49 protein-coding genes (1 of these 49 running past the window's edge) are annotated in these 57,671 nt (G+C 70.6%); 31 read left to right on the forward strand and 18 right to left on the reverse strand.

The window, feature by feature from the left end; all coding sequences use genetic code 11:
* Nucleotides 1-179: 179 nt before the first annotated feature.
* Genes ADK57_RS12695 through ADK57_RS12705 form a run of 3 tightly spaced genes read right to left on the reverse strand, consistent with a single transcriptional unit; the run spans nucleotide 180 to nucleotide 3,704 of the window.
* Entirely contained in the window at nucleotides 180-809 is a 630-nt protein-coding gene (locus ADK57_RS12695) for a TetR/AcrR family transcriptional regulator (RefSeq protein WP_053749522.1), read from the reverse strand.
* Nucleotides 810-868: 59 nt separating this feature from the next.
* A complete protein-coding gene (locus ADK57_RS12700) occupies nucleotides 869-2,953 on the reverse strand; it encodes a YhgE/Pip family protein (protein ID WP_053749523.1) in 2,085 nt (694 codons plus the stop codon).
* Entirely contained in the window at nucleotides 2,925-3,704 is a 780-nt protein-coding gene (locus ADK57_RS12705) for an ATP-binding cassette domain-containing protein (RefSeq protein WP_053749524.1), read from the reverse strand. Before ADK57_RS12705 ends, ADK57_RS12700 begins: the two co-directional genes overlap by 29 nt.
* A gap of 166 nt (nucleotides 3,705-3,870) precedes the next feature.
* On the opposite strand from ADK57_RS12705, the gene ADK57_RS12710 reads away from it, so the two are divergent.
* The 3 genes from ADK57_RS12710 (at nucleotide 3,871) to ADK57_RS12720 (ending at nucleotide 6,068) form a co-directional block, all read left to right on the forward strand.
* Entirely contained in the window at nucleotides 3,871-4,437 is a 567-nt protein-coding gene (locus ADK57_RS12710; RefSeq protein ID WP_053749525.1) for an SAV_6107 family HEPN domain-containing protein, read from the forward strand.
* Between the two features lie 193 nt (nucleotides 4,438-4,630).
* Nucleotides 4,631-5,401, forward strand: coding sequence for a methyltransferase (locus tag ADK57_RS12715; RefSeq protein WP_053749526.1), 771 nt, complete (start codon nucleotides 4,631-4,633; stop codon nucleotides 5,399-5,401).
* 274 nt (nucleotides 5,402-5,675) lie between these two features.
* Nucleotides 5,676-6,068, forward strand: a complete 393-nt coding sequence (locus tag ADK57_RS12720; protein ID WP_053749527.1) for a DUF3040 domain-containing protein — start codon at nucleotides 5,676-5,678, stop codon at nucleotides 6,066-6,068.
* Nucleotides 6,069-6,318: 250 nt separating this feature from the next.
* On the opposite strand, the gene ADK57_RS12725 is transcribed toward ADK57_RS12720, so the two are convergent.
* The 4 genes from ADK57_RS12725 to ADK57_RS12740 form a co-directional block, all read right to left on the reverse strand.
* A complete protein-coding gene (locus tag ADK57_RS12725; protein ID WP_053749528.1) occupies nucleotides 6,319-8,712 on the reverse strand; it encodes a transglutaminase TgpA family protein in 2,394 nt (797 codons plus the stop codon).
* On the reverse strand, nucleotides 8,709-10,073 hold the full coding sequence (locus ADK57_RS12730; protein WP_053749529.1) for a DUF58 domain-containing protein: 1,365 nt from the start codon (nucleotides 10,071-10,073) through the stop codon (nucleotides 8,709-8,711). The genes ADK57_RS12725 and ADK57_RS12730 overlap by 4 nt, the downstream gene beginning before the upstream one ends.
* Nucleotides 10,073-11,107 carry an AAA family ATPase gene (locus ADK57_RS12735; protein ID WP_053749530.1) on the reverse strand — a complete coding sequence of 345 codons (1,035 nt, stop codon included), beginning with the start codon at nucleotides 11,105-11,107 and terminating at the stop codon, nucleotides 10,073-10,075. The genes ADK57_RS12730 and ADK57_RS12735 overlap by 1 nt, the downstream gene beginning before the upstream one ends.
* A 248-nt stretch (nucleotides 11,108-11,355) precedes the next feature.
* Nucleotides 11,356-11,904, reverse strand: coding sequence for a beta-class carbonic anhydrase (locus ADK57_RS12740; RefSeq protein ID WP_053749614.1), 549 nt, complete (start codon nucleotides 11,902-11,904; stop codon nucleotides 11,356-11,358).
* A 422-nt stretch (nucleotides 11,905-12,326) separates the two neighbouring features.
* Between ADK57_RS12740 and rsmH the strand changes: the two genes are divergently transcribed.
* The 16 genes from rsmH to ADK57_RS12820 all read left to right on the forward strand — a co-directional run bounded on the left by rsmH (nucleotide 12,327) and on the right by ADK57_RS12820 (nucleotide 30,139).
* Nucleotides 12,327-13,286, forward strand: coding sequence for a 16S rRNA (cytosine(1402)-N(4))-methyltransferase RsmH (gene rsmH, locus ADK57_RS12745; RefSeq protein WP_078973095.1), 960 nt, complete (start codon nucleotides 12,327-12,329; stop codon nucleotides 13,284-13,286).
* A gap of 54 nt (nucleotides 13,287-13,340) precedes the next feature.
* Entirely contained in the window at nucleotides 13,341-13,907 is a 567-nt protein-coding gene (locus tag ADK57_RS12750; protein ID WP_053749532.1) for a hypothetical protein, read from the forward strand.
* Between the two features lie 5 nt (nucleotides 13,908-13,912).
* On the forward strand, nucleotides 13,913-15,880 hold the full coding sequence (locus ADK57_RS12755) for a peptidoglycan D,D-transpeptidase FtsI family protein (protein WP_420711854.1): 1,968 nt from the start codon (nucleotides 13,913-13,915) through the stop codon (nucleotides 15,878-15,880).
* 173 nt (nucleotides 15,881-16,053) lie between these two features.
* Nucleotides 16,054-17,574: a UDP-N-acetylmuramoyl-L-alanyl-D-glutamate--2,6-diaminopimelate ligase gene (locus ADK57_RS12760; protein WP_053749534.1), complete on the forward strand. Its 1,521-nt coding sequence runs from the start codon at nucleotides 16,054-16,056 to the stop codon at nucleotides 17,572-17,574.
* A 4-nt stretch (nucleotides 17,575-17,578) separates the two neighbouring features.
* Nucleotides 17,579-18,985: a UDP-N-acetylmuramoyl-tripeptide--D-alanyl-D-alanine ligase gene (locus tag ADK57_RS12765; RefSeq protein ID WP_053749535.1), complete on the forward strand. Its 1,407-nt coding sequence runs from the start codon at nucleotides 17,579-17,581 to the stop codon at nucleotides 18,983-18,985.
* Nucleotides 18,985-20,055, forward strand: coding sequence for a phospho-N-acetylmuramoyl-pentapeptide-transferase (gene mraY, locus ADK57_RS12770; protein WP_053749615.1), 1,071 nt, complete (start codon nucleotides 18,985-18,987; stop codon nucleotides 20,053-20,055). Before ADK57_RS12765 ends, mraY begins: the two co-directional genes overlap by 1 nt.
* The gene (murD, locus tag ADK57_RS12775) at nucleotides 20,037-21,455 is read left to right on the forward strand and encodes a UDP-N-acetylmuramoyl-L-alanine--D-glutamate ligase (protein ID WP_053749536.1); all 1,419 of its coding nucleotides are present in this window, start codon (nucleotides 20,037-20,039) and stop codon (nucleotides 21,453-21,455) included. The genes mraY and murD overlap by 19 nt, the downstream gene beginning before the upstream one ends.
* Nucleotides 21,456-21,540: 85 nt before the next feature.
* Complete coding sequence (ftsW, locus tag ADK57_RS12780; protein ID WP_053749537.1) at nucleotides 21,541-22,896, forward strand: putative lipid II flippase FtsW; 1,356 nt, start codon at nucleotides 21,541-21,543, stop codon at nucleotides 22,894-22,896.
* A 6-nt stretch (nucleotides 22,897-22,902) separates the two neighbouring features.
* Nucleotides 22,903-24,000, forward strand: coding sequence for an undecaprenyldiphospho-muramoylpentapeptide beta-N-acetylglucosaminyltransferase (gene murG, locus ADK57_RS12785; RefSeq protein ID WP_053749538.1), 1,098 nt, complete (start codon nucleotides 22,903-22,905; stop codon nucleotides 23,998-24,000).
* Nucleotides 24,001-24,035: 35 nt separating this feature from the next.
* The gene (gene ftsQ / locus ADK57_RS12790) at nucleotides 24,036-24,830 is read left to right on the forward strand and encodes a cell division protein FtsQ (protein WP_053749539.1); all 795 of its coding nucleotides are present in this window, start codon (nucleotides 24,036-24,038) and stop codon (nucleotides 24,828-24,830) included.
* 279 nt (nucleotides 24,831-25,109) lie between these two features.
* Nucleotides 25,110-26,312: a cell division protein FtsZ gene (gene ftsZ / locus ADK57_RS12795; protein ID WP_053749540.1), complete on the forward strand. Its 1,203-nt coding sequence runs from the start codon at nucleotides 25,110-25,112 to the stop codon at nucleotides 26,310-26,312.
* Nucleotides 26,309-27,040, forward strand: a complete 732-nt coding sequence (gene pgeF / locus ADK57_RS12800; RefSeq protein ID WP_053749541.1) for a peptidoglycan editing factor PgeF — start codon at nucleotides 26,309-26,311, stop codon at nucleotides 27,038-27,040. Before ftsZ ends, pgeF begins: the two co-directional genes overlap by 4 nt.
* 6 nt (nucleotides 27,041-27,046) lie before the next feature.
* A complete protein-coding gene (locus tag ADK57_RS12805) occupies nucleotides 27,047-27,766 on the forward strand; it encodes a YggS family pyridoxal phosphate-dependent enzyme (protein WP_053749542.1) in 720 nt (239 codons plus the stop codon).
* A 129-nt stretch (nucleotides 27,767-27,895) separates the two neighbouring features.
* Nucleotides 27,896-28,555, forward strand: a complete 660-nt coding sequence (gene sepF / locus ADK57_RS12810) for a cell division protein SepF (RefSeq protein ID WP_053749543.1) — start codon at nucleotides 27,896-27,898, stop codon at nucleotides 28,553-28,555.
* A 71-nt stretch (nucleotides 28,556-28,626) separates the two neighbouring features.
* On the forward strand, nucleotides 28,627-28,911 hold the full coding sequence (locus ADK57_RS12815; RefSeq protein ID WP_033318070.1) for a YggT family protein: 285 nt from the start codon (nucleotides 28,627-28,629) through the stop codon (nucleotides 28,909-28,911).
* Nucleotides 28,912-28,957: 46 nt separating this feature from the next.
* Nucleotides 28,958-30,139, forward strand: a complete 1,182-nt coding sequence (locus tag ADK57_RS12820) for a DivIVA domain-containing protein (protein ID WP_053749544.1) — start codon at nucleotides 28,958-28,960, stop codon at nucleotides 30,137-30,139.
* Nucleotides 30,140-30,340: 201 nt separating this feature from the next.
* Here ADK57_RS12820 and ileS read toward each other — a convergent pair whose 3' ends face one another.
* Nucleotides 30,341-33,478, reverse strand: a complete 3,138-nt coding sequence (ileS, locus tag ADK57_RS12825; RefSeq protein ID WP_053749616.1) for an isoleucine--tRNA ligase — start codon at nucleotides 33,476-33,478, stop codon at nucleotides 30,341-30,343.
* A 604-nt stretch (nucleotides 33,479-34,082) separates the two neighbouring features.
* On the opposite strand from ileS, the gene ADK57_RS12830 reads away from it, so the two are divergent.
* The 6 genes from ADK57_RS12830 (at nucleotide 34,083) to ADK57_RS12855 (ending at nucleotide 39,888) form a co-directional block, all read left to right on the forward strand.
* Complete coding sequence (locus ADK57_RS12830; protein WP_053749545.1) at nucleotides 34,083-35,105, forward strand: TraR/DksA family transcriptional regulator; 1,023 nt, start codon at nucleotides 34,083-34,085, stop codon at nucleotides 35,103-35,105.
* A 67-nt stretch (nucleotides 35,106-35,172) separates the two neighbouring features.
* Nucleotides 35,173-35,820, forward strand: a complete 648-nt coding sequence (lspA, locus tag ADK57_RS12835; protein ID WP_053749546.1) for a signal peptidase II — start codon at nucleotides 35,173-35,175, stop codon at nucleotides 35,818-35,820.
* A gap of 52 nt (nucleotides 35,821-35,872) precedes the next feature.
* Nucleotides 35,873-36,817 (forward strand): RluA family pseudouridine synthase, encoded by a 945-nt coding sequence (locus tag ADK57_RS12840; protein WP_053749547.1) that lies wholly within the window; start codon nucleotides 35,873-35,875, stop codon nucleotides 36,815-36,817.
* Nucleotides 36,814-37,284: a GNAT family N-acetyltransferase gene (locus ADK57_RS12845; protein WP_053749548.1), complete on the forward strand. Its 471-nt coding sequence runs from the start codon at nucleotides 36,814-36,816 to the stop codon at nucleotides 37,282-37,284. Before ADK57_RS12840 ends, ADK57_RS12845 begins: the two co-directional genes overlap by 4 nt.
* A gap of 122 nt (nucleotides 37,285-37,406) precedes the next feature.
* Nucleotides 37,407-38,993, forward strand: a complete 1,587-nt coding sequence (locus ADK57_RS12850; RefSeq protein ID WP_053749549.1) for a Na+/H+ antiporter — start codon at nucleotides 37,407-37,409, stop codon at nucleotides 38,991-38,993.
* Between the two features lie 154 nt (nucleotides 38,994-39,147).
* The gene (locus ADK57_RS12855) at nucleotides 39,148-39,888 is read left to right on the forward strand and encodes an SDR family NAD(P)-dependent oxidoreductase (protein WP_053749617.1); all 741 of its coding nucleotides are present in this window, start codon (nucleotides 39,148-39,150) and stop codon (nucleotides 39,886-39,888) included.
* Nucleotides 39,889-39,954: 66 nt separating this feature from the next.
* On the opposite strand, the gene ADK57_RS12860 is transcribed toward ADK57_RS12855, so the two are convergent.
* Nucleotides 39,955-41,082 carry a mechanosensitive ion channel family protein gene (locus tag ADK57_RS12860; protein WP_053749550.1) on the reverse strand — a complete coding sequence of 376 codons (1,128 nt, stop codon included), beginning with the start codon at nucleotides 41,080-41,082 and terminating at the stop codon, nucleotides 39,955-39,957.
* Nucleotides 41,083-41,213: 131 nt separating this feature from the next.
* Here ADK57_RS12860 and ADK57_RS12865 point away from each other — a divergent pair, with 131 nt between their 5' ends.
* A complete protein-coding gene (locus ADK57_RS12865) occupies nucleotides 41,214-41,783 on the forward strand; it encodes a dienelactone hydrolase family protein (RefSeq protein ID WP_053749551.1) in 570 nt (189 codons plus the stop codon).
* 16 nt (nucleotides 41,784-41,799) lie between these two features.
* Here ADK57_RS12865 and ADK57_RS12870 read toward each other — a convergent pair whose 3' ends face one another.
* The 4 genes from ADK57_RS12870 to ADK57_RS12885 form a co-directional block, all read right to left on the reverse strand.
* Nucleotides 41,800-43,461 carry an alkaline phosphatase D family protein gene (locus ADK57_RS12870; RefSeq protein WP_053749552.1) on the reverse strand — a complete coding sequence of 554 codons (1,662 nt, stop codon included), beginning with the start codon at nucleotides 43,459-43,461 and terminating at the stop codon, nucleotides 41,800-41,802.
* Nucleotides 43,462-43,542: 81 nt separating this feature from the next.
* Nucleotides 43,543-44,355, reverse strand: coding sequence for a thioredoxin domain-containing protein (locus ADK57_RS12875; protein ID WP_053749553.1), 813 nt, complete (start codon nucleotides 44,353-44,355; stop codon nucleotides 43,543-43,545).
* Nucleotides 44,356-44,478: 123 nt separating this feature from the next.
* Nucleotides 44,479-45,171: a hypothetical protein gene (locus tag ADK57_RS12880; protein WP_053749554.1), complete on the reverse strand. Its 693-nt coding sequence runs from the start codon at nucleotides 45,169-45,171 to the stop codon at nucleotides 44,479-44,481.
* Nucleotides 45,172-45,239: 68 nt separating this feature from the next.
* The gene (locus tag ADK57_RS12885; RefSeq protein ID WP_053749555.1) at nucleotides 45,240-46,580 is read right to left on the reverse strand and encodes a DUF2252 domain-containing protein; all 1,341 of its coding nucleotides are present in this window, start codon (nucleotides 46,578-46,580) and stop codon (nucleotides 45,240-45,242) included.
* Between the two features lie 203 nt (nucleotides 46,581-46,783).
* Here ADK57_RS12885 and dnaE point away from each other — a divergent pair, with 203 nt between their 5' ends.
* Nucleotides 46,784-50,323 carry a DNA polymerase III subunit alpha gene (gene dnaE / locus ADK57_RS12890; RefSeq protein WP_053749556.1) on the forward strand — a complete coding sequence of 1,180 codons (3,540 nt, stop codon included), beginning with the start codon at nucleotides 46,784-46,786 and terminating at the stop codon, nucleotides 50,321-50,323.
* Between the two features lie 117 nt (nucleotides 50,324-50,440).
* On the opposite strand, the gene ADK57_RS50430 is transcribed toward dnaE, so the two are convergent.
* Nucleotides 50,441-50,605, reverse strand: coding sequence for a hypothetical protein (locus tag ADK57_RS50430; protein ID WP_199830566.1), 165 nt, complete (start codon nucleotides 50,603-50,605; stop codon nucleotides 50,441-50,443).
* Nucleotides 50,606-50,829: 224 nt separating this feature from the next.
* On the opposite strand from ADK57_RS50430, the gene ADK57_RS12895 reads away from it, so the two are divergent.
* The 4 genes from ADK57_RS12895 (at nucleotide 50,830) to ADK57_RS12910 (ending at nucleotide 54,800) form a co-directional block, all read left to right on the forward strand.
* Complete coding sequence (locus ADK57_RS12895) at nucleotides 50,830-52,047, forward strand: NYN domain-containing protein (protein ID WP_053749618.1); 1,218 nt, start codon at nucleotides 50,830-50,832, stop codon at nucleotides 52,045-52,047.
* Nucleotides 52,048-52,170: 123 nt separating this feature from the next.
* Nucleotides 52,171-53,145 carry an ABC transporter ATP-binding protein gene (locus ADK57_RS12900; RefSeq protein ID WP_053749557.1) on the forward strand — a complete coding sequence of 325 codons (975 nt, stop codon included), beginning with the start codon at nucleotides 52,171-52,173 and terminating at the stop codon, nucleotides 53,143-53,145.
* 94 nt (nucleotides 53,146-53,239) lie between these two features.
* Nucleotides 53,240-54,061: an ABC transporter permease gene (locus ADK57_RS12905; protein ID WP_053749619.1), complete on the forward strand. Its 822-nt coding sequence runs from the start codon at nucleotides 53,240-53,242 to the stop codon at nucleotides 54,059-54,061.
* 34 nt (nucleotides 54,062-54,095) lie between these two features.
* Nucleotides 54,096-54,800, forward strand: a complete 705-nt coding sequence (locus ADK57_RS12910) for an AAA family ATPase (RefSeq protein WP_078973097.1) — start codon at nucleotides 54,096-54,098, stop codon at nucleotides 54,798-54,800.
* A gap of 123 nt (nucleotides 54,801-54,923) precedes the next feature.
* On the opposite strand, the gene ybaK is transcribed toward ADK57_RS12910, so the two are convergent.
* From ybaK to ADK57_RS12930, 4 genes are all read right to left on the reverse strand, one after another.
* Nucleotides 54,924-55,427: a Cys-tRNA(Pro) deacylase gene (gene ybaK, locus ADK57_RS12915; protein ID WP_053749559.1), complete on the reverse strand. Its 504-nt coding sequence runs from the start codon at nucleotides 55,425-55,427 to the stop codon at nucleotides 54,924-54,926.
* A gap of 37 nt (nucleotides 55,428-55,464) precedes the next feature.
* Nucleotides 55,465-56,205 carry an LON peptidase substrate-binding domain-containing protein gene (locus ADK57_RS12920; RefSeq protein WP_053749560.1) on the reverse strand — a complete coding sequence of 247 codons (741 nt, stop codon included), beginning with the start codon at nucleotides 56,203-56,205 and terminating at the stop codon, nucleotides 55,465-55,467.
* An 11-nt stretch (nucleotides 56,206-56,216) separates the two neighbouring features.
* Nucleotides 56,217-57,251, reverse strand: coding sequence for a hypothetical protein (locus ADK57_RS12925; RefSeq protein WP_199830568.1), 1,035 nt, complete (start codon nucleotides 57,249-57,251; stop codon nucleotides 56,217-56,219).
* 130 nt (nucleotides 57,252-57,381) lie between these two features.
* Nucleotides 57,382-57,671, reverse strand: partial view of a hypothetical protein gene (locus ADK57_RS12930; protein WP_053749561.1) — the end only. It continues 1,288 nt past the right edge of the window; only the last 290 of its 1,578 coding nucleotides appear in the window; its start codon lies beyond the right edge, outside the window — the gene reads right to left on this strand; the stop codon is at nucleotides 57,382-57,384.

Below are 57,671 nucleotides of genomic sequence, written 5' to 3' on the forward strand. Positions count from 1 at the left end.
AAACGGGGGAACGGGGGAGCAAGAGGAGACGCCGGTTCGAGGTGGCCCGCGGGGGACGCGGCCACCTCGGACCGGCGCTTTCGTGCGTCTGCGACAGCGGTGCTGCGACAGCGGTGCTGCGGAGCGGAAGCAGTGTTGCGGAAGCAGTGTTTGCGGTGGCAGTGGTGGGGCAGCCGCGTTCAGCCGCGCCCGCTGACCCGCCCCTGAAGCAGCCGGGACAGCGCCGAGTGCACGTCGTCCAGGGAGCGCTCCGGCTGGAAGGCCTGCCAGTCCAGGGCGGCCACCAGGACCATGCCGACCAGCGCGGCCGCGGTCAGCTGGATGTCGATCTCGTCGCTGAACTCGCCGTTCTCCACGCCCTCGCGCAGCACGCCCTCGACGACCGCGACGGCCTCCTGCCGGACCACCATCAGCGTGGACTGCCAGGCCCGGTTGGTGCGCCACAGCTCCGCCACGTACAGCTGGGTGAAGGACGGATAGGTCTGGATGAAGACAAGCCCCGCGCGGATCATCGCGTCCAGGGCGTCCACCCTGCTGCCGCCCTGGAGCGCCGTCCGCTCGGCCGCCTCCCGGAGGGAGGCGGTGAGGAGTCGTACCCCGTGCCGCAGCAGTTCCTCGAAGAGGACGGACTTGCTCGCGAAGTTGTAGTAGACCGTGCCCTTCGCGACCCCGGCCCGCTCGGCGATCTCGTCCACGGTGGTGGCCGAGAAGCCCTGCTCGGCGATGAGCGTGACGGCCGCCTCGTAGAGCTTCTGCCGAGTGGCCTCGCGGCGTGTGCTGACACCCGGCGTGGCGCTGCTGCTTTCCATGGTCCTGATTGTCACAGGAGTGCTCCCCCTCGGAGTCACGGAAGGAGTCACCGCAGGGCTCACAGGGTCAGCTCCGGGTGCAGTCGGTCGAGCGTCCACACCTGCCGGCGGCGGGCCGACGCGGCGGTCAGGGCCAGGGCGCCCGCGGTGAAGGCCGCCAGCACGGCGCACGCCTCCCACACGGGGCCCAGGCCACCCCCGGTGATGAGCCTCCGGAGGGCATCGACGACGTAACTCATCGGCAGGAAGGGGTGCAGCGCGTTGAAGAACCCGGGGCTGGTCTGCACGGGGTATGTGCCGCCCGCGGAGGTCAGCTGGAGCATCAGCAGGGCGAGGACGAGGATCCGGCCCGCCGCTCCGAAGCGCGCGTTCAGCCACTGCACGATCGCCGCGAAGCACGCCGTCACCAGGAACAGGAAGCCCACCGTCCCGGCCGCCCGCACCATCTCCAGGCCGACCGCCCAGTGCAGCACCGACATCAGGGCGACCGTCTGCAGTACCCCGATCGCCACCACCGGCAGCCAGCCTGCCAGCGCGATCCGCCACGCCGAGGCGCCCGCGGCCAGGGCACGCCGGTTCATCGGAGTGATCAGCATGTAGGCCACCATCGCGCCCACCCACAGGGACAGCGGAATGAAGTACGGGGCGAACCCGGTGCCGTAGTTGGGCGCCTTGTGCATGTCTTTGGAGACGAGTCGGACCGGGTCCGCCATCACCTCGGTGCGCCGGTCGCGGGACTGCTTGTCGTAGTCGGGGATCTGCTCGGCGCCGTCGTGCAGCCCGTCGGAGAGCTCGCCGGAGCCGTCGACGAGCTTGTACATGCCGCCGTTCAGGTCCTCGGCGCCCGTCTTGAGGTCGCCGACGCCCTGGTCCAGATCGGTGGCGCCGGTCTCGGCCGTGCCGACTCCCGTGTGCAGCTGCTTGGCGCCCGCGGCGACCTTCCCGGCGCCCGTGTTCAGCTCATTGATCCTCGACACGGCGTCGTCGAGGTCCTCGGAGAGGTGCGGGGCGCGGTCGGCGAGCGCCCGGGCCTGCTGCTGGAGCGTGCCGAGGTGGTCGTCGAGCTTCTTCAGGTCGCCGTCCTGGTCCGCGACCAGGGTGTTGACGTCGTCGGCGACCTTCGCCACGTCGGCGGCGGCCTGCCTCGCCTTCTTCAGGTCGGCGCAGGCCGCGTCCGGCAGTACGGGGTCCTTGCAGCGCGCCTTGTAGACGGCGTCCAGTGTGTCGGAGGCCGTGTGGGCACCCTTGGCGGCGGTCGGGGCCGTCTTCACCAGCGTGTCCAGGTTGTGCCGGATCGCCACCGCCGAGTCGGCGACGAGCCGGGCCGTGTCGCCGATGGTCTTCTCGTTGTCCTCGAGGAAGGGCCCCACCTTGTCCGCGACCCCGTTGACCTTGTCGGCGAGGGCCTGCGTGCCCTGCGCGACCCGCTTCGAGCCGTCCTCCAGGTCGTCCGCTCCGCTGTCGAGCGTCGTGAGCCCCTTGGACAGCTTGCCGCTGCCCTTCTTGGCGTCCTTCAGGCCGTCGGCGAGGTCCTGGGAACCCTTCTCCGCCTTGCCGATGCCGCCTTCCAGGTCGTCGGCCCCGTCGGCGGCCTTCACCGTCTCGCCGTGGATGTCCGAGAACGAGACGAAGATCCGGTCCAGGAAGGACCGCGACGCCTTGGTGGACGCGGCCGTGCGCACCTCGCTGAACACCGTCCGCGATATCTGCCCGACGATGTAGTTGTTCGCGTCGTTCGTGCGAACCTGGAGCGCGCCCGTCTCGGGGGAGTCGCCCGAGCTGGAGGCGATCCGCCGGCTGAAGTCGGCCGGCATGGTCAGCGACAGGTAGTACGTGCCGTCCTCCACGCCCGCGCGTGCCTCATCGGCGCTCACCTCGTGCCAGTCGAAGACCTCGCTCTCGCGCAGCTCCTTGGTGAGGTCGTCGCCCGCCGCGAGCTTCTTCCCGTCCGCACTCGCCCCCTTGTCGTCGTTCACGAGAGCCACGGGGATGCGGTCCAGGCGGCCGTACGGGTCCCAGAACGACCACAGGTACAGGGCGCCGTACAGCAGCGGCAGCACCAGCAGCGCCACCAGGGCGGCGCGCGGCAGCTTCCCCCTCCCGAAGCGACGCAGCTCAAGCGCGGCCAGTTTCGGCGAGCGCATCGGCCTTCTCCTCCCCTTGGATTTCCTGCGACTGTCGGGCCTGCTGCGGCTGTTGCCTCTCCTGCGCCGGCCGAGTGGAGATCTTCACGGTGTCCTCGGGTGCTTCGCTGCACACCGCCACGACCGTCGTCCCGGCCTCGGCGAGGGACCTGAGAAGCGCCCAGACCTCCGTCCGTTCGGCCTCGGACAGCTTCAGATCGGTGTCGTCGACACCCAGCAGGCCCGGACGCCCGATCAGGGCCAGCGCGACGGACAGCCGCAGCGCCTCCAGACGTTCCAGATCGCGCACGGCGGTCCGCGAGCCCTTCGGCAGGGCCTCCCGGTCGAGACCGGCGGCCGTCAGCGCGGTGTCGATCCGCAGCCTCGCCTCGGTCGCGCGCTCGGACCGCGGCCGCAGCAGGGCGCTCAGCGAGTCCCCGAACCGCCGCTGCAGCAGCGCCCGTTCCCGCAGGTGCTCCCCGACGGTCAGGGCGGGGTCGAGGTCGGTGACCCCGGCGACATTGGCCAGGGCACTGACGTGACGTACCGCCGCCGGATGCTTCGGCAGCGGCGCCCCGCCCACGGCAGCCGTCCCCGCCGTCGCCTTCATCCGCCCGGTGAGGGCGAGCAGCAGGCAGGTACGGCCGGACCCGGACGGCCCCTCGACGGCGATCAGCGAGCCGGGCTCCGCGTCGACGGAGACCCCGCGGAAGGCCCAGCCGCGTGGGCCCGCGAGTCCGAAGCCCTCGGCTGTGACACCAACTGCGCCCACAGTTCCCCCTGTTTTTGAACTGACTGGTCAGTGCAAAAACTAGCCCGAACTCTCGATCGAAGCAAAAGCCCAGGTCAGAACGGATTGTCAGTGGCATACCGCACGATGGGCACATACGGCATCCCGTATCAGGGCGTGCCGTCACACAGACGACAGGAGGTTCGTCATGGCCAGTCACCACGCAGCCGCCGCCCACCGGCGCCGCGCCACCGGCCCTGCCCCCTCACTGACCGGCCCGGCGAGCGACGTGCACCCCGTCCTCCGCCGGACAACCGCCCCACCGGCCGCCCTCGATCTGCTCGCCCAGGCCCGCGCCGGTCTCGACGAGGCCGCGACTCTGGAAACGTCGAACGAGCGCTATGCGACGGCCCACCTGGCCGCCCTGCGCACCGCCGCCGCCGTACTCGCCGCGCGGGGGCGCCCGGAGCCAACATCCCGACGCCGGGCCCGCATCCGGAGCGCCTGGGAAGTGCTCCCCGAGATAGCGCCCGAGCTCGCCGAGTGGAGCGCGCTCTTCGCCTCCGGAGCCCGGCGCCGTGCCCGGGCGGAGGCGGGTATCCAGGGCGCGGCCAGCCGCCGGGACGCCGACGACCTCATACGCGACGTGGCGATGTTCCTGCGCCTCGTCGAGCGCATGCTGGTGCTCCAGCCCGTACTGCCCCAGCCACGCCAGGACGCGGACCGGCCGGAGGACCAGGACACCGCCGACCGCGACTTCCCGGACGCGGGCTGACGGCACCGCCGAGGGGCCCGGTCCGCCGTGTGAGACGGGTCCGGGGGCGCGACACCGCAGTGACCGGCCGGAGCATCCGAGGCAATAGGGTGGGGAGCGCCTGAAGCCTTCCCCCTCCCGCAGCCCGGGGCGGGGAGGCGCCCCGTTCGTGCCGCCGTGCCAGAGGCGGTGCCGCGCCGAGGAGTCAACTGCCGTGCCGGACCCGATGCGCCCCCGCGCCTCTCTCCGTACCGCCGTGGTCTGGGAGGTCCTCCAGGACGCCCTCGACCGCAGGGTCAAGGCCACGGGGCGCCAGGTGCTGGACGTCCTCGACACCGGAGGCGGCAGCGGCAAGTTCGCGGTGCCGGTGGCCCGCCTCGGCCACCGGGTCACCGTCGTCGACCCCAGCCCGAACGCGCTGTTCGCGCTGGAGCGCCGCGCCGCCGAAGCCGGCGTCGCCGACCGAGTGCAGGGCGTCCAGGGCGACGCCCACGGCCTCTTCGACGTGGTCGAGCGCGGTGGCTACGACGTGGTGCTGTGCCACGGCGTCCTGGAGTACGTGGACGACCCCGCCGAGGGTGTCCGCAACGCGGTGGCCGCCCTGCGGTCCGAGGGCGTCCTCAGCCTGCTCGCCGCCGGCCTCGGCGGCGCCGTGCTCGCGCGGGCCCTCGCCGGCCACTTCAAGGAGGCCAAGCAGGCCCTCGACGACCCGAACGGCCGATGGGGCGAGGGCGACCCCGTACCGCGCCGCTTCACCGCCGACCAGCTCGCCGAGCTGGTCGAGGGCGCGGGCCTCACGGTCGGCGCCGTGCACGGCGTGCGGGTCTTCGCCGACCTCGTCCCCGGCGTGCTGGTCGACACCGAACCCGGCGCGGTGGAGGCGCTGCTGAAGCTGGAGGAGGCGGCGGCCGAGCTCCCCGCCTTCCACTCCGTGGCCACACAGCTTCATGTGCTCGGCGAGACGCCGGGGACGATTGAGGGCTGAGTCGCTCGCGTGCTGTGCTGCTGATCAGGGACTTGGGTGCACATGGAGTACGCCACAGGCCCCCCGATCGGGCGCGCTGCGCCGTATGATCGAGGGAGACCGCCCGGCATGACGGGTCGGCTCCTGGGGAATGGAAGCCTCAGCGGGCCGGGACGCTCATGGCGGATTCGGTTGGCTAATTGGCGTAGAGGGGCGGGTTTCACGGGGGCGATTCCCTGCCTATCCTGAAGGGACCCCCGGGTCGCCCCGGCGACTGCACGATGAGGAGGACTCCGTGCCGCTCTCGGAGCACGAGCAGCGAATGCTCGAGCAGATGGAGCGAGCGCTGTACGCCGAAGATCCCAAGTTCGCGACAGCGCTTGAGGGAAGCGGGCTGCGTACGTACACCCGGCGACGGGTCTACCAGGCGGTCGCTGGCTTCCTCGTGGGTATCGCGCTCCTCATGGCCGGTATGGTCGCCAAGCAGGTCTGGCTCAGCGTGGTGGGCTTCCTGGTCATGCTGGGTTGTGCGGTGCTCGCGGTGACCGGCTGGCGCAAGGCCCCCAAGCCGGGCGAGCAGCCTGCCGGCGGCCCGCAGCCCCGCGGTCAGGGACGGCAGCGGCGCTCCATGATGGACCGGATCGAGCAGCGCTGGCAGAAGCGCCGCGACGAACAACAGGGCCATTAGCTAGACGAACAGCTCTCGCCTGTGCGTGAGGGGGTGACCACCACTCGGGTGGTCACCCCCTCACGCACGCCGTCGTCCGGTCGACGTGCAGCCGGCTGCCGCATGACCGACAATCAACTTCCGGCAATCAACGACCGGCAATCAACGACCGGCACGACGGACACCCGGCTGCGGGGACAGAGCGCTGCGGGCCCCGGGTCGTGTCACGACCCGGGGCCCGCAGCGCTCTGTCCCCGCAGCCGGACCGGCCTCAGCCCTGCTGACCCGACGGCCTGCGCAAGTTCGGACGGGCCGCCGCCGCGCGGGACTTGACGCCCATCCACCAGTCCGACACGGCCCAGACCACCCGTGCGGTGGAACGCGGGGCGAGTACCGCACGCAGCTTCGTGCCCCGGCCGACCGTGCCCTGCAGTCCGCCGATCACCTGGCGGACGTCCTCCGCGAGCCCCGCCGTCGGGCGTGGCCGCGGCGCGTAGAGAACCTGCTCCACGGCGTCCGCGACCCGGTGCACCGCGGCCGCGGCCGTCGGGTCGAGATGCCCGAGCCGGACGATCCTCGCGGCCGCCTTGCGCGGGGTCTGCGATTCGTCCGGCAGGATCCCGTGGTCCCACGCCGTGTCGGTCAGCTCCTGCCAGACGGCCAAGGTGTGCGGTGCCACGTCAGCCTCGGAGCGGCCGTGTCCGCCCAGCCGCATGGTCCGGGTGCGCAGCCGCCACAGCATCGGCGCCAAGGGGATCGCCAGGCCGGCGAGGCCGCCGAGGGCCCACAACAGCGCCACCCACCACTTCGGGCCGTCGTCGCCACCGCCCGGCGCGGCCGCCGGGGCCTCGCTCTCGCATGCTTCCAGCTTCTTCTGCTCCGCCGTGCAGCTCTCGCTCGCGGAGGCCGACGTGGAGGGCGCGGTGGACGCCTCCCGGGACGGCTGTGTCACGTCGGGGAGGGTGCTTCCGGACGCGTCCGGCACGGTGTACGAGGGCACCGAACCGCGGTTCGGGGTCGGCTCGAAGCGAGTCCAGCCCACACCCTCGAAGTACAGCTCGGGCCAGGCATGGGCGTCCTTCAGCCCCACCGACACCGAACCGTCCGCCTGCGGGGACCCCGGCGCGAAGCCCACCGCGACCCGGGCCGGTATGCCCAGGGAGCGGGCCATCGCCGCCATCGCGAAGGAGAAGTGGACGCAGAAGCCCTGCTTGTCCTTGAGGAAGCGGGCGATCGCCTGCGAGCCGCTGCCGACGTTCACCTGGGTGTCGTACTCGAAGCCGCCGGTCACGGAGAAGTAGTCCTGGAGCGCGACCGCCTGCTCATAGGGGTTCTTGGCGTCCGCGGTGACCTCGCGGGCAGTCCTGCCCACCACCTCCGGGAGGGAGTCCGGCAGCTCGGTGTACTCGCGTTTTAGGGCCGAGGGCGCCGCCGGTGCCGCGGCGAGCTGTTCCGCCGTCGGGCGCACGTCCAGGCTCTTCACCTCGTACGTCGCACCGCGCGTGGTCTGGCCGTGGTCGCCGACCAGCGTCATGCCCTCGGGTTCGTAGCGCCAATTGCCGCTGATCCGCACGCCGCTGGGCGGGTACGGCATCGGCAGCCAGTTCTGCGCGTAGGTGCGGGACGCCGAGACGGTGGTCTCGATCTCCGCGCGCTTGACGTCCGGGCCGAGGCCGATGGGAGTCGGGAAATCGCCGTCCGGAACGGCGTAGATGGACCGCTTGGACGGCTTCCAGGTAGTGCCGTCGAAGTCGTCCAGCGACACGATCCGCAGGTAGAGGTTCGAGACGTCCGTGTCGTCACCGGTCTTCAGGGACAGGACCTGGCGGTCCTCGTCCACGTTCAGACTGTCCCGCAGGGTCACCAGCGGGTTCACCGCCGAGATCGTGCCGCCGCCTCCGCTGCCGGAGCCCACGCCCGTCCCGGCGGCGTCCAGCAGGCCGCCGTTCATCGCGGGCAGGGCGAGCGGGACCACGAGGGCGACGCCCAGCGCGACCATGCCGATGCGGCGTCCGGTGCGGACCGGTGCCACCGGGCCGCCGGACTCGTCGCCCGGGGTGCGCGGTGCCCCGCCGAAGACACGGCCCCACTGCGAGAGCCGCTCGCGCCCCTCGGCCAGCAACAGCAGCAGATAGCCGGCCGCGGCGACCAGGAACCACAGCCAGTCGGCGCCGCCGTCGGACAGCCCCGCGGCTACGGAGTACAGCGCGAGCAGCGGCAGGCCGGCCGGGGCCGCGCTGCGGAAGGTCACCGCGAGCGTGTCCACCGCCAGCCCGATCACCAGCACGCCGCCGATGATCATCAGCCGGATGCCGTCGGACGACAGCGGGGCCGGGATCGCGTACCGCGCGATGTCGTCGGAGCCCTGCTGCAACAGGTCGGCGAAGCGCACGAAGGTGTCCGGCCCGGGGAACAGCCCGAGGAAGGCCTGCTGCCGGGCGAAGGTGAGAGTCAGCAGCACCAGCGTGGCCAGGGCCTGCGCCGCCACGGTCAGCGGCCGGGCCAGCGGCACCCGCCGGGTCACCGCCCCCACGCCCGTCTGCACCCCGAGCAGGAACGCGGCCTGCAGGATCCAGGTGGCCGGCTCGACCAGCGGCAGCAGGGCGCACGCCGCCATGAGCGTGGCCGCCCACGCACACAGCGCCAGTCGTGCCCGCCCGCTCATGCCGCCCCCTCCCCGCCACCGACCGCACCGATGCCCGCTCGGTCCCGGTCCGCCTGACGCCACAGCTCCTTCAGAGAGGCACCGCGCGGCACGCTCAGCGCCGTCCAGCCCGCCTCGCGCAGCATCCGCAGCCGCTCCCCGCTCCGGTCCGACGGGCCGGGCACCTCGCTCGGTTCCCGCACCCATGTGTCGCTGTCCAGCAGGAAGGCGACCGCTCCGCCGCTGCGCTGCCTCATCTTGGCGACCACCGCGGCCTGTTCCTCGTCGAGGTCGCCGAAGAAGGCCACCAGCAGCCCCTCGTTCCCGCCGCGCAGCACGTCGTACGCCCTCGACAGGCCCGTGCCGTCCGAGTGGTCGATCACCGCGAGGGTGTCCATCATCAGCCCGGCGGCGTCCGCCGACTCCTGGCTCGCGCCCGCGAACCCGTCGGCGCCCTCGCCGGGCACCGAGTTGCCGGTGTCCGTCAACAGCCTTACGGAAAAGCCTCGTTCAAGCATGTGCACCAGGGCGGACGCGGTGCCCGCCACGGCCCACTCGAAGGCCGACTCGGGGCCCGCGCCCTGGAAGGCGAGACCCCGGGTGTCCAGGAGCACCGTGCAGCGGGAGCGCTGGGGCTGCTCCTCGCGGCGCACCATCAGCTCGCCGTAGCGCGCCGTGGAGCGCCAGTGGACGCGGCGCAGGTCGTCGCCGTAGCGGTACCCGCGCGGGATGACGTCGTCCTCGCCGGCCAGGGCGAGCGAGCGCTGCCGCCCGTCGCCGTAGCCCTTCGCCTCGCCGGTCAGCCGCACCGGCGGCAGCGGCTCCACGCGCGGGATCACCGTCAGGGTGTCGTACGTCGAGAAGGACCGGGTCAGCTCGCACATGCCGAACGGGTCGGTCAGGCGCAGCTGCAGCGGGCCCAGCGGATAGCGGCCGCGCAGGTCGGAGCGGACGCGGTAGGACACCTCACGGCGGCCGCCCGGTTCCACCCGGTCGAGCACGAAGCGGGGGCGCGGGCCGAGGACGTACGGCACCCGGTCCTGAAGCATCAGCAGGCCCGTGGGCAGCCGCGAGACGTTGTCCATCCGCAGGTGGACGCGGGCCTCGCTGCCGGCGGGCACGCGCGCGGGGGAGAGCCGGCGGCTGCCGGCCACCCGGTAGCGCGTGCGGTAGAGGACGGTGGCGCAGATCATGGGCAGCACGGCCAGCAGCAGTCCGACGCGCAGCAGGTCGCTCTGCCCGAGGACGTACGCGCAGACGGCCGCGGCGATTCCGGCCGCGAAGAAGGAGCGGCCACGGGTCGTCAGACCGGCCAGGGCCGTGCGCACACCGCCCTTGTCGCCCCGGTCGGCCTCCGCGTGCCCGGCCCCCCCGGTGCTCATCACAGCCTCCGCGGCGGCTGCTGGCCGTAAGCCGTCGCGGAGCGGCCCATGCCGACGCCGCCCTGCTGGGGCGCCGCGGGCACCGGGGTGTGCTGCAGGATCTCCTGCACGACCTGCTCCGCCGTACGGCGGTTCAGCTGGGCCTGGGCGGTGGGCAGCAGCCGGTGTGCCAGCACCGCGACGGCGAGTGCCTGCACGTCGTCCGGCAGTGCGTACTCCCGGCCGCTGAGGGCGGCGGACGCCTTCGCCGCGCGCAGCAGGTGCAGCGTCGCGCGCGGGGAGGCGCCGAGTCTGAGGTCGGGGTGCGTGCGAGTGGCGGCGACCAGGTCCACCGCATACCGCCGGACCGTGTCGGCGACGTGGACGCCGCGGACGGCGTCGATCAGCTTCACCATGTCGTGCGCGTGCGCCACCGGCTGGAGGTCGTCCAGGGGGCTCACCCCGCCGTGGATGTCGAGCATCTGCAGCTCGGCCTCCGCGCTCGGGTAGCCGATGGAGACCCGGGCCATGAAACGGTCGCGCTGGGCCTCCGGCAGCGGGTAGGTGCCCTCCATCTCGACCGGGTTCTGGGTCGCCACCACCATGAAGGGACTGGGCAGCTCGTAGGTCTGCCCGTCGATGGTCACCTGCCGCTCCTCCATGGACTCCAGGAGCGCGGACTGGGTCTTCGGCGAGGCGCGGTTGATCTCGTCGCCGATCACGATCTGCGCGAAGATCGCACCCGGCTTGAACTCGAAGTCCCGGCGCTGCTGGTCCCAGATGGACACACCTGTGATGTCCGAGGGCAACAGGTCGGGAGTGAACTGGATGCGCCGCACCGAACAGTCGATGGAGCGCGCCAACGCCTTGGCCAGCATGGTCTTGCCCACGCCGGGGACGTCTTCGATCAGAAGATGCCCCTCGGCGAGCAGTACGGTCAGCGAAAGCCGTACGACCTCGGGCTTGCCCTCGATCACACCCTCCACGGAACTGCGGACACGCTCCACAGTGGCGGTCAGATCAGTGAGGCTCGCTCGATCGTCATAGGTCGTCACCCGGCCCTCCTCGGCCCGTTCTTTCCGGGCCGACGCGCGCGATGCGTGACCGGCCCACCCCGAAACACGGGCACCACGCGTGAAAAGTTCCGCGCGACGCCACAACCGCATTCTTGCTGCCGTTACCGTTTCGTGTCACTCGCCTGTGGACAACTGCCCGCACTATGTCGGGTCTTACGGTGTTTTGGGCAGTCCAGGGCCGGAAATCAACAGCGAAACGACAGCTGTGGCGGACGGTTACGCGGCGTCTAGGCGGGGTCGATCTCGCGCAGCAGGCCGGTCTTCACGTCGAAGACGAAGCCGCGGACGTCGTCGGTGTGCAGCAGGAAGGGCGAGGTGCGCACCCGCTGCATCGACTGCCGTACGTCCTGGTCGACGTCCCGGAAGGCCTCCACCGCCCAGGCGGGACGCTGCCCGACCTCCATCTCCAGATCGGTGCGGAAGTCCTCGGTGATCGACTCCAGACCGCAGCCGGTGTGATGGATGAGGACGATGCTGCGCGTGCCGAGCTTGCGCTGGCTGATGGTGAGCGAGCGGATCACGTCGTCGGTGACGACACCGCCGGCGTTGCGGATGGTGTGACAGTCGCCCAGCTCCAGGCCGAGCGCGTCGTGCAGGTCGAGACGGGCGTCCATGCAGGCCACCACGGCGACGTGCAACACGGGACGGGCGTCCATCCCTGGGTCGGTGAAGGCGGCTGCGTAGCGCTCGTTCGCTTCGACGAGGCGGTCGGTGACGGTGCCGCCGGTGACTATGGCGGCTTCGGGACCTGCGGGAACCGATGCGGAAGTCGTCATACCCATGACGGTACTGGTCACGTCCGATCCGGGCCCGCTGTGAGAGGGGACAAAGAACGTCAATGAGTCTTGTTGTGAGCTAACCCACACGGGTGGCGCGAGTGCCGCCGGGAGGATGATTCTTCCGGATTCGTCGCTTCGTCCGCACCCGGGTCCGCGACGCGCAGGCCGGTTGATTGACCGCGAGACACCGTGGACTAAAGTGACGCGAAGCGGGAGGCGAGGTCTCCCTGCGGACTGATTTTCCCCGGAGACCCCGGCGATTTTCCGGAGATCTCCCCACGTGCGCGGCGCGTACGTACGGCTCGGCCTCCTCCCGCTCCCGGCCGGCTGACGCTTTCGGCGCCGGCAGGCCTCCCCTTCACGAGCGGGCGGGGACCCGGCGGTGCGTACGACGCCCGTGCCGGACCTGAGAGGGCCAGTTGAGCCAGAGTCGACACGTCCCGGTGATGCTCCAGCGGTGCCTGGACCTGTTGGCCCCCGCTCTGGAGGAGCGGCCCGGAGCGGTCGTCGTCGACTGCACCCTCGGTCTCGGCGGCCACAGCGAGGCCCTGCTGGCGCGGTTCCCTCAGGCCCGGCTCGTCGCTCTCGACCGCGACAAGGAGGCGCTGCGCCTGTCCGGCGAGCGGCTCGCCCCGTACGGGGAGCGCGCCACCCTCGTGCACGCCGTGTACGACGAGCTGCCCGAGGTACTGGACCGGCTCGGCATCGCGCGCGTGGAGGGCGTTCTGTTCGACCTCGGCGTCTCCTCCATGCAGCTCGACGAGGCCGACCGCGGCTTCGCCTACGCGCAGGACGCCCCGCTCGACATGCGCATGGACCAGACGACCGGGATGAGCGCCGCCGAGGTCCTCAACACCTACCCGCCCGGCGAACTCGTCCGGATCCTCAGGGCGTACGGCGAGGAGAAGCAGGCCAAGCGGATCGTGAGCGCGATCGTGCGCGAGCGGGAGAAGGAGCCGTTCGCCAACAGCGCGCGGCTCGTGGAACTCATCCGGGACTCGCTTCCGCAGGCCGCCAAGCGCACCGGCGGCAACCCGGCCAAGCGCACCTTCCAGGCCCTGCGCATCGAGGTCAACGGCGAACTCTCCGTCCTGGAGCGGGCGATCCCGGCGGCCGTGAAGGCTCTCGACGTCGGCGGGCGCATCGCCGTCCTGTCGTACCACTCGCTGGAGGACCGGCTGGTCAAGCAGGTGTTCGCGGCCGGTGCCGCCACCACCGCGCCGCCCGGGCTGCCCGTGGTCCCCGAGCGCTACCAGCCCCGGCTCAAGCTGCTCACGCGCGGTGCCGAACTTCCCACCGAGGAAGAGGTCGCCGAGAACCGGCGGGCGGCACCGGCGCGGCTGCGCGGGGCCGAGCGCATCAGGGAGGACGTCGAGTGAGGCAGGCGCAGGGGCGGGCGTACGGGTGGCGAACCCGGACTCGGGGGAGGCGGAGTGAGTAGGAAACCCCAGCTGAAGGGCAGGGCCGCCCGTCTCGCGCGGCTCTTTCCGGGATCGGCGGGCTCCGGACAGGCGGCCCGCACTCCCTTCGTCCTCCTCGTCGTCCTGCTCCTCGGCGGCGGTCTCATCGGGCTGCTGGTGCTGAACTCGGCGCTCAGCGCAGGGTCGTTCAAGCTCGACGACCTCCAGAGGGGGACCAAGAGCCTCACCGACGAGGAGCAGTCGCTCCAGCGGGACATCGACGCCTACTCCGCCCCCGAAGCCCTCCAGCGCCGCGCCCGCGAGCTCGGCATGGTGCCCGGCGGCGACCCGGCCTTCCTCGACCCCGACGGCACCGTCAAGGGCGTACCGAGCCCCGCCTCCGGCGCCGAGCCGGCCTCCCTGGACATCCCCCTCGTCCTCGCCCCCGAGGCGATGGACACCGCGACCGTCCCGACCCCGGTGACCGGCACGACGGCCCCGACGGCTCCCGCGGACGCCCCCGCCGCACCGGAACCCGCCCAGCCGCCCGAAGCGCTCCCCTCCTCCCCGTCCTTTACGACCCCGACCCCCGGCAGGTGACGGAAGTGTCCGACAGGGAACCGCCGCGCCGTCGCGTGCCCGGGCCCGCACGCCCCGAGCGCTCCGCCCGCCCCGCCGGCCGGCGGCGCCCGGGTCCCGGCGCCCGGCCGGCCCGCCGCCCGGCGGCACCCCGCCCCGCCGCCCCCAAGGTGATCCGGCTGGGCAGCCCCCGCCCCAGGCTGCGCATGGTCGGCCTCGCGCTGACCCTCGTACTGATCGCCTTCGTCGTACGACTGCTCCAGGTGCAGGCCGTCGACGCGAGCACCTACGCCGCCCAGGCCGAGCAGAACAGGTACGTGGGCTACACCCTGGCCGCCGAGCGCGGCGGGATCACCGACCGCGACGGCGTGGCCCTGGCGACCAGCGTGGACGCGTACAACATCACCGCGGACCCCACGCTGTTCAACCGCGAGCAGCTGAAGATCGACGACGGGCCCGAGCAGGCGGCCGCGCTGCTCGCCCCGATCCTCGGCCAGGACCAGGACGCGATCGTCAAGAAGCTCAGGCCCGCGAACAAGAACCTCCGCTATGCCGTGCTCGCCAACCGCCAGACCCCGCAGGTCTGGAAGCAGATCAAGGACCTGAAGACCGCCCTGGCCACCAAGGCCGAGACCGACCCGAGCACGGTCAACGTCCTCGCGGGCGTCCTCGCCGTCCCCACCACCAAGCGCGTGTACCCGAACGGCGACCTCGCCGCCGGGATACTGGGCTGGGTCAACGCCGAGGGCAAGGGCGGCGGCGGCGTCGAGCAGCAGCTGAACAGCCTGCTGGCCGGCAAGGACGGCAAGATCCGCTACGCCCAGTCCGGCGGCCGCCAGGTGCCGACCGTGGGTTCCACCGAGACGCCCGCGGTGCCCGGCAGCGACGTCGAGCTCACCATCGACCGCGACATCCAGTGGGCCGCGCAGAACGCGATCAGCGACCAGGTCGAGGAGTCCAAGGCGGACCGCGGCTATGTGATCGTGCAGGACACGCAGACCGGCGAGATCCTCGCCATGGCCAACTCGCCCGGCTTCGACCCGAACGACCTGTCCACGGCCAGCTCGCTCAACATGGGCAACGCGGCACTCCAGGACGCGTACGAGCCCGGCTCCACGGCGAAGGTCATGTCGATGGCCGCCGTACTGCAGGAGAACGCCGCCACGCCCGACACCCACGTGGTCGTGCCCAACCGGCTGCACCGCGGCGACCGGCTCTTCAAGGACGACATCGACCACGCGACCTGGTACCTCACGCTCAACGGCGTGCTCGCCAAGTCCAGCAACATCGGCACCATCCTGGCCACCGGCCAGCTCGGCAAGACGCAGCCCGAGGCCAACCAGGTCCTCTACTCCTACCTGCGCAAGTTCGGCCTCGGCAGCTACACCGGGCTCGGCTTCCCCGGCGAGACGCCGGGCATCCTCGCCGCGCCCGACAAGTGGTCGACCTCGCAGCAGTACACGATTCCTTTCGGCCAGGGCGTGTCCATCAACGCGATGCAGGCGGCGTCCGTCTACTCGACCATCGCCAACGGCGGTGTACGCGTCGAACCCTCGCTCGTGCGCGGCACGAAGGGGCCCGACGGGCGCTTCACCCCGGCCGCGCAGCCAAAGGAGACAAGGGTCGTCAGCGCCAAGACGGCCAAGACCCTCGCCCGGATGCTGGAGTCCGTCGTGGACGACGTGGAGGGCACCGGCACCAAGGCGCGCATCCCCGGCTACCGGGTCGCGGGCAAGACGGGTACGGCCAACCGCGTGGATCCGGCCACCGGCAAGTACAAGGGCTACACCTCGTCGTTCGCCGGATTCGCCCCTGCCGACAAGCCGCGTATCACCGTCTACTGCGCGATCCAGAACGCCACCGAGGGGAGCTACTTCGGCGGCCAGATCTGCGGTCCCGTCTACAAGCAGGTGATGGAGTTCGCCCTGAAGACCCTCCAGGTGCCGCCCACCGGGGCCAAGGCCGCGAAGCTTCCGGTCACCTTCAAACCCTGAGCAGCTCTGTTCAGCACGGACCCCCCAGGAACCAGCTCGTGACAACGATCACCCCCGATTCCGGCAACCAGGGCGGCCCCCGCCCCTCACTTCGCCCCGAGGCGGGTGGGCCCGGTACGCTCACCGCCGTGCCACACGCTGATCAGTCCCAAACCACCCAGAAGGGTGCACCCGTGACATATCCCGGGCCGCCCAGGCCGGTCCAGGTCTCCGCCACACCCCTCGCGGAGCTCGCCGGTCAGCTGGGTGCCGAACAGCCGGAAGGCGCCGCCGAGGTCACGGGCATCACCCACGACTCTCGCGCCGTCCGCCCCGGCGACCTGTACGCCGCACTCCCGGGCGCCCGCCTGCACGGCGCCGACTTCGTCACCCAGGCCGCAGGCCTCGGCGCGGTCGCCGTGCTGACCGATCCGACGGGCGCCGAGCGCGCCGCGGCGACCGGGCTTCCGGTTCTGGTCGTCGACGCCCCGCGCGCGCGGATGGGCGAGCTGGCGGCCACGATCTACGGCCATCCGGGCCGCGACCTGCTCCAGATCGGCATCACCGGCACCTCCGGCAAGACCACCACCGCCTATCTCGTCGAGGGCGGCCTGAAGACGGCCAGGTCCACCGGCCTGATCGGCACGGTGGAGATGCGCATCGGCGAGGAGCGCATCAAGTCCGAGCGCACCACCCCCGAAGCCACCGACCTCCAGGCCCTGTTCGCCGTCATGCGCGAGCGCGGCGTGGAGGCGGTCGCCATGGAGGTCTCCAGCCACGCGCTGGTCCTCGGCCGGGTCGACGGCTGCGTCTTCGACATCGGCGTCTTCACCAACCTCAGCCCGGAACACATGGAGTTCCACTCCGACATGGAGGACTACTTCCGGGCCAAGGCACAGCTCTTCACGCCGCAACGCAGCAGGCTCGGTGTCGTCAACTTCGACGACGAGTACGGGCGCAGGCTGGCCAAGGAGGCCACCGTCCCGGTCGTCACCTTCTCCGCCGAGGGCCATCCGGACGCCGACTGGCGTGCCGAGGGCGTCCAAGTCGGGCCCATGGACTCGACGTTCACGGTGATCGGCCCCAAGGGGGAGCGGATCACGGCCGGGTCGCCGCTCGCCGGGGCCTTCAACGTGGCGAACACCCTCGCCGCGATCGTCGCCCTCGCCGCCGCAGGGCTCGACCCGCAGTCGGCCGCCGACGGCATCGCCGCCGTACCGGGCGTGCCGGGCCGGCTGGAGCGGGTGGACGCGGGACAGCCGTACCTCGCGGTCGTCGACTACGCCCACAAGACGGACGCCGTCGAATCGGTCCTGCGTGCGCTGCGCAAGGTCACCGAGGGCCGGCTGCACGTCGTGCTCGGCTGCGGCGGCGACCGTGACAAGACCAAGCGCGGGCCGATGGGCGCCGCCGCCGCCCGGCTCGCCGACACGGCCGTACTGACCTCCGACAACCCCCGCTCCGAGGACCCGCTCGCGATCCTCGCAACCATGCTCGAGGGCGCGGCGTCCGTACCGGCACACGAGCGCGGCGAGGTCCAGGTCTTCGAGGACCGGGCCGCCGCGATCGCCGCCGCCGTCTCCCGCGCACGGCCCGGCGACACGGTGCTGGTCGCGGGCAAGGGCCACGAGCAGGGCCAGGACATCGCCGGGGTGGTACGTCCCTTCGACGACCGCCAGGTGCTTCGCGAAGCTATCCAGAAGACTCAGGGATGAACTTGTGATCGCCCTCTCTCTCGCCGAGATCGCCTCAGTCGTCGGCGGGCAGACGCACGACATACCGGATCCGTCCGTCCAGGTCACCGGACCGGTCGTCCGGGACTCCCGCGAGGCCGGGCCAGGCACCCTCTTCGTCGCCTTCGTCGGTGAGCGTGTGGACGGCCACGACTTCGCACAGGCGGTCGTGGAAGCGGGCGCCGTCGCCGTACTGGCGTCGCGCCCCGTCGGCGTGCCCGCGATCGTCGTGGCGGACGTCCAGACGGCTCTCGGCGCCCTCGCGCGACATGTCGTACGACGGCTCGGCGCGACCCTCGTCGCCCTCACCGGCTCCGCCGGCAAGACCAGCACCAAGGACCTGATCGCCCAGGTACTCCAGCACAAGGCGCCGACGGTGTTCACGCCCGGCTCGCTGAACAACGAGATCGGGCTGCCGCTGACCGCGCTCAGCGCCACCGAGGAAACCCGGTTCCTGGTCCTGGAGATGGGCGCCCGCGGCATCGGCCACATCCGCTACCTGGCCGATCTGACCCCGCCGAAGATCGGCCTCGTGCTCAACGTCGGGACCGCCCACATCGGCGAGTTCGGCGGCCGGGAGCAGATCGCGCAGGCCAAGGGCGAGCTCGTCGAGAGCCTGCCGGAGGACGGCACCGCGGTCCTCAACGCCGACGATCCCCTCGTACGGGCCATGACATCCCGTACGAAGGCGAAGGTGATCCTTTTCGGAGAGTCCGGCGAAGCGGACGTACGCGCCGAGAACGTGAGACTCACGGACAGCGGACAGCCCGCCTTCCTGCTTCACACACCCTCCGGTGCAAGCGAAGTGACCATGCGCCTGTACGGTGAGCACCACGTGTCGAACGCGCTCGCCGCGGCCGCCGTCGCCCACGAACTGGGCATGTCCGCGGAAGAGATCGCCACCGCGCTCTCCGAGGCGGGCTCCCTCTCCCGCTGGCGTATGGAGGTCACCGAGCGCCCGGACGGCGTGACGGTCGTCAACGACGCCTACAACGCGAACCCCGAGTCCATGCGAGCCGCCCTGCGCGCGCTCGCGGCCATGGGCAAGGGGCGGCGGACCTGGGCGGTGCTCGGCAAGATGGCCGAGCTCGGGGACGAGGCGCTCGCCGAGCACGACGCGGTCGGACGGCTCGCCGTCCGGCTCAATGTCGGCAAGCTCGTCGCGGTCGGGGGCAGGGAAGCGTCCTGGCTGCAACTGGGCGCATATAACGAGGGTTCGTGGGGTGAGGAGTCGGTGCACGTGTCCGACGCACAGGCGGCGATCGACCTGTTGCGCAGCAAGTTGCGCCCGGGAGACGTCGTACTCGTGAAGGCGTCCCGTTCGGTCGGCCTGGAGAGCATCGCCGCGGCGCTGCTCGCAACCGGCGCCGAGGGTGAGGTTGCCGCCCGATGATGAAGCAGATCCTGTTCGCAGGAGTCATTGGCCTCTTCCTGACCCTGGTCGGCACCCCGCTGCTGATCAAGCTGCTCGCCCGCAAGGGCTACGGCCAGTACATCCGCGACGACGGCCCGCGCACGCACGGCAGCAAGCGCGGAACGCCGACCATGGGCGGTATCGCCTTCATCTTCGCGACGGTCGCCGCGTACTTCCTGTCGAAGGTCATCACCGGCTACACCCCGACCTACTCCGGCCTGTTGGTGCTCGGCCTGATGGTCGGCATGGGCCTGGTCGGCTTCCTCGACGACTACATCAAGATCGTCAAGCGGCGTTCGCTGGGCCTCAGGGCCAAGGCGAAGATGGCCGGCCAGCTGATCGTCGGCATCAGCTTCGCGGTGCTCTCGCTGCAGTTCTCCGATGCCCGCGGCAACACCCCGGCCTCCACCAAGCTGTCGTTCATCACGGACTTCGGCTGGACGATCGGCCCGGTGCTGTTCGTCGTCTGGGCGCTGTTCATGATCCTCGCGATGTCGAACGGCGTGAACCTGACGGACGGTCTGGACGGCCTCGCCACCGGTGCCTCCGTCCTCGTCTTCGGCGCCTACACCTTCATCGGTGTCTGGCAGTTCCAGGAGTCCTGCGCCAACGGCGAGAGCCTGACCAACCCGGGCGCCTGCTACGAGGTGCGCGACCCGCTCGACCTCGCGGTCATCGCCTCCGCACTGATGGGCGCCTGCCTCGGCTTCCTGTGGTGGAACACCTCGCCCGCCAAGATCTTCATGGGTGACACCGGTTCGCTCGCGCTCGGCGGTGTGCTCGCCGGTCTCGCGATCTGCTCGCGCACCGAGCTGCTGATCGCGCTCCTCGGCGGCCTGTTCGTCCTCATCACCATGTCGGTCGTCATCCAGGTCGGCTCCTTCCGCCTGACCGGGAAGCGCGTCTTCCGAATGGCGCCACTCCAGCACCACTTCGAGCTCAAGGGGTGGTCGGAAGTCCTTGTGGTGGTCCGCTTCTGGATCATCCAGGGCATCTGCGTGATCGTCGGCCTGGGTCTCTTCTACGCGGGATGGGCGGCGGACAAGTGACCGACTGGCAGGGCAAGCGCGTCACCGTCGCCGGGCTCGGCGTCTCGGGCATCCCGGCGGCCAAGGTGCTGCACGAACGCGGCGCTCTCGTCACGGTCGTCAACGACGGCGACGACGAGCGGGCCCGTGCCCAGGCGGCCGAACTGGAGGCGCTGGGCATCACCGTGCGCCTCGGTGACGGCGCGACCCTGCCGGAGGGCACCGAGCTCATCGTCACGGCCCCCGGCTGGAAGCCGGACAAGCCGCTGTTCGCGGCGGCACGCGTTGCCGGCGTGCCGGTCTGGGGCGACGTCGAGCTCGCCTGGCGGCTGCGCGGACCCGATGCCGCGCCCTGGCTCGCGGTCACCGGCACCAACGGCAAGACCACGACCGTCCAGATGCTCGCCTCCATCCTGAAGGCGGCGGGCCTGCGCACGGCCGCCGTCGGCAACATCGGCGTCTCACTCCTCGACGCGGTCCTCGGCGAGGAGCAGTACGACGTCCTCGCGGTGGAACTGTCGAGCTACCAGCTCCACTGGGCGCCCTCGCTGCGCGCCCACTCCGCCGTCGTGCTGAACCTGGCGCCCGACCACCTCGACTGGCACGGCTCCATGGCGGCGTACGCCGCCGACAAGGGCCGTATCTACGAGGGCAATCGGGTCGCCTGCGTCTACAACGTCGCCGACAAGGCCACCGAGGACCTGGTGCGCGAGGCGGACGTCGAGGAGGGGTGCCGGGCGATCGGCTTCACCCTCGGCGCGCCGGCGCCCTCCCAACTCGGCGTGGTGGACGGCATCCTGGTCGACCGCGCCTTCGTGGAGGACCGGCACAAGAACGCCCAGGAGCTCGCCGAGGTCTCCGACGTCAACCCGCCCGCCCCGCACAACATCGCCAACGCCCTTGCGGCGGCCGCCCTCGCGCGTGCCTTCGGGGTGCCGGCGGCAGCCGTACGGGACGGGCTGAGGGCCTTCACGCCGGACGCCCACCGCATCGCGCACGTGGCCGACATCGACTCGGTCGCCTACATCGACGACTCCAAGGCGACCAACACCCACGCGGCGGAAGCCTCCTTGGCCGCGTACGAGTCGATCGTGTGGATCGCGGGCGGCCTCGCGAAGGGCGCGGCCTTCGACGAGCTGGTGACGGGGGCGGCCAAGCGGCTGCGCGGGGTCGTTCTCATCGGCGCGGACCGTGCGCTGATCCGCGAAGCCCTCACGCGACACGCCCCGGAAGTACCCGTCGTCGACCTCGACCGGACCGACACTGGGGCGATGCTCCAGGCAGTCCAGGAAGCGAAACGGCTCGCTGTCTCAGGCGACACGGTCCTGCTGGCCCCGGCCTGTGCCTCCATGGACATGTTCACCAACTACAACAAGCGCGGTGACGCGTTCGCGGAGGCGGTTCGCGAACTCGGCGCCTGACCCGGCCGCCTGCCGGGCGGACCTTGGGAGGGACGCGTGGGACCGTCAAGGCCGACGTACAGCGCGATGTATTGCGGAGACAGCGATGCCCGGTAGCCGTACCGGCCGGCCGCCCGCGCAACGGCGGGCCGTCAGGCCCGCCGCCCCCCGGGCCCCGCGGGAGAACCCGTTCCTCAGCCTGTACCTGCGCGCCCGCCGCGCCTGGGACCGGCCGCTGACCGCGTACTACCTGATCCTCGGCGGCAGCCTGCTGATCACCGTGCTCGGACTGGTGATGGTCTACTCGGCCTCCCAGATCACCGCCCTGCAGATGTCCCTGCCGGGCTCGTACTTCTTCCGCAAGCAGCTCCTCGCGGCCGTCATCGGCGGGGTACTGCTGCTGGTCGCCTCCCGGATGCCGGTGAAGCTGCACCGGGCGCTCGCCTACCCGATCCTCGCGGGCGCCGTCTTCCTGATGACCCTGGTACAGATCCCGGGGATAGGGATGTCGGTCAACGGCAACCAGAACTGGATCTCCCTCGGCGGCTCCTTCCAGATCCAGCCCAGCGAGTTCGGCAAGCTCGCACTCGTGCTGTGGGGCGCCGACCTGCTCGCCCGCAAGCAGGACAAGAAGCTGCTGACCCAGTGGAAGCACATGCTGGTGCCGCTCGTGCCGGCCGCCTTCATGCTGCTCGGGCTGATCATGCTCGGCGGCGACATGGGTACGGCGATCATCCTGACGGCGATCCTGTTCGGCCTGCTGTGGCTTGCGGGCGCGCCGACCCGGCTGTTCGTCGGGGTGCTGTCGATCGCCGCCACGCTCGGTGTGATCCTCATCAAGACCAGCCCCAACCGCATGGCCCGGCTCCAGTGCATCGGCGCCACCGAGCCGAAGGCCGGAGTGGCCGACTGCTGGCAGGCCGTGCACGGCATCTATGCGCTCGCCTCCGGCGGACTCTTCGGTTCCGGGCTCGGTGCGAGTGTGGAAAAATGGGGCCAACTCCCGGAAGCGCACACGGACTTCATCTTCGCCGTGACCGGTGAGGAACTGGGCCTGGCGGGGACGCTGTCCGTGCTCGCCCTCTTCGCGGCTCTAGGCTATGCGGGTATCCGCGTGGCCGGACGCACGGAGGACCCCTTCGTGAGGTATGCCGCGGGAGGTGTGACCACCTGGATCACCGCACAGGCGGTGATCAACATGGGTGCGGTGCTCGGTCTGCTGCCGATCGCCGGTGTCCCCCTCCCGCTGTTCTCGTACGGGGGATCCGCCCTGCTGCCGACCATGTTCGCCATCGGGTTGCTGATCGCCTTCGCGCGTGACGATCCCGCTGCGCGGATGGCGCTTTCGATGCGGCAACCCCGCTTTGGTAGAAAGCGGGCGGGAGGCCCTGTGCGGGGGCCTCGGAGATGGAACACGATGAGACGGCGTGCCTCGATGGCGCGCTCGTCCGGAGAGCGGTGAATTTCGGTGCATGTCGTACTCGCCGGTGGGGGGACCGCCGGCCACATCGAGCCAGCGCTCGCCCTCGCGGACGCCCTGCGCAGGCAGGACCCGACCGTGGGAATCACGGCCCTGGGCACGGAGCGCGGCCTGGAGACCCGGCTCGTACCGGAGCGGGGCTACGATCTCGCGCTGATCCCCGCGGTACCGCTGCCACGCAAGCCCACCCCCGAGCTGATCACCGTCCCGGGCCGGCTGCGCGGCACGATCAAGGCCGCCGAGCAGATCCTGGAGCGCACCAAGGCGGACTGCGTCGTCGGCTTCGGCGGCTACGTGGCGCTGCCCGGCTACCTCGCCGCGAAGCGCCTGGGCGTGCCCATCGTGATCCACGAGGCCAACGCCCGTCCCGGCCTCGCCAACAAGATCGGCTCGCGGTACGCGGCCAAGGTCGCCGTCTCCACCCCGGACAGCAAGCTGCGTGACGCCCGCTACATCGGCATCCCGCTGCGCCGCTCGATCGCCACCCTCGACCGGGCGGCCATGCGCCCCGAGGCCCGCGCCGCCTTCGGACTCGACCCGAACCTGCCGACGCTGCTGGTGTCCGGCGGTTCGCAGGGTGCGCGCCGGCTCAACGAGGTGGTCCAGCAGGTCGCGCCGTACCTCCAGCAGGCCGGGATCCAGATCCTGCACGCGGTCGGCCCCAAGAACGAACTGCCGCAGGTACAGCAGATGCCGGGGATGCCCCCGTACATCCCGGTACCGTACGTGGACCGGATGGACCTCGCGTACGCCGCGGCCGACATGATGCTCTGCCGCGCGGGCGCGATGACCGTCGCCGAACTCTCCGCCGTCGGACTCCCTGCCGCCTACGTCCCGCTGCCCATCGGCAACGGCGAACAGCGGCTGAACGCCCAGCCGGTGGTCAAGGCCGGCGGCGGACTCCTGGTCGACGACGCGGACCTGACGCCCGAGTGGGTGCAGCAGAACGTCCTGCCCGTGCTCGCCGACCCGCACCGGCTGTACCAGATGTCCCGCTCCGCCAGTGAGTTCGGCCGCCGGGACGCCGACGACCTGCTCGTCGGCATGGTGTACGAGGCGATCGCCGCCAGCCGTGCACACCGATAGGGACCGTATTTCCGTGTAGGCGAAGGGCAGGGAGCGTGGCCGGATCGACGACCGCCGAGCGCGGTGAACGCCAGCAGGAGTCGTCCGGCCCGCCGCCCGTCCGGAGGTTCACACCACCCCGGCTTCGTACGATCATCATCCTCGCCGTCGCGCTGGTGCTCGTCGGCGCCGGTTCCGTCTGGGTGCTGTACGGATCGAACTGGCTGCGCGTGGAGCGCGTATCGGTCTCCGGGACCAGGGTTCTGACGCCCGCGCAGGTGCGCGAGGCCGCCGACGTTCCGGTCGGAGCGCCGCTGATTTCCGTCGACACCGATGTGATCGAGGCACGACTGCGCAGGAAATTGCCCCGAATTGACGTGGTTGACGTAGTGCGTTCCTGGCCCGATGGAATCGGGCTGAAAGTGACTGAGCGTACTCCGGTTCTGCTTGTCCAAAAGGGCGGAAACTTTGTCGAAGTGGACGATGAAGGTGTCCGATTCGCCACGGTTTCCGAAGCCCCGAAAGGCGTGCCCGCACTGGAATTGACGCTGTCCCGGCCGGGCTCGCGCGCCGCGAGCCTGCGCCGTTTCGGCGAGGACCGATTGGTGCGGGAGGCAGTCCGCGTCGCGCGTGCCATTCCGGCCGCCGTCGCGCATCGGACCCAGGCCGTCAAGGTGCGTTCGTACGACGACATCTCGCTGGAGTTGAGCGACGACCGGACCGTCGCCTGGGGAAGCAGCGAGAAGGGCGCCGAGAAGGCCCGTACGCTCACGGCTCTCATGAAAGCCTCTCCCGATGCGCGGCACTTCGACGTCAGCGTGCCCGCCGCGCCTGCGTCATCAGGGAGTTGACGCACATCCGCGCAGGCCAGCACCCTGGTTGGGCACTGCTACGCCTGATCACATAGGGTGAAAAGAAAAACGGGAGGTTCGGCGTGTTCGTTGAACGTGCGCCACTTGTCGACTTAGTGTCCTGTTCAGAAGACTCCAGGGAACAGACACACTGGTAACCCTAAACTTCAACGTTAGGGTTCGGGTCGGCGATACGGACCGTCCCAATCGGCATCAGTCGTCGGACCGCGGCAAGGCCGCGAGGCGACGACACGTAACTCGAGGCGAGAGGCCTTCGACGTGGCAGCACCGCAGAACTACCTCGCAGTCATCAAAGTCATCGGTGTCGGCGGCGGTGGTGTCAATGCCATCAACCGGATGATCGAGGTCGGTCTCAAGGGCGTCGAGTTCATCGCCATCAACACCGACGCGCAGGCGCTGTTGATGAGCGACGCCGACGTCAAACTCGACGTCGGCCGCGAACTCACCCGCGGACTCGGCGCCGGAGCCAACCCGGCTGTGGGCCGCAAGGCCGCCGAGGACCACCGCGAGGAGATCGAGGAGGTCCTCAAGGGGGCCGACATGGTCTTCGTGACGGCCGGTGAAGGCGGCGGCACCGGCACCGGCGGCGCGCCCGTCGTGGCCAACATCGCACGCTCCTTGGGCGCCCTCACCATCGGCGTGGTCACGCGCCCGTTCACCTTCGAGGGACGGCGTCGCGCCAACCAGGCCGAGGACGGCATCGCCGAACTCCGCGAAGAGGTCGACACCCTCATCGTTATCCCGAACGACCGGCTGCTGTCCATCTCGGACCGCCAGGTCTCGGTCCTCGACGCCTTCAAGTCGGCGGACCAGGTCCTGCTCTCCGGTGTTCAGGGCATCACCGACCTCATCACCACGCCCGGCCTGATCAACCTCGACTTCGCCGACGTCAAGTCGGTCATGTCCGAGGCCGGTTCGGCCCTCATGGGCATCGGCTCGGCCCGCGGCGACGACCGCGCGGTGGCCGCGGCCGAGATGGCGATCTCCTCGCCGCTCCTGGAGGCGTCCATCGACGGCGCCCGGGGCGTGCTGCTCTCCATCTCCGGCGGCTCCGACCTCGGTCTCTTCGAGATCAACGAGGCCGCCCAGCTGGTGAGCGAGGCCGCCCACCCCGAGGCCAACATCATCTTCGGCGCGGTCATCGACGACGCCCTCGGCGACGAGGTCCGGGTCACCGTGATCGCGGCCGGCTTCGACGGCGGCCAGCCGCCGGCCCGCCGGGACACCGTCCTCGGTTCGACCTCGTCGTCCTCCTCCGCCCGTCGCGAGGAGCCCACTCCGGTGCGGCAGACCGAGAGCCGCCCGTCCTTCGGCTCGCTCGGCAGCGTCACGCCGAAGGAGGAGTCGGAGTCGGTGCCCGAGCCGGTGGCCGACCTCCCGGTCGCTCCGCCGGTCCCGCCGTCGCGGACCTACTCGGACAGCGCGGCCGAGGAGCTGGATGTGCCGGACTTCCTGAAGTGATAGGACAGCGCGAGACCGTGAGCGGCGCGCACTTCGCCTTCACCGACCGGTGGGGCGGGGTGAGCGCCGCTCCGTATGAGGAGCTCAACCTCGGTGGTGCGGTCGGCGACGACCCCGAGGCCGTACGGACCAATCGTGAACTGGCCGCCAAGTACCTGGGACTCGACCCCGCTCAGGTGGTCTGGATGAACCAGGTGCACGGGGCCGATGCGGCGGTGGTGGACGGACCCTGGGGCTCGGCTTCGGGGGTCCCCTCGGTCGACGCGATCGTCACCGCCCGGCGCGGACTCGCCCTCGCCGTCCTGACCGCCGACTGCACGCCCGTCCTGCTCGCCGACCCGGTCGCGGGGATCGCCGCCGCGGCCCACGCGGGCCGGCCCGGCATGATCGCCGGCGTCGTCCCCGCCGCCGTACGGGCCATGGCGAAGCTGGGCGCCGAGCCCTCCCGGATCGTCGCCCGCACCGGACCCGCCGTCTGCGGCCGGTGCTACGAAGTGCCGGAAGCCATGCGCGCCGAGGTCGCGGCCGTCGAACCTGCGGCGCACGCCGAGACGAGCTGGGACACACCCGCGGTCGACGTGACCGCCGGAGTGCACGCACAGCTCGAGCGACTCGGGGTCCGCGACCGGCAGCAGTCGCCGGTGTGCACGCTCGAGTCGGGCGACCACTTCTCATACCGCCGCGATCGCACCACGGGGCGACTCGCGGGATATGTCTGGTTGGACTGATGGGGCATGACGGACCGTAAGGGTGAACTCGCCGGAAATCTGGCGAAAGTGGAGGAGCGCATCGCCGCCGCATGTGGGGCCGCGGGGCGCAAGCGCGAAGAAGTGACCCTGATCGTGGTCACCAAGACCTATCCCGCGAGTGACGTGCGGATGCTCTCGGAGCTCGGTGTGCGTCACGTCGCCGAGAACCGGGACCAGGACGCGGCACCCAAGGCCGCGGAATGCGCGGATCTGCCCCTTAATTGGCACTTCGTCGGCCAGTTGCAGACCAACAAGGTGCGGTCTGTGGTCGGTTACGCGGATCTCGTGCAGTCTGTCGATCGTTCCAAGCTCGTCACGGCTTTGTCCAAGGAGGCCGTGCGGGTCGGGCGTGAGGTGGGATGTCTCCTGCAGGTCGCACTCGACGCGGACGAGAGCGGAAGGGGCGAGCGGGGTGGTGTAGGACCTGGCGGAATCGAAGAGTTGGCCGACCTCGTCGCCGACGCTCCGGGGCTGCGGCTCGACGGGCTGATGACCGTCGCTCCGCTTACCGGCGAGTACGCGGGGCGCCAACAGGCGGCGTTCGAGCGGTTGATGGATTTGTCGACCGACCTGCGCCGAACGCATCCGGCTGCGAACATGGTCTCGGCAGGGATGAGTGCGGACCTCGAACAGGCCGTGGCGGCCGGAGCGACACATGTACGCGTCGGCACCGCGGTACTCGGAGTACGCCCCAGGCTCGGGTAACGTCGCCAGGAAGTCGGACCACAGCAGAAAATATGGTCATTTCCGCAGCACAGCGGGCATAACGACCTAGTGGATCGCGGGCACTTGGCAGTCGTCAGCCGATCCACCACAGAGCGGAGGACTCAGAGAATGGCCGGCGCGATGCGCAAGATGGCGGTCTACCTCGGCCTCGTGGAGGACGATGGGTACGACGGCCGCGGTTTCGACCCCGACGACGACTTCGAACCCGAACTGGACCCGGAGCCCGAGCGGGACCGTCGACGGCACGAGCTGTCACACCAGTCGCACGGTTCACACCAGTCTCATCAGGCACATCAGTCTGAAAGGGGCGAATCGGTACGAGTGGTGCAGCCCCCGGTGCCGCGCGACCCGCTGCCCCGTTCCGCTTCGCTAGGCGCGGAATCCGGGCGTCCGGCGCGTATCGCGCCCGTGGCATCCATCACACAAGAACGCGCAAGCCTGGAGAAGAATGCACCGGTGATCATGCCCAAGGTCGTGTCGGAACGAGAGCCTTACCGGATCACCACACTTCACCCCCGGACCTACAACGAGGCCCGTACCATCGGGGAACACTTCCGTGAGGGCACCCCGGTGATCATGAATCTGACTGAGATGGATGACACAGACGCGAAGCGACTTGTCGACTTTGCGGCCGGTTTGGTGTTTGGTCTTCACGGCAGCATCGAGCGGGTGACGCAGAAGGTGTTCCTGTTGTCGCCTGCTAACGTCGATGTCACGGCGGAGGACAAGGCCCGCATCGCAGAGGGCGGGTTCTTCAACCAGAGCTGAGACGCACGACCGGAAACAGCAGTACAAGTAGTAGTCAGCAGCACGGAACAGGGGAGAGGGAAGCACAGGCAATGAGCGTGGTTCTGGATGTCGTCTACATCGCGCTGATGTGCTTCCTCATCGTGCTGATCTTCCGGTTGGTCATGGACTACGTCTTCCAGTTCGCCCGCTCATGGCAACCCGGCAAGGCGATGGTGGTCGTTCTGGAGGCCACCTACACTGTCACTGATCCACCGCTCAAGCTTCTGCGGCGGTTCATTCCGCCGCTGCGTCTCGGGGGCGTGGCGCTCGACCTGTCCTTCTTCGTACTGATGATCATCGTCTACATCCTGATCTCCGTCGTGAGCCGGCTGTGAACGATACGGTCTTGCCGAATGCCGACGACTACGTTGAGGTGAAGAGATGCCGTTGACCCCCGAGGACGTGCGGAACAAGCAGTTCACGACCGTCCGCCTCCGAGAAGGCTATGACGAGGACGAGGTCGATGCCTTCCTCGACGAGGTCGAAGCCGAACTGACGCGCCTGCTCCGCGAGAACGAGGACCTGCGTGCCAAGCTGGCCGCGGCCACGCGCGCTGCTGCCCAGAATCAGCAGAACATGCGCAAGCCCCCGGAGCAGCAACAGGACCAGCAGCAGGGAATGCCCCAGCAGGGCGGTATGCCGCAGCAGGGTGGCATGCCCCAGCAGGGAATGCCTCAGCAGGGCATGCGCGGACCCGGCGGCCCGGTGCCTGCCGGCATATCTGGCCCGCCGCAGCAGCAGATGGGCGGCCCCATGGGTGGCCCGCCCCAGCTGCCGAGCGGTGCACCGCAGCTGCCTGCCGGTCCCAGCGGTGGCCAGGGTGGCCCGCAGGGTCCCGGTCCGATGGGCCAGGGTCCGATGGGTCAGGGCCCGATGGGTGGCCAGCCCCCCATGCAGCAGCAGATGGGCGGCCCGATGGGTGGCCCCATGGGCGGTCCGATGGGCGGCCCCGGTCAGGGCCCCGGTGGCGACAGCGCCGCGCGTGTCCTCTCGCTGGCCCAGCAGACCGCCGACCAGGCGATCGCCGAGGCTCGTTCCGAGGCCAACAAGATCGTCGGCGAGGCGCGTTCGCGTGCCGAGGGTCTTGAGCGTGACGCCCGTGCCAAGGCCGACGCCCTGGAGCGGGACGCGCAGGAGAAGCACCGCGTGGCGATGGGCTCCCTGGAGTCCGCCCGCGCCACGCTGGAGCGCAAGGTCGAGGACCTGCGAGGCTTCGAGCGCGAGTACCGCACGCGCCTGAAGTCCTACCTGGAGTCGCAGCTGCGTCAGTTGGAGACCCAGGCGGACGACTCGCTGGCCCCGCCGCGCACCCCGGCGACCGCGTCGCTGCCGCCGTCCCCGGCGCCTTCCATGGCTCCGGCCGGCGCGAGCGCCCCGTCGTACGGTGGCAACCAGGGCATGGGCGGTGGCCCGGCTCCGGCCGCCCCGTCCTACGGCGGCCAGCAGCAGATGTCCCCGGCGATGACCCAGCCCATGGCGCCGGTACGGCCGCAGGGCCCGTCGCCGATGGGGCAGGCTCCCTCGCCGATGCGCGGCTTCCTCATCGACGAGGACGACAACTGACGGTTATGAGTACGCCGTAGGCGTCGGCAGCGTTCAGGGCGGGGCCCCGGATTTTCATCCGGGGCCCCGCCCTTTTGCTGCGCGCGTTCGGGGTTCCTGCCGTGAGTGTTCGGGTGCCGGTGCAGTTGTCCTGCGTACGCAACGCCGAAGGCCCGGGTGCACCAAGATTTTCTCGGTGTACCCGGGCCTTCGTGTCGTTCGTTACGCCTTGCGCAGGCGGAACGTCAGGGACAGGCCCTCGTCCGTGAACGGGGAACCGTATGCCTCGTCCGCCTGGCCCTGGGCGAAGTCCGTGGCGAGGACCTCCTCGGCGATCAGGGTGGCGTGCTCGTCGAGTGCGGCGATCACCGCCGGGTCCGTCGCCGTCCAGCGCAGCGCGATGCGGTCGGCCACGTCGAGGCCGCTGTTCTTGCGGGCCTCCTGGATCAGACGGATCGCGTCACGGGCCAGGCCCGCCTGGCGCAGCTTCTCCGTGATCTCCAGGTCGAGGGCGACCGTGGCTCCCGAGTCGGACGCCACCGACCAGCCCTCGCGCGGGGTCTCCGTGATGATGACCTCGTCCGGGGCGAGCGTGACCGTCTCGCCCTCGACCTCCACCGACGCCGTGCCCTCGCGCAGCGCCAGGGACAGGGCGGCGGCGTCCGCGTTCGCGATGGTCTTCGCCACATCCTGGACCCGCTTGCCGAACCGCTTGCCGAGCGCTCGGAAGTTGGCCTTGGCCGTCGTGTCGACCAGCGAGCCGCCCACCTCGGACAGCGACGCCAGGGACTCGACGTTCAGCTCCTCCGTGATCTGCGCGTGCAGGTCGGGGTTGAGCGAGTCGAAGCCCGTCGCCGCGACCAGCGCGCGCCGCAGCGGCTGGCGCGTCTTCACGCCCGACTCCGCGCGCGTGGCACGGCCCAGCTCCACCAGACGCCGCACCAGAACCATCTGCTTCGACAGCTCCGGGTCGATGGCGGACAGGTCCGCCTGAGGCCAGGACGCCAGGTGCACCGACTCCGGGGCGCCGGGCGTGACGGGCACGACCAGGTCCTGCCAGACGCGTTCGGTGATGAACGGGGTCAGCGGGGCCAGCAGTTTGGTGACCGTCTCGACGACCTCGTGCAGGGTGCGCAGCGCCGCCTTGTCGCCCTGCCAGAAGCGGCGACGGGAGCGGCGTACGTACCAGTTGGACAGGTCGTCGACGAACGCCGAGAGCAGCTTTCCGGCGCGCTGGGTGTCGTACGCCTCCAGAGCCTGCGTCACCTGGTCGGTGAGCGCGTGGAGTTCGGACAGGAGCCAGCGGTCGAGGACGGGCCGGTCCGCCGGGGCCGGGTCGGCCTCGCTGGGCGCCCAGTCGGACGTACGGGCGTACAGGGCCTGGAAGGCGACCGTGTTCCAGTACGTGAGGAGCGTCTTGCGGACGACCTCCTGGATGGTGCCGTGTCCGACGCGGCGGGCCGCCCACGGTGAGCCGCCGGCCGCCATGAACCAGCGGACCGCGTCGGCGCCGTGCTGGTCCATCAGCGGGATCGGCTCCAGGGTGTTGCCCAGGTGCTTGGACATCTTGCGGCCGTCCTCGGCGAGGATGTGGCCCAGGCACACGACGTTCTCGTACGACGACTTGTCGAAGACCAGGGTGCCGACCGCCATCAGCGTGTAGAACCAGCCGCGGGTCTGGTCGATGGCCTCGCTGATGAACTGCGCCGGGTAGCGGGACTCGAACAGTTCCTTGTTCTTGTGCGGGTAGCCCCACTGCGCGAACGGCATCGAACCCGAGTCGTACCAGGCGTCGATGACCTCCGGCACGCGGGTGGCCGTCTTCTGGCACTGGGGGCAGGCGAAGGTGACGTCGTCGATGAACGGGCGGTGCGGGTCCAGGCCCGACTGGTCGGTGCCGGTCAGCTCGGTGAGCTCCGTGCGGGAGCCGACGACGGTGAGGTGGTCGTCCTCGCAGCGCCAGATCGGCAGCGGGGTGCCCCAGTAGCGGTTGCGGGACAGCGCCCAGTCGATGTTGTTGTTCAGCCAGTCGCCGTACCGGCCGTGCTTGACCGAGTCCGGGAACCAGTTGGTGTTCTCGTTCTCCTGGAGGAGGCGGTCCTTGACGGCCGTGGTGCGGATGTACCAGGACGGCTGCGCGTAGTAGAGGAGCGCGGTGTGGCAGCGCCAGCAGTGCGGGTAGCTGTGCTCGTACGGGATGTGCTTGAAGAGGAGGCCGCGCTGCTGGAGGTCCGCGGTGAGCTTTTCGTCCGCCTTCTTGAAGAAGACGCCGCCGACCAGGGGGACGTCCTCTTCGAAGGTGCCGTCCGGGCGGACCGGGTTCACCACCGGCAGGCCGTAGGCGCGGCAGACCTTGAGGTCGTCCTCACCGAAGGCGGGGGACTGGTGGACCAGACCCGTACCGTCCTCGGTCGTGACGTACTCCGCGTTCACCACGTAGTGGGCGGGCGCCGGGAACTCCACGAGCTCCAACGGACGTTGGTACGTCCAGCGCTCCATCTCGGCGCCGGTGAAGGACTGGCCGGTGGTCTCCCAGCCCTCGCCGAGCGACTTCTCCACGAGCGGTTCGGCGACGACGAGCTTCTCCTCGCCGTTCGTCGCGACCACGTAGGTGACCTCGGGGTGCGCGGCGACGGCCGTGTTGGAGACCAGGGTCCAGGGGGTCGTCGTCCAGACGAGGAGCGCGGCCTCGCCGGCGAGCGGGCCGGAGGTGAGCGGGAAGCGGACGTACACGGACGGGTCCACGACCGTCTCGTAGCCCTGTGCCAGTTCGTGGTCGGACAGGCCGGTGCCGCAGCGCGGGCACCAGGGGGCGACGCGGTGGTCCTGGACCAGCAGACCCTTGTTGAAGATCTCCTTGAGCGACCACCAGACCGACTCGATGTACTCCGGGTCCATCGTGCGGTACGCGTCGTCGAGGTCGACCCAGTAGCCCATGCGGGTCGTCAGGTCGGTGAAGGCGTCGGTGTGGCGGGTCACGGACTCGCGGCACTTGGCGTTGAACTCGGCGATGCCGTACGCCTCGATGTCCTTCTTGCCGCTGAAGCCGAGTTCCTTCTCGACCGCCAGCTCCACCGGCAGGCCGTGGCAGTCCCAGCCGGCCTTGCGGGCCACGTGGTAGCCGCGCATGGTGCGGAAGCGGGGAAAGACGTCCTTGAAGACGCGTGCCTCGATGTGGTGGGCGCCCGGCATGCCGTTGGCGGTGGGCGGGCCCTCGTAGAACACCCACTCGGGGCGGCCCTCGGACTGCTCCAGGGACTTGGCGAAGATCTTCTGCTCGCGCCAGAAGTCGAGCACCGCGTGCTCGAGCGCGGGCAGGTCGACCTGGGCGGGCACCTGGCGGTACGTCGGGATTGTCATCAGCGAGCTTCCTCCGGCGGACTTGCTGCCTTCCGTCCGGAGGGACGAGAGCTGTGTCATTCCCTGCGCCGTTTTCGGCGCGCTCCCGCGGTACCACCCTCCTTGGCCCTCCAGTGCGCCGTACACACCGGTGAGCCCCCTCATTGGGGTCGCGATGCCGGGTCTACTGGCCGCCTTCTTTCGGCTGCGGCTTTCTTCCGGCGGCTCCGGGGTGATCTTCACGTCGCGCTCGCCCCCGGGCTTCCACCGTCCCCGGGTCGCTCTGGGCTGCGTACGTCGCTACTCGTCCCCATCCACGCTTTTCGCTCCGCCCAGTGTACGGCGCCGCAAGGACAGCGGCCGACCGGTTTTCCCGCGGCCGGGGCGGGTGCTCGGCGGAGGCCGGGGATGACCCGAATGGCGAGGTGCGCGTGTTCGAATCCCGGGACGTCCCGCTCGGCGGATTACCCGGCGGGGAGCTGGGCACAACGCATGCAGGTTTGCCGCGCGGCATCCGCGAGGCGGGCGAATCGGGCGGTGCGCCCCGTTGCCGTGGGACTCAAGTCGATTTATCGTCCCAGCACGATTCGCGTGCAAGATCACAATATGTGAAGGGGCCGCGGCCATGGTGGCGAAGAAGACCGCCGTACAGCAGTCGGCGTCCGGGTCCACGGGTGCCTCCGGCGGTGCGGCCAAGGACGTCGGCGGGAAGAAGACGGTGGGTACGGCGGCGAAGAAGACCGCCGTGAAGAAGACCGCCGTGAAGAAGGTGGCCGCCAGGAGCACGGGGTCAGGGGCGGGTGCGGATGCGGGTGCCAAGAAGGCCGCGGCGAAGAAGGCCACGGGGAAGAAGACGGCGGCGGTGACGCAGGCCGCGGTCCAGGAGGAGGGGGCGGAGAGGCCGGCGGGCAGGAAGGCCACCGGCAAGGAGGCGGCGGCGAAGAAGGCCGGAGCGAAGAAGGCCGGAGCGAAGAAGGCTGCGACCGCGAAGGAGACGGGTGCGAAGGCGGCGGCCGTGAAGAAGACGGCTGCTCAGAAGAGCACCTCCACGAAGAGCACCTCCACGAAGAGCGCCCCTACGAAGAGCGCAGCCAAGACGACTGCGGCCAAGAAAAGCACGGCCAAGAAGGCGGGCGCGGCGCAGGCCGCGGAGCAGACGGGAGCCACGACAGTGGTTGCGAAGAAGACTCCTGGCACGGCCGCGGCGGCGAAGACCGCCGTTCCCAAGGCACGGGTCGCCGCGGCGGAGCCCGGCGAGCTCGCGGTGCGCCCCGGCGAGGATCCCTGGACGCCGGAAGAGGTCGAGGAGGCGCGTGCCGAGCTGACGTCCGAGGCGACGCGGCTGCGCGACGAGATCACCTCGTCCGAGGCGTCCCTCGTGGGTCTGATGCGGGACTCCGGGGACGGCGCCGGCGACGACCAGGCGGACACCGGCACCAAGAACATCACGCGGGAGCACGAACTGGCCCTCGCGGCCAACGCGCGCGAGATGCTCATCCAGACCGAGCGCGCCCTGGAACGGCTCGACGCGGGCACCTACGGCCTGTGCGAGAACTGCGGCAACCCCATCGGCAAGGCCCGCATGCAGGCCTTCCCGCGGGCCACCCTGTGTGTGGAGTGCAAGCAGAAGCAGGAACGCCGGTACTGATCACGTGGGCGCCGCGGGGCGTGTCGTACCCTCGTCCTCAGTCAGGTACCTAGCTTGAGGGACTCACGTGGCAGAGGCGGAGCGCATCATCGGTACGCCGGATACCCCTGAGGCGGCGGGCGGCGAGCCGGAGCAGTCGGACAGGCCCGCCGGGGACGCCGGGAAGTCGGCGTCGGGCGAGCCGTCCGCCGCGGACGCGCCGGAGGCCGCCGAGGCCGAGCGGCCCCGGGGCAGGCGGCGGATCGCCGTGCTGTTCGTGGTCGCGGCCTTCGCCTACGCCCTCGACCTGATCAGCAAGATGATCGTGGTCGCCAAGCTGGAGCACCACGCGCCGATCGAGATCATCGGGGACTGGCTGAAGTTCGAGGCCATCCGCAACGCGGGCGCCGCCTTCGGCTTCGGCGAGGCCTTCACCGTGATCTTCACGGTGATCGCGGCCGCCGTGATCGTGGTCATCGCCCGCCTCGCCCGCAAGCTCTACAGCCTGCCCTGGGCGATCGCGCTCGGCCTGCTGCTCGGCGGGGCGCTCGGCAACCTCACCGACCGGATCTTCCGTTCGCCGGGCGTGTTCGAGGGCGCGGTCGTCGACTTCATCGCGCCCAAGCACTTCGCGGTCTTCAACCTCGCCGACTCGGCGATCGTGTGCGGCGGCATCCTGATCGTGCTGCTGTCGTTCAAGGGGCTCGACCCGGACGGCACCGTCCACAAGGACTGAGCACCCGGGACTCTCGTACGAGAGTGTCGGACCCGTCCGGCATACTCGACGGGTGAGCACCATTCCCGAGATCCGCACCCTGCCCGTGCCCGACGGCCTGGAGGGCGAGCGCGTCGACGCCGCCATCTCCCGCATGTTCGGCTTCTCCCGTACCAAGGCTGCCGAACTCGCCGCCGCGGGGAAGGTCACGGTCGACGGGTCGGTGGTCGGGAAGTCCGAGCGGGTGCACGGCGGGGCCTGGCTGGAGGTCGAGATGCCGCAGGCGCCCGCGCCGGTGCAGATCGTCGCCGAGCCGGTCGAGGGCATGGAGATCGTGCACGACGACGACGACGTGGTCGTGATCGTCAAGCCGGTCGGCGTGGCCGCGCACCCCAGCCCCGGCTGGACCGGGCCGACCGTGATCGGCGGGCTCGCCGCCGCCGGGTACCGCATCTCGACCTCGGGTGCCGCAGAGCGCCAGGGCATCGTGCACCGCCTCGACGTGGGCACGTCCGGCCTGATGGTCGTGGCGAAGTCGGAGTACGCGTACACCTCGCTCAAGCGCCAGTTCAAGGAGCGCACGGTCGACAAGCGCTACCACACGCTCGTCCAGGGCCACCCGGACCCGACCAGCGGCACCATCGACGCTCCCATCGGCCGTCACCCGACCCACGACTACAAGTGGGCGGTCACCGCCGAAGGAAAGCCTTCGGTGACCCACTACGACCTCATCGAGGCGTTCCGCGCGGCCTCCCTGCTCGACGTGAAGCTGGAGACCGGCCGTACCCACCAGATCCGCGTCCACATGGCCGCCCACCGGCACCCGTGCGTCGGCGACCTGACGTACGGCGCCGACCCCACGCTCGCCAAGCGGCTCCACCTGACCCGCCAGTGGCTGCACGCCGTACGGCTGGGCTTCGAGCACCCCGGGGACGGGCAGTGGGCGGAGTTCTCGTGCGACTACCCGGACGACCTGCAGCAGGCTCTGGACCAGGTCCGCGAGGAGACCTACGCATGAGCTCGTCGTCGTACCTGATGCGGGTTGCCGAGGAGCTCGCCGACCGGGAGGCGTGCTTCGCGGTACGCAAAGAGGTCTTCGTCGGCGAGCAGGGCGTCCCTGAGGACATCGAGTACGACGTGTATGACGCCGACGCGGTGCATGTGCTGGCGGTCCGGGAGGACGGGACACCGCTCGGGACCGGGCGGCTGCTGCACGGCGCGGCGGCCGCGGCCAAGACCGACGGCGACCCGGCGGTGGGATCGCTGGGCAGGCTCGCCGTGACGAAGGACGCGCGGGGGCTCGGCGTCGGGGCCGCCCTCGTACGGGCGGTCGAGGACGCGGCACGCGCGCGTGGGCTCGCGGCGGTGGACCTGCACGCGCAGACGCACGCGCTGGGGTTCTACGAGCGGCTGGGGTACGTGGCGTACGGCCCGGAGTTCCCGGACGCCGGAATCCCGCATCGGGCCATGCGGCGCGTGCTGTAGCCGCCGGCGCGGGGCTGTGGCGGGGCGTGCTGTGGCGGGGCGTCGAAAGGACCGGTGAACACGTGGCGTGGCAGGCTTGAGGTCTGCTGTGTGAACGCCGAGACGACCCCGGAGGGCTGACCGTGGATCAGTTGGCCCTGCTGTTCGTGCTGTTGCTCGGGGCCGTGGTGAGCGTTCCGGTCGGGGACCGGCTGGGGCTGCCGGCGCCGGTGCTGATGACGCTCCTCGGGATCGTCCTCGCGCTGCTCGACTTCGTGCCGAACGTCAGCATCCCGCCGGAACTCATCCTGCCCCTGCTGTTGCCGCCGCTGCTGTACGCGGCCGTACGGCGCACGTCCTGGCGGCAGTTCACCGCCAACATCCGGCCGATCTTCCTGCTGGCCGTGGCGCTGGTCTTCGTCACCACGGTGTGCGTGGCCGCCGTCGCGAACGCGATCGTGCCGGGGCTGCCGGTCGCCGCCGCAGTGGCCCTCGGCGCGCTGGTCGCGCCGCCCGACCCGGTCGCGGCGACCGCGGTGGCAGGCCAACTCGGGCTGCCGCGGCGGCTGGTGTCCATCCTGGAGGGCGAGGGGCTCTTCAACGACGTGACGGCCATCGTGCTCTACCACGTGGCGATCACCGCGGCGGTGAGCGGGACCTTTTCGCCGTGGCGGGCGGGGCTGGACCTTGTGCTGTCCGCGGTGGTGGCGGTGGCCGTGGGGATCGTGCTGGGGTGGGGCGCCAACAAGCTGATGGACCTGCTCGGGGACCCGACCCTGCAGATCGGGTTGACGCTGCTGGTGCCGTTCGCCTCGTACGTGCTGGCGGAGGAGTTCCGCGGGTCCGGGGTGCTCGCCGTACTCACCACCGCGTTGTTCCTCGCCGAGTACGCCACCGATCCCGACGACGTGCTGACACGGCTCGCCGGACACACCTTCTGGGACATCGTCGACACGCTGGTCACCGGGGTCGCCTTCGGGCTGATCGGCCTCGAACTGCACAACGCGATCCGGACCGCGTCCGGGCGGTGGGGCGAGATGCTCGGGTGGGCGGCGGCGATCGTGGGTGTGGTCGTGTTCGTACGGCTGTTGTGGCTGGTGCCGGCCACCTGGCTCACCAAGCGGCTGCACGCGAGGCGGGACCACGACGAGGACATCCCGATGACCCTGCGGGAGACCGTCGTCATGTGGTGGTCGGGGATGCGAGGGGTGGCGTCCGTGGCGCTGGCGTTGGCGATCCCCCTGAAGACCGATGACGGTTCGGCCTTTCCCGACCGGGACGAGATCGTGTTCATCGCGTTCGGGGTGATCATGGCGACGCTGGTGCTGCAGGGACTGACCCTGCCGTGGCTGGTGAAACGGCTGGGGGTGCAGGCCGACACGGATCGGGAGAAGGAGTTCGAGAAGGCGCTGGCCGTGCGGGCGGCGAAGGCGGCGAAGGCGCGGCTGCGGGAGATCGAGGCCGTGGAGGACCTGCCGGAGGAGTTTTCCGAGCAGATGCTGCGGCGGGCTCACGACATCGGGATGCGGATCAGTCCGGAGGTGGGGGAGGACGAGCGGCGGGAGGCGCATGAGCAGCGGGTGCGGAGGCTGAAGCGGGTGCGGCGGATTCAGGGGGAGATGCTGAGCGCGGCCCGGCACGAGGTGCTGGCGGCGCGGAGTGAGCCGGGGGCCGATCCGGAGGTGGTGGATCGGGTGCTTCGGCATCTTGATGTGCGGAGTTTGAAGTGAGTTGTCGGGTGCGGGCGGGGTGGGGGTGCTGTGTTGGTCTCCCACCCGCGCACCACCCGTTTCCGGTTGGCCGAGGGGGGCTCTCCTGCGGGGGCGCGGCGCCGTCGGCGGCTTTCCGTCGTGGGTACAAGACCCGCTTATGTACGGTTGCGTCATGGCTCGCAACGTTGTCATCAGTGGCGGAGGTACGGGGATCGGGCTCGCCGCGGCGGAGGTCTTCGCGGGAGACGGGGATCGGGTGCTGCTGCTCGGGCGGCGGATCGAGGTGTTGGAGAAGGCCAGGGTGGCCGGGGCGCTGACCTACGCCGCCGATCTGGCCGAGCCGGAGAGTGTGCGCGGCGTCGCCCGGTTCGTGGCCGAGGAGCTCGGGACCGTGGACGTGCTGATCCACAGTGCCGGAGGCGCCGGGCAGCTCGAACCCCGCGCCGACAGCGTCGATCCGCTCGACCTCGTCGCGCACGACTGGACCGTGAACTTCCGCAGCAACACCCTGACCGCGGCCCTGCTCACGGAGGCCCTCAGGGATCGGCTCGCCGAGCCGGGTGGGCGGGTGCTGTTCCTCAGCTCCATTGCCGCGTACCGGGGTTCGGGCAGCGGGGCGTACGCGGCGGCCAAGGCCGGGTTGCACCCCTACGCCCATGACCTGGCCCGGCAGCTCGGGCCCCGAGGCATCACCGTGAACGTCGTCGCGCCCGGCTACGTCGAGGACACCGGGTTCTTCGGCGGCGCGATCGAGGAGGCTCGGCGGGAGCGGCTCGTCGGCGAGACCTCGACCGGGCGTGCGGGGATGCCCGGGGACGTCGCCGCGACCCTGCACTGGCTCGCCTCCCCGGCAGCCGGCCATGTCACGTCCCAGGTGATCCAGGTCAACGGCGGCGCCGAGCGCGGCCACTGAGGCCGTCGGGCCGCAGCCGGCTGTCGGTCGCCCCGGTGACGCGGGTCACCGGGGCGAGGGCCGGTGTCAGCCGCCCGCCCGGGGCGGACCGTGTCCGCGGCTCGCTGCCACCCCGTCGCGCGAGATGTCGTCCCGGGAGGGGCGGCCGTTCGTGCGGTTCGGGGGCAGGGCCGCGTCCGCCGTGTTGACGCGGGGGAGGGCGTACGGGTGTTCCGCGGCCAGCCAGCGGATCATGCCCTCACGGACCGTGACGCGTACCGTCCAGATGTCGTCGGCGTCCTTGGCGGTCATCAGGGCCCGCACCTCCATGGTGTTCGGGGTGGTGTCCGTGACGTCCAGACCGAAGGCGCGGCCGTCCCAGGCCGGGGACTCGCGCAGGAGGTCGCGGAGCTTGTCGCGCATCGCGTCCACCGGCGCGGCATGGTCGACGTGCCAGAAGACGATGCCGGTCATCTGCGGGGTGCCGCGCGACCAGTTCTCGAAGGGCTTGGACGTGAAGTACGAGACGGGCATGGTGATCCGGCGCTCGTCCCAGGTCCGTACGGTCAGGAACGTCAGTGTTATCTCCTCGACCGTGCCCCACTCGCCGTCCACCACGACCGTGTCGCCGATGCGGACCATGTCGCCGAAGGCGATCTGCAGCCCCGCGAACATGTTGCTGAGCGTCGACTGGGCGGCGACACCGGCGACGATGCCGAGGATTCCGGCCGAGGCCAGCAGCGAGGCTCCCGCTGCGCGGAACGCCGGGAAGGTCAGCAGCATCGTGGCCGCCGCCACCACCCCGACGACCGCGGCGACCACCCGCATGATCAGCGTCACCTGGGTCCGCACGCGCCGTACCCGGGCCGGGTCGCGGTGGGCGCGCGCGTAGCGGCTGTACGACGTCTCCACTATCGCGGCGGCGATGCGGATCACCAGCCACGCCGCGGCCCCGATCAGGACCAGCGTGAGGGTCCGGCCGATGCCGGCGCTGTGCCGCTCCAGCAGCTTCGCCTCGTCGTACGACCCTCTCAGCAGGGCCGCACAGAGCACGAGCTGGTAGGGGATGCGGCCACGGCGCAGCAGACCCCACAGCGGGGTCTCGTGATGCCGTGCGTCGGCCTTGCGCAGCAGCAGGTCGGTGGCCCAGCCGATGACCAGCGTGAGCACGACCGAGCCGCCGACCACGATCAGTGGGCGGAGTAGATTCTCCATGCCCACGAACGTAACCGGCCCCGGCGGTACATGAACATGTGACTTCGCGCTCAGGGTGGGTACGGCCGTGGCCCCGGGCCGAGCGCGCCGCCGTGACCTGCGTTGTCGTACCCGGCTGGCACCATGGGTTCATGAACATCGTGCTCTTTCACTCGACCTTCGGCCTCAGGCCCGCGGTGCGCGCGGCGGCGGACCGGCTGCGCGCGGCCGGACACGAGGTGTGGACGCCGGACCTCTTCGAGGGGCGTACGTTCGAGACGGTCGAGGAGGGCATGGCCTTCAACACCGAGATCGGCAAGGACGAGCTGCTCAAGCGGGCCGTCCTGGCCGCCGCGCCCTACTCGGAACGCGGGCTGGTCTACGCCGGGTTCTCGCTCGGCGCCTCCATCGCGCAGACCCTCGCGCTCGGCGACGAGAAGGCGCGCGGGCTGCTGCTCCTGCACGGCACGTCGGACATAGCGCCGAACGCGACCGTGGACGAGCTGCCCGTACAGCTGCATGTCGCCGAGCCGGACCCCTTCGAGACCGACGACTGGCTGAGCGCCTGGTATCTCCAGATGGGCAGAGCGGGTGCGGACGTGGAGGTGTACCGATACGCCGGGGCCGGCCACCTGTACACCGACCCCGACCTGCCCGACTACGACGAGGAGGCCGCCGAGGCCACCTGGCGGGTGGCGCTCGGCTTCCTCGTCAGTCTGTAGAACCGTCGGCCGGCGGCTACACGGGGTCGTACGTCCGCTCGACCTTCTGCGTACCGGTGCGGGTGCGGTACGAGCGGGCCCAGGACGAGGTCGCGTCCGGCTTGGTGCGGTCGGACAGCACGTAGTAGTCCATCTGCGCGCGGGCGGCGTCGATGTCCAGGACGCCGTAGCCGTGGCGGTCGGTGTCGACCCAGTGGACATGCCGGTTGGCGGCCCTGATGATCGGCGCGGCGACCGCGGAGATCGTGCCCTCGGGTGCCTTCACGATGTCGTCGAGGTTGTCGGAGGTGACCGAGGTGACCACGAACTCCGTGGCGGCGGAGGCGGACAGCGGGTACGTGCCGGCGTCCACCGGCACGTCGTTGGCCCACGCCATGTGGATGTCGCCGGTCAGGAAGACGGTGTTGCGGATCGCGTTCGAGCGCAGGTGGGCCAGCAGCTCGCGGCGGTCGTCGGTGTAGCCGTCCCACTGGTCGGTGTTGAGGGCGAGGCCCTCCTTCGGCAGACCGAGCAGCTCGGCGAGCGGCCGCAGCAGGTCCGCGGAGAGCGAACCGATCGCGAACGGCGAGATCATCACCGAGTTGCCGATCAGCCGCCAGGTGGCGTCGGACGCCTTCAGCCCGGCCTTCAGCCAGTCGAGCTGGGCGCGGCCGGTGAGCGTACGGTCCGGGTCGTCGACCGAGCCGTTGCCCACGGCGACCTGCTGCGAGCGGAAGGAACGCAGGTCCAGCAGCGAGAGGTCGACGAGCTTGCCGAAGCGCAGCCGACGGTAGGTGGTGCCCGCGATCGCCGTGCGCACCGGCATCCACTCGAAGTAGGCCTGCTTGGCCGCGGCCTGACGCGCGGACCAGGCGCCCTCCGCGCCCTCGGTGTGGTTCTCGGCCCCGCCCGACCAGGCGTCGTTGGCGAACTCGTGGTCGTCCCAGATGGCGACGACCGGAGCGACGGCGTGCAGGGCCTGGAGGTCGGCGTCGGTCTTGTAACGCCCGTGCCGGGTGCGGTAGTCGGCGAGCGTGAGGATCTCGTGCGTGGGCGCGTGCGGCCGTACGACGGTGTCGCGCGTGCCGTACTCGCCGGTGCCGTACTCGTAGATGTAGTCGCCCAGGTGCAGCCAGGCGTCCAGGTCGCCGCGGGCCGCTAGATGGCGGTACGCCGAGAAGTAGCCGGCCTCCCAGTTGGCGCAGGAGACCACGCCGAAGCGGAGGTTCGACACGGCCGCGTCGGCGGCGGGGGCGGTGCGGGTGCGGGCGACGGGGGAGTCGGTGCCCCCGGCGGAGAAGCGGAACCAGTAGTCGGTGGCGGGTTCCAGGCCGCGCACGTCCGCCTTGACGGTGTGGTCGGAGGCGGCGGTCGCGGTGACGGAGCCCTTCGCGACGATGTTCGTCAGCGCCTTGTCCCTGGCGACGACCCAGTCGACCGCGGTGTCCGGGCCGAGCCCGGAGCCGGGTATCGCCCCGGCGGTGGGCGTCACCCGGGTCCACAGCAGGATGCCGTCGGGGAGCGGGTCGCCGGAGGCGACGCCGTGCAGGAAGGCGGGGGCGTCCGTGGCGGCCCGGGCGGGCAGGGCGGCGGCCAGTGGGCCGGCCAGGACAGCGGTGGCCGCCGCGGCCTTGACGACCGTACGGCGGCGCGGTGAGAGGGAGTTGAGATGCTCGGTGGCTCTGTATCGACTGGTCACGGCCGATCAGGTTACTGATCGGTATGAACGAGAGCGGGCGAACTGGCAAAAGTTCGCCCGCTCTTTGACCGACGATCGAGATCAGGCCTTGAGGGCCGCCTCGATCGCCGTGTTGAAGTCGGCGACCGTCATCGGCGCGTTCTTGCCGTCGGAGCCGGTCAGCGTCTTGCCGTCCATCTTCAGGGTCGGCGTGCCGCTCACGCCGCTGTCGTCGAACGTCTTCGACATCTCCAGCGCCCACTTGTCGTAGGTGCCGTTCTTCACGGCGTTCTGGAACTTCGTGTTGCCCTTGAGGGCGGAGACCGTGTCGGCCACCTTGATCAGGTAGGAGTCGTCCTTGAACTTGTCGTCGGACTCCTCCGGGTGCCACTTCGCCGAGTACAGCGCGGTCTTGTACTCGAGGAACGCCTCGGGGCTGACGTTGAGCGCGGCGCCCAGGGCGCTGAGCGCGTTCTTGGAGCCCTCGCCGGACAGGCTGTTGTCGAGGAAGGTGGCACCGACGTACTGGACCTTGTACTTGCCGTCCTCGACACCCTTGTCCAGCGTCGCGCCGACGGTCTGCTCGAACTGGGCGCAGATCGGGCAGCGCGGGTCCTCGTACATGACCAGGGTCTTCTTGGCGCTGCTCTCGCCGATGACGACGGTCGTGCCGTTCGTGCCCGTGGTGTTGGCCGGCTTGACGAGCTTGTCGTCCTTCGCGGCGTCCCAGTAACCGGGCTTGTTGCCCTGGACGACCGCGTAGCTGATGCCGCCGGCTATCGCCAGCACGCCGACTATGGAGCAGGCGACGATGACCTGCCGCTTGATCTTGTCGCGCTTGGCCTGGCGCTCGCGCTCCTGGCGCAGCCGCTCGCGGGCGGCGGTCTTCGCGGCCTGGCTGTTCCGCTTTGCCATGGGTGATCTCCGTAGGGGACGCGCACACGTCGTGTGCGGGATACGTATGGGGGACTGGTGGTGCTCAGATGCGTCGGGCGCACTTCGGCGCTCTCGGCGCGGCTTGACGCCGTTCGGCGCCGCTCAGGCGGAAGCGACCGAGCACGGCGGTCCACGCCGTCCCAGGGAGTGCACGAGGATCCGCTCGCGCGCGGTGGTGTTACGGCGGCCGGGGCGCTGCGGGCGGCGCACGGAGGGCGACGGCCGTACCGTCACCGCCGCGACCGCCAGCAGCAGCGGCCGGAAGGTGGTCGCGGCCACCGCGCGCAGCAGCTGGGCCAGCGCGCGCTCGCCGCGGCGCAGCCAGGCGGCGGCGAGGAGGCCGACGCAGACGTGCGCGCCGAGCAGCAGCCAGGCCGTCGCCGGGTCGGCGTGGGAGAGCAGACCCCCGAGCCGGTCGGGGTCGGTGCCGGTCACCCGGGCCAGCGGGGCGCCGACACTGGTGCCGTCGCCGCACAGCACGTCGAAGCCGACGGAGCGCAGCGGACCGGCGACCGGGCCGCCCGCCGCGCCGTAACAGACGTGCTGACCGGTGGTGAAGACGGTGTCGGCGGCCAGCTCCAGCGGGATCAGCAGCGCGGCGATCCGGCCGAAACCGCGCTCGCGGCCGGCCAGGGTGTAGGCGATGACGAACACGGCGGCGCCGACCACCGCCACCGTGTTCAGCGGCAGCGGGGCTCGGGACAGCAGGACGTGCGACGCGGTGCTGAGCGTCACGACGAATGCCGTGAACAGCGCCGCGCGTACGGCTCTGAGCTGGGTCCCGGATATGTCCATAGCGGAGGAGAGTCTGTCACGTGGGCCGGTAAGGGACCCCTAAAGGATCCCTGTGTGCGGCCTTTCCGTCACAGACCCGGAATCCGGCCGTTGCGGAACAGGTCCACGAAGATCTGGTGGTCGGCACGCGCGCGTGCGCCGTAGTCGTGCGCGAAGTCGACCAGGAGGTCCGCGAAGCCGTCCTCGTCGGCCGCGAGGGCCGCGTCGATGGCCCGCTCGGTGGAGAAGGGCACCAGGGACTCGCCGGACTGGTCGTCCGCCGCCGCGTGCATGGTGGCGGTGGCCCGGCCCAGGTCGGCGACGACCGCGGCGATCTCCTCCGGGTCGTCGATGTCGCCCCAGTCGAGATCCACCGCGTACGGCGAGACCTCGGCGACCAGCTGGCCCGTGCCGCCGAGCTCGGTCCAGCCGAGCCACGGGTCGGCGTGCGCCTGGAGGGCGCGCTGCGAGATCACCGTGCGGTGGCCCTCGTGCTGGAAGTAGTCCCGGATCGCCGAGTCCGTGATGTGCCGGGAGACGGCCGGGGTCTGGGCCTGCTTGATGTAGATCACGACATCGTTCTCCAGGGCGTCGCTGTGGCCCTCCAGGAGGATGTTGTAGGACGGCAGACCGGCCGAGCCGATGCCGATGCCGCGGCGGCCGACGACGTCCTTCACGCGGTACGAGTCCGGGCGGGCCAGCGAGGTCTCCGGCAGCGTCTCCAGGTAGCCGTCGAAGGCTGCGAGGACCTTGTACCGCGTGGCCGCGTCCAGCTCGATGGAGCCGCCGCCGGGGGCGAAGCGGCGCTCGAAGTCACGGATCTCCGTCATCGAGTCGAGCAGGCCGAAGCGGGTCAGCGACCGGGCGTCGCGCAGGGCGTCCAGGAGCGGGCCCTGGGCGGTGTCCAGGGTGAAGGGCGGCACCTCGTCGCTCTTGGCGCCGGTGGACAGGGCGTGGATCCGCTCGCGGTACGCGCCCGCGTACACCTGCACCAGATCGGTGATCTGGTCGTCGCCGAGCGCCTTCGCGTATCCGATCAGGGCGATGGAGGCGGAGAAGCGCTTGAGGTCCCAGGTGAAGGGGCCGACGTACGCCTCGTCGAAGTCGTTGACGTTGAAGATCAGCCGGCCGGTGGAGTCCATGTACGTGCCGAAGTTCTCCGCGTGCAGGTCGCCGTGGATCCACACGCGCGAGGTGCGCTCGTCCAGGTACGGGCCGCCCCGCTTCGACCCGAAACCATTGTTTGCAGTCAGGTCGTGGTAGAAGACGCACGCCGTGCCGCGGTAGAACGCGAAGGCCGACGCCGCCATCTTCCGGAACTTCACGCGGAACGCGGCCGGGTCGGCGGCCAGGAGCTGGCCGAAGGCGGTGTCGAAGACGGCGAGGATCTCCTCGCCGCGGTGCTCGTCGTTGAGCTGCGGGACCGACATCGCTGGGTGCCTCCTGGTGCATGACATGTGGGACGGCCGTTCCGTCACTACCAACGGACGAAGGTACGCGGGAGTGCCCGCGACCTTCACACGAAGGTACGCGGACCAGCCCCGCGAGTGTCAGTGCCCAGGCATAGACTTCGACGCTGTCCCCCCAGACTGCCCGCAGCCTGTCGCCGAGCGTTTTCCATGGAGGCCACGCCGTGTCAAAGCCGCCGTTCACGCACCTGCACGTCCACACCCAGTACTCGCTGCTGGACGGTGCCGCGCGGCTCAAGGACATGTTCAACGCGTGCAACGAGATGGGCATGACCCACATCGCCATGTCCGACCACGGCAACCTCCACGGGGCGTACGACTTCTTCCACACCGCGAAGAAGTCCGGGGTCACCCCGATCATCGGCATCGAGGCGTACGTCGCGCCGGAGTCCCGGCGCAACAAGCGCAAGATCCAGTGGGGTCAGCCGCACCAGAAGCGGGACGACGTCTCCGGTTCGGGCGGTTACACCCACAAGACGATCTGGGCGGCCAACGCGACGGGCCTGCACAACCTCTTCAAGCTCTCCTCGGACGCGTACGCCGAGGGCTGGCTGCAGAAGTGGCCCCGGATGGACAAGGAGACCATCTCCCAGTGGTCCGAGGGGCTCATCGCCTCCACAGGCTGCCCCTCCGGCGAGCTCCAGACCCGGCTGAGGCTCGGCCAGTTCGACGAGGCCCTGAAGTCCGCCGCCGAGTACCAGGACATCTTCGGCAAGGACCGCTACTTCCTGGAGCTGATGGACCACGGCATCGACATCGAGCACCGGGTCCGTGACGGCCTCCTGGAGATCGGCAAGAAGCTCGGCATCCCGCCGCTGGTCACCAACGACTCGCACTACACGTACGCGCACGAGGCGACCGCCCACGACGCGCTGCTGTGCATCCAGACCGGCAAGAACCTGTCCGACCCGGACCGCTTCCGCTTCGACGGCACCGGCTACTACCTGAAGTCCACGGACGAGATGTACGCCATCGACTCCTCGGACGCCTGGCAGGAGGGCTGCGCCAACACCCTCCTGGTGGCCGAGCAGATCGACACGGCCGGCATGTTCGAGGCGAAGAACCTCATGCCGAAGTTCGACATCCCCGAGGGTTACACCGAGGTCAGCTGGTTCAAGGAGGAAGTCCGCCGCGGCATGGAGCGCCGCTTCCCGGGCGGCATCCCCGACGACCGCCAGAAGCAGGTCGAGTACGAGATGGACGTCATCATCCAGATGGGGTTCCCGGGCTACTTCCTCGTCGTCGCCGACTTCATCATGTGGGCCAAGAACAACGGCATCGCGGTCGGTCCGGGCCGTGGTTCCGCGGCCGGCTCGATCGTCGCGTACGCCATGGGCATCACCGACCTCGACCCGATCCCGCACGGCCTGATCTTCGAGCGGTTCCTCAACCCCGAGCGCGTCTCCATGCCCGACGTCGACATCGACTTCGACGAGCGTCGGCGCGTCGAGGTGATCAGGTACGTGACCGAGAAGTACGGCGCCGACAAGGTCGCCATGATCGGCACGTACGGCAAGATCAAGGCGAAGAACGCCATCAAGGACTCCGCGCGCGTGCTGGGCTACCCGTACGCGATGGGCGACCGCCTCACCAAGGCGATGCCCGCCGACGTCCTCGGCAAGGGCATCGACCTGAACGGCATCACCGACCCCGCGCACCCCCGCTACAGCGAGGCGGGCGAGATCCGCGCGATGTACGAGAACGAGCCGGACGTGAAGAAGGTCATCGACACCGCCAAGGGCGTCGAGGGCCTGGTCCGGCAGATGGGTGTGCACGCGGCGGGCGTGATCATGTCCAGCGAGCCCATCGTGGACCACGCCCCCATCTGGGTGCGGCACACCGACGGCGTGACCATCACACAGTGGGACTACCCCCAGTGTGAGTCGCTGGGCCTGCTGAAGATGGACTTCCTGGGCCTGCGCAACCTCACGATCATGGACGACGCCATCAAGATGGTGAAGGCCAACAAGAGCATCGACCTGGAGATGCTCGCGCTCCCGCTGGACGACCCCAAGACCTTCGAACTGCTCTGCCGCGGTGACACCCTCGGCGTCTTCCAGTTCGACGGCGGCCCGATGCGCTCGCTGCTCCGCCAGATGCAGCCCGACAACTTCGAGGACATCTCCGCCGTCTCGGCCCTCTACCGGCCGGGCCCGATGGGCATGAACTCGCACATCAACTACGCGGAGCGCAAGAACGGGCGCCAGGAGATCACGCCGATCCACAAGGAGCTGGAGGAGCCCCTCGAAGAGGTCCTGGCCGTCACCTACGGCCTGATCGTCTACCAGGAGCAGGTCCAGAAGGCCGCCCAGATCATCGCCGGGTACTCGCTCGGCGAGGCCGACATCCTCCGCCGCGTGATGGGCAAGAAGAAGCCCGACGAACTGGCGAAGAACTTCACCATCTTCCAGGCCGGCGCCAAGAAGAACGGCTACAGCGACGAGGCGATCCAGGCCCTGTGGGACGTGCTGGTCCCCTTCGCCGGATATGCGTTCAACAAGGCCCACTCGGCCGCGTACGGACTGGTCTCGTACTGGACGGCGTACCTGAAGGCGAACTACCCCGCCGAATACATGGCCGCGCTGCTCACCTCGGTCAAGGACGACAAGGACAAGTCGGCCGTCTACCTCAACGAGTGCCGGCGCATGGGCATCAAGGTGCTCCCGCCGAACGTCAACGAGTCGATGTCCAACTTCGCCGCGCAGGGCGACGACGTGATCCTCTTCGGCCTCTCCGCGGTGCGCAACGTCGGCACGAACGTGGTCGAGTCGATCATCAGGAGCCGCAAGACCAAGGGGAAGTACGCGTCGTTCCCCGACTACCTCGACAAGGTCGAGGCGGTCGTCTGCAACAAGCGCACCACCGAATCGCTGATCAAGGCGGGCGCCTTCGACAGCATGGGGCACAGCCGCAAGGGCCTCACCGCGCACTTCGAGCCGATGATCGACAACGTGGTGGCGGTCAAGCGCAAGGAGGCCGAGGGCCAGTTCGACCTCTTCGGCGGCATGGGCGAGCAGGAGACGAGCGAGCCCGGCTTCGGACTCGACGTGGAGTTCACGACCGACGAGTGGGACAAGGTCTATCTGCTCGCGCAGGAGCGGGAGATGCTCGGTCTGTACGTCTCCGACCACCCGCTCTTCGGCCTGGAGCACGTGCTGTCCGACAAGGCCGACGCGGGCATCGCCCAGCTCACCGGAGGTGAGCACTCCGACGGCGCGGTCGTCACCATCGGCGGCATCATCTCCGGCCTCCAGCGCAAGATGACCAAGCAGGGCAACGCCTGGGCCATCGCCACCGTCGAGGACCTCGCCGGCTCCATCGAGTGCATGTTCTTCCCGGCGACCTACCAGCTCGTCTCGACCCAACTCGTCGAGGACGCCGTGGTGTTCGTCAAGGGACGCCTGGACAAGCGGGAGGACGTGCCCCGTCTCGTCGCGATGGAACTCCAGGTACCGGACCTGTCCAACGCGGGGACCAACGCGCCCGTGATCCTCACCATCCCGGCCACCCGGGTCACCCCGCCGATGGTGAGCCGGCTCGGTGAGATCCTCAGTCACCACAAGGGTGAGAGCGAGGTCAGGATCAAGCTCCAGGGCCCGCGCAAGACGACCGTGCTGCGCCTCGACCGGCACCGCGTGAAGCCGGATCCGGCGCTCTTCGGCGACCTGAAGGTGCTGCTGGGCCCGTCCTGCCTGGCCGGCTGAGCGGCTGAGCGGATGACAGGCTGACCGGCTGGGCAACTGACGTACGCGAGGGGCGCGCCCGTGAACGGGTACGCCCCTCGGTGTGTGCCCGGGCTTCAACAGCCCTTGATACAGAGGTCAGTTGTGACCGAAGCGCTTCTCGCGGCTCTTGCGGGCCATGTCGCCGGGGGTGACCTGCGGGACATGCTGGTGGGCCTGCGTGTCCGCCGGGGGCTGCTGGGCCGTCTGCTGACCACGCTCGGACTGCGGCTGCTTACGTTCACGGTTCTTGTTCTTGGCCATGGTGATCTGCCTCCTGTGGGGGATCTAGGGGCCAGGTCCGGGATCAGATTCACATAGGCTGACAAGGAGCGCATGTCGGATAATTACCGTCTGTGACATGGCTTGTCGGGGAGCGAAGCTCCGAAACGCCACGCCGAAGATCGAGTTCGGGCCGTTAACCCCCGCGTGGTCGGGCAGACTCGAAGGAAGCCCGAAGCAAACCTCCCGGAAAGAGGGTGGATCGCGTGGACCGCTGCATCGTCCTGGTGGACGCCGGGTATCTGCTGGGGGCCGCCGCCAGTCTCCTCGCCGGGGAGCCCTCCCGCTCCCGGATCACCGTCGACCACGCCGCCCTCATCCAGGGCCTGCGCGAACGCGCCGAGTCCGACACGGAACGGCCCCTGCTGCGCATCTACTGGTTCGACGGCGCCCCCGACCGCGTCCCGCAGCCCGAGCACCGCCGGCTGCGCGTGATGCCCCGGGTCACCGTCCGGCTCGGTGCCCTGACCCGCAGCGACGGACGCTGGGCCCAGAAGGGCGTCGACGCCGCGATGCACGCCGAGCTGACCGAGCTGGCCCGCAACCGCGCCTGTTCCGACGTCGTCCTGGTCACCGGCGACGGCGATCTGCTGCCGGGCATGATGGCCGCCAAGGAGCACGGCGTGGCCGTACACCTGTGGGCCGTGCAGGCAGCCGACGGGGACTACAACCAGTCCGAGGACCTGGTCGCCGAGGCCGATGAACGGCGCGTGCTCGACCGTACGTGGATCACCAAGGCCGTGCGTGCCAAGGACCTCGGCGGGATCTGCGCGCCGCCGCCCGTGCCGCGGCCCGAGATCGCCGCGATCCTCTCCGCGCCGCTGCCCGAGTCCGCGCACGCCGCGGCAGCCGAGCGGTCGGTCGAGGAGGAGCACGCCCCGGCGGCCGCCGCCTCGGAGAACGGCACGCAGGAGCGGGTGCCCGCGTCCAAGGGCGTGCCCACGCCGAAGGACCTGGCCGCGCTGCGCGCGCCCGGCGTCCAGCCCGCCCAGCCCCCGCAGACCGCGACCCTGCGCTGGTCCTCGGACAAGGGGTGGGTCGACCGGCCCGGCGGTGCGGCCGAGCCGCCCGAGGTCGCCTCGATGCCGACACTCGCGCAGGTGACGACGGCGGAGCAGCGGTGGGCCGACCGGGAGGAGGACATCACGACCGTCGGCGGCGACCCGTTCGAGGTCGGACAGGTGTTCGCGCGGCGCTGGATGGGGCGGCTCGGGGACCAGGTCCATCTGCAGAAGCTGTCCGGGATGTACCCGCGGATCCCGCACCGGATCGACGGGGAGCTGCTGCGGTACGCCGCCCGGTTCGGGCTGCTCGCGCACAAGGACGACCAGATCGACGAGCACGACCGGTATGCGATCCGGGCCGGGTTCTGGCGGGAGATCGACGTGCGGACGGCCGCCGAGCACGCGCCTGCGGGAGAGTGAGATCCCTGCCGTCGGATGTGCCGCGATGGGCCGCCCCGGGAGCGGAGCGGGGTCGCGGACCCCGTAGTCTCGTCCTTTGTGAGTACGCGCGCGGCACAGGCACTTCGGCACGGTGACGATGTCGTGTGCGCGGTGCGCGGACTGACCAAGACCTATCCGGCGGTACGGGGACGGCGCGGCGTTCCGGCAACGCCCGAGGTGAGGGCCACCGACGAGGTACGGCTGGACATCCGGCGCGGGGAGATCTTCGGGCTCCTCGGGCCGAACGGCGCAGGGAAGACCACCCTCGTACGGCAGCTGACCGGGCTGATGCGCCCCGACCGCGGCAGCGTCGAGATCCTCGGGCACGACATCGTGCGCCATCCGGAGCGCGCCTCGCGGATCCTCGCCTACCTCGGGCAGGAGTCCACCGCCCTCGACGAACTGACCGTGTCGCTCGCCGCCGAGACCACCGGACGGCTGCGCGGCCTGGGAGCGGCTCGGGCGCGGGCCGAGCGGGACGCCGTACTCGACGAGCTGGGGCTTGCGCCGATCGCCGGGCGGCCGTTGAAGAAGCTGTCCGGCGGACAGCGCCGCCTGGCCTGCTTCGCCTCCGCGCTGGTGGGGGAGCGGCCGTTCCTCGTCCTCGACGAGCCGACCAGCGGCATGGACCCCGTGGCGCGGCGCGCGGTGTGGGGCGCCGTGGACCGGCGCCGGGCCGAGCACGGCTCGACGGTCCTGCTCGTCACCCACAACGTCATCGAGGCCGAGACCGTCCTGGACCGGGTCGCCGTGCTCGACCGGGGGCGGGTGATCGCCTGCGACACCCCCACCGGCCTCAAGGAGCAGGTCGCCGGCGAGGTGCGGGTCGACCTGGTGTGGCGCGAGTCCGCCCCGCTGCACGTGCCCGAGGTGGCCGCGCTGCGGGACCGGGCCGTGGAGTCCGGGCGCCGCTGGACGCTGCGGCTCGCCCCGGAGGAGGCCCGTACGGTCGTCGCCACCGTCACCGGCGGCGCCGCGTTCGCCGCGCTGGACGACTTCACGCTGGCCACGCCGAGCCTGGAGGACGTGTACCTGGCGCTGGGCGGCGCCGCACGGCAGGGGCTGGTGAAGGCGTGAGCCGACCGATCGAGGGCTTGAGTACTGTGACCGCCGCATGCGTACGGAACACGACGACTGCCGGAGTGAAACCGAGCGAGGGGAGCCGCGCGACGTGAGTGTCGTACCCGCCGAGGTTCTGCCGGGCAGTGCCCTGGCCGTTGAGGAGACGGTCCGGGAAGCGGCCGAGCTCGGACCGCGTGCGCGGCTGTGGCCGGCGCTGGCGGCCGTGTACCGGGCGCAGCTGTCCCGTGCGCGGGTGGCGCGGATCCCGCTGCTGTTCGTGGCGACCTTCCAGTCGATCGGGATCATGGTCCTGATGCGCGGGGTCGTGGACGGCGGGGGAGAGGCGCAGGCGGTCGTCGCCGGTTCGTCGGTGCTCGTCGTCGCCTTCGTCGCGCTCAACCTGCTCGCACAGTACTTCGGTCAGCTGCGCGCCAGCGGCGGGCTCGACCACTACGCGACGCTGCCCGTGCCGCCGGCGGCCGTGGTGCTGGGCGCGGCGGGCGCGTACGCCTCCTTCACCGTGCCGGGGACCGTGGTGACCGCGGTCTTCGGGTGCGTGCTGTTCGGGCTGCCGCTCGCGCATCTGTGGGTGCTGATCGCCGTCATCCCGCTCGCGGGCGCCGCGCTCGCCGGGCTCGGGGCCGCCCTCGGACTGCTCGCGCCGCGTCCGGAGCTGGCGACGCTGCTCGGGCAGCTGGGCATGTCCGCGGCGCTGCTGCTCGGGGTCCTGCCGGCGGACCGGATGCCGCAGGCCGTGCGGTTCGCACGCGACCTGCTGCCGTCGACCTACGGCGTCGAGGCCTTCGCGCGGACCTTCGGGCCGCACCCCGACTGGGCGTTCGTGCTCGGTGACCTCGCCGTGTGCGGCGGGGTCGGCGTGGTCTCGCTGGCCGTCGCCACCTGGGCCTACCGCCGGGCGGCCGTCCGATGACGCGCCGCACAGGCGGGCCTGGCACGATGTCAGGGTGACCGCACCGTTGACTCCTCCTCCGCCGCCGAACGAACAGCCCTCGCACAGTACGTGGCAGGCCGCGCCTCCCGGGTACGGGGCTACCGCGCAGGATGCCGCGTACGGCGCGGACGGTTCGTACGGACAGGACGGTCCCGGCATGAAGACCGAAGTGCGCGAGGCTGCCGTCGTCACGGTGGCGGTGACGCTCGGCGGGGTGCTGCTCGGGCTGCTGTGGTGGTGGCTGGCGCCGCACGTGCCGCTGGTCGGCGGCCTGGACGAGCAGGGCAACTGGGTCGTCTTCCTCAAGGACACCGAGGGCGAACAGGCGGTCGGTGTTGATGGAACGTTCACGCTGCTGGCATTGGCCTTCGGGGCCGTGAGCGCGCTCGCCGTGTTCCTCGTGCGCAGGCGTGGAGGGGTGCCGCTGGTCGTGGCGCTCGCCGTCGGAGGGCTGCTCGGGTCGGTGCTGGCGTGGCGGCTCGGGGTGTGGCTCGGCCCGGCGCAGGACGTGCTCGCGCATGCCAGGGACGTGGGCAAGGGCGTCACGTTCTCGGCGCCGTTGAAGCTGGGGGCGAAGGGCGCCCTGCTGGCGTGGTCGCTGTCCGCGTTGGTGGTGCACCTGGGGCTGACGGCGCTGTTCGGGCCCCGGGATCCGGATCCGTACGCCCACCAGCAGGGTCCGGTACCGAAGGACGGATACGGGGCCCCGCAGGCGTAGCGACCTTCTAGGCGGGCCGCCTCCCGTGATTCGAGCGGCCCTTCTTCGTGCGCCACTTGCGTTTGCGTGTTTTCTTCGACATGTCCCTCGTGCTTAACCGAGGAACGGACCCGCGTCGAGAGGTCAGGCACGCCCGATGGGGGCCACCACCGCTTCCGTGAGCTTGGCCAGGTCGTCGGGGGAGAGTTCGACCTCCAGGCCGCGGCGGCCCGCCGAGACGCAGATCGTGGCGTGGGCCGAGGCCGATTCGTCCAGGACCGTGGGCAGTTTCTTGCGCTGGCCGAGCGGGGAGATGCCGCCGCGGACGTAGCCCGTGGTGCGTTCGGCGAGTGCCGGGTCGGCCATCGCGGCGCGCTTGCCGCCCACCGCCGCCGCGAGTGCCTTGAGGTCCAGCTGGCCGGCCACCGGGACCACCGCGACGGTCAGGGCGCCGTCGACGTCCGCGACCAGCGTCTTGAAGACCCGCTCCGGCGAGACCCCCATCGCCTCGGCCGCCTCCTCGCCGTACGAGGGGTGGGCGGGGTCGTGGTCGTACGCATGCACGGTGTACGACACTCCCGCGGCCGTCAGTGCCACCGTCGCCGGCGTCCCGCCCGGCTGCTGCTGCTTCTTCGACTTCTTCGCCATCGCGGCCTGATCCCGCCTGTTCCCCGGAGGTCGTACGTCAGTTGAGACTCGTCGGCGCCCGCGTCAGCTCCGCGGCGGGCAACGACGGAAGATTACGGATGATCGCCGTCTCCGAGCGAAGGAGTTTCAGTTCGTCGCGCAGCCGGGACGCGGTGTCGGGGGCCTGGAGCAGGCGCTGTTTGGTCGGGATGTCCAGCATCATCGCCGCGGCCACGAGGTACGAGACCACCGACGGTTCGTCCGGCAGGTCCGCGCCGGTGGACAGGGACCGCTCGCGCGCGCCCGCCAGGCGCTTCTGGTACTGGCGGAACGCCCGCAGCACGCCCTCGGCCAGTGCCCCCGCCTCCTCGCCGGCATCCTCCTCCAGCTCCTCCAGCTCCGCCGTCAGAAACGGGCCCGACGCGTCGACCGACAGCAGCCGCACCCGGGCCGTGCCCGTGGCCAGTACCTCGAAGGTGCCGTCGGCCCGCTCCCGGACCGTCGCGGCGTCCGCGATGCAGCCGACCCCGTGGAACGCCTTGACCGGGTCGTCGCCGAAGCCGGCCGCGGGGCCGTGCTCGGGTACGGCGGTCTGGTCCGGCAGGCCGGGTGAGCTGGGCGCCACCTCGTGGCCGTCGCGGATCGCGACGACGGCGAACCGGCGCGGTTCGTCCTCGGGCGTCTTCAGCAACTCGCGCATCATGGCGCGATAGCGCTCCTCGAAAATGTTCAGTGGCAGAACGAGCCCCGGGAGCAGCACGGAGTTCAGGGGGAAGAGCGGGAGTCGGACGGTGGTCACGACGCAAAAGCCTAATGGTCGCCGGAGTGGGCGCGTCCGCCGTGCTCACTCCGTGGATGGCGGGAAGCCGGGTTCCGGCCGGCCTTGTCGCGGATCTCGTCGCGGATCTCCAGGAACCGGCCGAGCGGGTCGTCCGAGAAGCGGTCCCAGGGGAAGGAGGTGGCGTACGGGCCGATCAGGCGCAGTTGCTCGTCGGCGTCCGTCCAGCGCTCCAGCCGTACCAGGACGTACATCAGCTTGTTCCGCATCTCGGCGGGCCACGGATCGGCCGCCGGGAACCGGGCGGAGAGCGCGATCGCCCGGTCGGCCGCCGCGTCGAGCCGCTCGCCGGGCACCTCGGGGCCGCAGCCGTCGGTCAGGTAGGAGAAGGCCGCCCGCGCCGGGAGCGCCTGGACGAGGGAGCCGGCCGGAGCGTCCTGCGCGGCCAGGTCGGCGAAGTCGAAGCACGCGTGGTGGGAGCCGTGCCAGGAGGCGGCGAGGTAGCGCAGGGCCGCCACGTGGCAGCCGTAGTGGTGCGGGGCGCGGCGGACCGCCGCCTCCCACAGCTGCTCGAAGTACTTGTGCCCGGCATGCGAGCCACGCGCGTGGTCCAGAGCGATCCGCCACGGCACCGGGTCGCGGTCGTCGCCGTGCGCGGCAGCCGTGATCAAGGGGCTCGCCCGGCGCAGCAGCTCCGCCCGTGCCGGTGACTGCCAGGAGCGCTCCAGCACCAGCTGGGCGCCGATCAGCAGCGCGTCGGGGTCGTGCGGGGCGGCGGCACGCCAGCCCTCGTACCACTCGTCGCGCGAGCGGGCGAAGGCCGCGAGTCTTCGCGCGTAGCGATCGCGGTTTTCCCAGTCGGCAGCGGTGCGGGTGGCGGCGAGCAGTTCCGCGGCCGGCTCGTACTCGCCGCGCGCGGCGGCGACCAGCGCGGGGCCGAGCCGGTCGTCGGGCGCGTCGAGGAGGACCTCGTCGTCGGCGGGCGTTCTGCCGACGAGGCGCGAGGGCTTCCGGGGCATCCGGGACGAGCGGATGAAGGGGGGCAGGAGAGCCATGGTGTCGACCATTGAAAGACCGCAGGTCAACGGAGCGCCAGAAGGAAAGGGCAACTCATGGAAAGTTGTACGCGATACGGTCAAGGGCAGGTAAAGAGGTGACAGGTCGACAACTGGCCGCCGAAAGCCCTTGCTGACACCTCTAGCTGCGCCGCAGTAGCCGCGTGGCCCCCGCCGCCACCGTCGTCGCCAGGATCCAGCCCAGCAGGATGATCGCGGCGGCCAGCCACTGCCAGCCGCCGTTCAGCTGCCAGAAACCGACCTGACCCAGGTCGATGACCGGCAGGAGGAGGTCGAGGGCGAACAGGGCCGGGTTCCACGGCGGGTGCTCGCCGGTCTTGAGCGGTGGATGACTGGCGTGCGCGAAAGCCACCGAGCTCGCCGCCCACAGCACCGCCATCCACACGGCGGCCCGGCCCGGCCGGTATCCGT

The organism is Streptomyces sp. MMG1533 (genome assembly GCF_001279775.1).
In the GTDB taxonomy this organism is placed as follows: domain Bacteria; phylum Actinomycetota; class Actinomycetes; order Streptomycetales; family Streptomycetaceae; genus Streptomyces.

What these genes read in the sequence shown, in the direction of transcription:
- ADK57_RS12695 (WP_053749522.1), bottom strand. Translation starts at nt 809, where the DNA reads ATGGAAAGCAGCAGCGCCACGCCGGGTGTCAGCACACGCCGCGAGGCC.
- ADK57_RS12700 (WP_053749523.1), bottom strand. Translation starts at nt 2,953, where the DNA reads ATGCGCTCGCCGAAACTGGCCGCGCTTGAGCTGCGTCGCTTCGGGAGG.
- ADK57_RS12710 (WP_053749525.1), top strand. Translation starts at nt 3,871, where the DNA reads ATGGCCAGTCACCACGCAGCCGCCGCCCACCGGCGCCGCGCCACCGGC.
- ADK57_RS12725 (WP_053749528.1), bottom strand. Translation starts at nt 8,712, where the DNA reads ATGAGCGGGCGGGCACGACTGGCGCTGTGTGCGTGGGCGGCCACGCTC.
- ADK57_RS12730 (WP_053749529.1), bottom strand. Translation starts at nt 10,073, where the DNA reads ATGAGCACCGGGGGGGCCGGGCACGCGGAGGCCGACCGGGGCGACAAG.
- ADK57_RS12740 (WP_053749614.1), bottom strand. Translation starts at nt 11,904, where the DNA reads ATGACGACTTCCGCATCGGTTCCCGCAGGTCCCGAAGCCGCCATAGTC.
- mraY (WP_053749615.1), top strand. Translation starts at nt 18,985, where the DNA reads ATGAAGCAGATCCTGTTCGCAGGAGTCATTGGCCTCTTCCTGACCCTG.
- murD (WP_053749536.1), top strand. Translation starts at nt 20,037, where the DNA reads ATGGGCGGCGGACAAGTGACCGACTGGCAGGGCAAGCGCGTCACCGTC.
- ftsW (WP_053749537.1), top strand. Translation starts at nt 21,541, where the DNA reads ATGCCCGGTAGCCGTACCGGCCGGCCGCCCGCGCAACGGCGGGCCGTC.
- ADK57_RS12805 (WP_053749542.1), top strand. Translation starts at nt 27,047, where the DNA reads ATGACGGACCGTAAGGGTGAACTCGCCGGAAATCTGGCGAAAGTGGAG.
- sepF (WP_053749543.1), top strand. Translation starts at nt 27,896, where the DNA reads ATGGCCGGCGCGATGCGCAAGATGGCGGTCTACCTCGGCCTCGTGGAG.
- ADK57_RS12815 (WP_033318070.1), top strand. Translation starts at nt 28,627, where the DNA reads ATGAGCGTGGTTCTGGATGTCGTCTACATCGCGCTGATGTGCTTCCTC.
- ADK57_RS12820 (WP_053749544.1), top strand. Translation starts at nt 28,958, where the DNA reads ATGCCGTTGACCCCCGAGGACGTGCGGAACAAGCAGTTCACGACCGTC.
- ileS (WP_053749616.1), bottom strand. Translation starts at nt 33,478, where the DNA reads ATGACAATCCCGACGTACCGCCAGGTGCCCGCCCAGGTCGACCTGCCC.
- ADK57_RS12830 (WP_053749545.1), top strand. Translation starts at nt 34,083, where the DNA reads ATGGTGGCGAAGAAGACCGCCGTACAGCAGTCGGCGTCCGGGTCCACG.
- ADK57_RS12845 (WP_053749548.1), top strand. Translation starts at nt 36,814, where the DNA reads ATGAGCTCGTCGTCGTACCTGATGCGGGTTGCCGAGGAGCTCGCCGAC.
- ADK57_RS12855 (WP_053749617.1), top strand. Translation starts at nt 39,148, where the DNA reads ATGGCTCGCAACGTTGTCATCAGTGGCGGAGGTACGGGGATCGGGCTC.
- ADK57_RS12860 (WP_053749550.1), bottom strand. Translation starts at nt 41,082, where the DNA reads ATGGAGAATCTACTCCGCCCACTGATCGTGGTCGGCGGCTCGGTCGTG.
- ADK57_RS12865 (WP_053749551.1), top strand. Translation starts at nt 41,214, where the DNA reads ATGAACATCGTGCTCTTTCACTCGACCTTCGGCCTCAGGCCCGCGGTG.
- ADK57_RS12875 (WP_053749553.1), bottom strand. Translation starts at nt 44,355, where the DNA reads ATGGCAAAGCGGAACAGCCAGGCCGCGAAGACCGCCGCCCGCGAGCGG.
- ADK57_RS12880 (WP_053749554.1), bottom strand. Translation starts at nt 45,171, where the DNA reads ATGGACATATCCGGGACCCAGCTCAGAGCCGTACGCGCGGCGCTGTTC.
- ADK57_RS12885 (WP_053749555.1), bottom strand. Translation starts at nt 46,580, where the DNA reads ATGTCGGTCCCGCAGCTCAACGACGAGCACCGCGGCGAGGAGATCCTC.
- ADK57_RS50430 (WP_199830566.1), bottom strand. Translation starts at nt 50,605, where the DNA reads ATGGCCAAGAACAAGAACCGTGAACGTAAGCAGCCGCAGTCCGAGCGT.
- ybaK (WP_053749559.1), bottom strand. Translation starts at nt 55,427, where the DNA reads ATGGCGAAGAAGTCGAAGAAGCAGCAGCAGCCGGGCGGGACGCCGGCG.
- ADK57_RS12925 (WP_199830568.1), bottom strand. Translation starts at nt 57,251, where the DNA reads ATGGTCGACACCATGGCTCTCCTGCCCCCCTTCATCCGCTCGTCCCGG.